This is a genomic window from Kibdelosporangium philippinense, assembly GCF_021390435.2.
GTDB classification, from domain to species: Bacteria; Actinomycetota; Actinomycetes; order Mycobacteriales; family Pseudonocardiaceae; genus Kibdelosporangium; species Kibdelosporangium philippinense.
The window spans coordinates 2,575,168-2,631,535 of sequence record NZ_JAJVCN010000002.1 but is presented as its reverse complement, the minus strand read 5'-3'; the positions used below and the strand labels follow the sequence as shown (position 1 = coordinate 2,631,535).

At 64.6% G+C, this 56,368-nt stretch carries 58 protein-coding genes (2 of these 58 running past the window's edge); 25 read left to right on the top strand and 33 right to left on the bottom strand.

Going from position 1 to position 56,368, the window contains the following annotated elements; all coding sequences use genetic code 11:
• Window positions 1-766, bottom strand: partial view of an MDR family MFS transporter gene (locus LWC34_RS31055; protein WP_233728608.1) — the 5' portion only. 1,247 nt of this gene lie to the left of the window's left edge; only the first 766 of its 2,013 coding nucleotides appear in the window; the start codon lies at window positions 764-766; the stop codon falls past the left edge of the window.
• A gap of 71 nt (window positions 767-837) precedes the next feature.
• Between LWC34_RS31055 and LWC34_RS31050 the strand changes: the two genes are divergently transcribed.
• From LWC34_RS31050 to LWC34_RS31030, 5 genes are all read left to right on the top strand, one after another.
• Window positions 838-1,830, top strand: a complete 993-nt coding sequence (locus LWC34_RS31050; protein WP_233728607.1) for a Gfo/Idh/MocA family protein — start codon at window positions 838-840, stop codon at window positions 1,828-1,830.
• The gene (locus LWC34_RS57200; RefSeq protein WP_308200162.1) at window positions 1,721-2,038 is read left to right on the top strand and encodes a DUF6247 family protein; all 318 of its coding nucleotides are present in this window, start codon (window positions 1,721-1,723) and stop codon (window positions 2,036-2,038) included. Before LWC34_RS31050 ends, LWC34_RS57200 begins: the two co-directional genes overlap by 110 nt.
• Window positions 2,039-2,161: 123 nt before the next feature.
• Entirely contained in the window at window positions 2,162-2,338 is a 177-nt protein-coding gene (locus LWC34_RS31040) for a hypothetical protein (protein WP_233728605.1), read from the top strand.
• A gap of 63 nt (window positions 2,339-2,401) precedes the next feature.
• Entirely contained in the window at window positions 2,402-2,749 is a 348-nt protein-coding gene (locus LWC34_RS31035) for a hypothetical protein (RefSeq protein WP_233728604.1), read from the top strand.
• 43 nt (window positions 2,750-2,792) lie between these two features.
• The gene (locus LWC34_RS31030; RefSeq protein ID WP_233728603.1) at window positions 2,793-3,236 is read left to right on the top strand and encodes a DUF309 domain-containing protein; all 444 of its coding nucleotides are present in this window, start codon (window positions 2,793-2,795) and stop codon (window positions 3,234-3,236) included.
• Here the strand turns inward: LWC34_RS31030 and LWC34_RS31025 are convergent.
• The gene (locus LWC34_RS31025; RefSeq protein WP_233728602.1) at window positions 3,215-4,075 is read right to left on the bottom strand and encodes a patatin-like phospholipase family protein; all 861 of its coding nucleotides are present in this window, start codon (window positions 4,073-4,075) and stop codon (window positions 3,215-3,217) included. The two genes, LWC34_RS31030 and LWC34_RS31025, sit on opposite strands and share 22 nt — an antisense overlap.
• A gap of 43 nt (window positions 4,076-4,118) precedes the next feature.
• On the opposite strand from LWC34_RS31025, the gene LWC34_RS31020 reads away from it, so the two are divergent.
• A complete protein-coding gene (locus LWC34_RS31020) occupies window positions 4,119-4,745 on the top strand; it encodes a phosphoribosyltransferase (RefSeq protein ID WP_233728601.1) in 627 nt (208 codons plus the stop codon).
• A 4-nt stretch (window positions 4,746-4,749) separates the two neighbouring features.
• Complete coding sequence (locus LWC34_RS31015) at window positions 4,750-5,427, top strand: TVP38/TMEM64 family protein (RefSeq protein WP_233728600.1); 678 nt, start codon at window positions 4,750-4,752, stop codon at window positions 5,425-5,427.
• On the opposite strand, the gene LWC34_RS31010 is transcribed toward LWC34_RS31015, so the two are convergent.
• The 9 genes from LWC34_RS31010 to LWC34_RS30970 form a co-directional block, all read right to left on the bottom strand.
• The gene (locus tag LWC34_RS31010; RefSeq protein WP_233728599.1) at window positions 5,417-5,851 is read right to left on the bottom strand and encodes a type II toxin-antitoxin system Rv0910 family toxin; all 435 of its coding nucleotides are present in this window, start codon (window positions 5,849-5,851) and stop codon (window positions 5,417-5,419) included. The two genes, LWC34_RS31015 and LWC34_RS31010, sit on opposite strands and share 11 nt — an antisense overlap.
• A gap of 60 nt (window positions 5,852-5,911) precedes the next feature.
• Window positions 5,912-6,829, bottom strand: coding sequence for an o-succinylbenzoate synthase (locus LWC34_RS31005; protein WP_233728598.1), 918 nt, complete (start codon window positions 6,827-6,829; stop codon window positions 5,912-5,914).
• Between the two features lie 35 nt (window positions 6,830-6,864).
• A complete protein-coding gene (locus tag LWC34_RS31000) occupies window positions 6,865-7,365 on the bottom strand; it encodes a glutathione peroxidase (RefSeq protein ID WP_235729658.1) in 501 nt (166 codons plus the stop codon).
• A gap of 42 nt (window positions 7,366-7,407) precedes the next feature.
• Window positions 7,408-8,259: a sugar phosphate isomerase/epimerase family protein gene (locus LWC34_RS30995; protein ID WP_233728596.1), complete on the bottom strand. Its 852-nt coding sequence runs from the start codon at window positions 8,257-8,259 to the stop codon at window positions 7,408-7,410.
• 25 nt (window positions 8,260-8,284) lie between these two features.
• Window positions 8,285-11,731, bottom strand: coding sequence for a ThuA domain-containing protein (locus tag LWC34_RS30990; RefSeq protein WP_233728595.1), 3,447 nt, complete (start codon window positions 11,729-11,731; stop codon window positions 8,285-8,287).
• Between the two features lie 8 nt (window positions 11,732-11,739).
• The gene (locus LWC34_RS30985) at window positions 11,740-12,522 is read right to left on the bottom strand and encodes a hypothetical protein (RefSeq protein WP_233728594.1); all 783 of its coding nucleotides are present in this window, start codon (window positions 12,520-12,522) and stop codon (window positions 11,740-11,742) included.
• Between the two features lie 224 nt (window positions 12,523-12,746).
• Window positions 12,747-13,559 (bottom strand): ABC transporter ATP-binding protein, encoded by an 813-nt coding sequence (locus LWC34_RS30980; protein WP_233728593.1) that lies wholly within the window; start codon window positions 13,557-13,559, stop codon window positions 12,747-12,749.
• Between the two features lie 2 nt (window positions 13,560-13,561).
• On the bottom strand, window positions 13,562-14,584 hold the full coding sequence (locus LWC34_RS30975) for an ABC transporter substrate-binding protein (protein ID WP_233728592.1): 1,023 nt from the start codon (window positions 14,582-14,584) through the stop codon (window positions 13,562-13,564).
• A gap of 13 nt (window positions 14,585-14,597) precedes the next feature.
• Window positions 14,598-15,452 carry an ABC transporter permease gene (locus tag LWC34_RS30970; protein WP_233728591.1) on the bottom strand — a complete coding sequence of 285 codons (855 nt, stop codon included), beginning with the start codon at window positions 15,450-15,452 and terminating at the stop codon, window positions 14,598-14,600.
• 155 nt (window positions 15,453-15,607) lie between these two features.
• Between LWC34_RS30970 and LWC34_RS30965 the strand changes: the two genes are divergently transcribed.
• Window positions 15,608-16,642, top strand: coding sequence for a LacI family DNA-binding transcriptional regulator (locus tag LWC34_RS30965; protein ID WP_233728590.1), 1,035 nt, complete (start codon window positions 15,608-15,610; stop codon window positions 16,640-16,642).
• Entirely contained in the window at window positions 16,639-17,769 is a 1,131-nt protein-coding gene (locus tag LWC34_RS30960) for a mandelate racemase/muconate lactonizing enzyme family protein (RefSeq protein WP_233728589.1), read from the top strand. The genes LWC34_RS30965 and LWC34_RS30960 overlap by 4 nt, the downstream gene beginning before the upstream one ends.
• Here the strand turns inward: LWC34_RS30960 and LWC34_RS30955 are convergent.
• The 13 genes from LWC34_RS30955 to LWC34_RS30895 form a co-directional block, all read right to left on the bottom strand.
• The gene (locus LWC34_RS30955) at window positions 17,750-18,088 is read right to left on the bottom strand and encodes a sunset domain-containing protein (RefSeq protein WP_233728588.1); all 339 of its coding nucleotides are present in this window, start codon (window positions 18,086-18,088) and stop codon (window positions 17,750-17,752) included. The two genes, LWC34_RS30960 and LWC34_RS30955, sit on opposite strands and share 20 nt — an antisense overlap.
• Window positions 18,089-18,093: 5 nt before the next feature.
• A complete protein-coding gene (locus tag LWC34_RS30950; RefSeq protein ID WP_233728587.1) occupies window positions 18,094-18,714 on the bottom strand; it encodes a hypothetical protein in 621 nt (206 codons plus the stop codon).
• Window positions 18,715-18,829: 115 nt separating this feature from the next.
• Window positions 18,830-20,023 carry an IS701 family transposase gene (locus tag LWC34_RS30945; protein WP_233728586.1) on the bottom strand — a complete coding sequence of 398 codons (1,194 nt, stop codon included), beginning with the start codon at window positions 20,021-20,023 and terminating at the stop codon, window positions 18,830-18,832.
• A 489-nt stretch (window positions 20,024-20,512) separates the two neighbouring features.
• Window positions 20,513-20,833 (bottom strand): STAS domain-containing protein, encoded by a 321-nt coding sequence (locus LWC34_RS30940; RefSeq protein WP_233728585.1) that lies wholly within the window; start codon window positions 20,831-20,833, stop codon window positions 20,513-20,515.
• Between the two features lie 11 nt (window positions 20,834-20,844).
• The gene (locus LWC34_RS30935; RefSeq protein ID WP_233728584.1) at window positions 20,845-22,770 is read right to left on the bottom strand and encodes a glycogen debranching protein; all 1,926 of its coding nucleotides are present in this window, start codon (window positions 22,768-22,770) and stop codon (window positions 20,845-20,847) included.
• Window positions 22,767-24,551 (bottom strand): AGE family epimerase/isomerase, encoded by a 1,785-nt coding sequence (locus tag LWC34_RS30930; RefSeq protein WP_233728583.1) that lies wholly within the window; start codon window positions 24,549-24,551, stop codon window positions 22,767-22,769. The genes LWC34_RS30935 and LWC34_RS30930 overlap by 4 nt, the downstream gene beginning before the upstream one ends.
• Window position 24,552: 1 nt before the next feature.
• Complete coding sequence (locus tag LWC34_RS30925; RefSeq protein WP_233728582.1) at window positions 24,553-25,161, bottom strand: DJ-1/PfpI family protein; 609 nt, start codon at window positions 25,159-25,161, stop codon at window positions 24,553-24,555.
• 82 nt (window positions 25,162-25,243) lie between these two features.
• A complete protein-coding gene (locus LWC34_RS30920) occupies window positions 25,244-25,714 on the bottom strand; it encodes a nuclear transport factor 2 family protein (RefSeq protein WP_233728581.1) in 471 nt (156 codons plus the stop codon).
• A gap of 12 nt (window positions 25,715-25,726) precedes the next feature.
• Entirely contained in the window at window positions 25,727-27,352 is a 1,626-nt protein-coding gene (locus tag LWC34_RS30915; RefSeq protein WP_233728580.1) for a thiamine pyrophosphate-binding protein, read from the bottom strand.
• A 2-nt stretch (window positions 27,353-27,354) separates the two neighbouring features.
• Window positions 27,355-28,182: a type 1 glutamine amidotransferase domain-containing protein gene (locus LWC34_RS30910; protein WP_233728579.1), complete on the bottom strand. Its 828-nt coding sequence runs from the start codon at window positions 28,180-28,182 to the stop codon at window positions 27,355-27,357.
• Entirely contained in the window at window positions 28,179-28,880 is a 702-nt protein-coding gene (locus tag LWC34_RS30905; RefSeq protein ID WP_233728578.1) for an EthD domain-containing protein, read from the bottom strand. The genes LWC34_RS30910 and LWC34_RS30905 overlap by 4 nt, the downstream gene beginning before the upstream one ends.
• The gene (locus tag LWC34_RS30900; protein ID WP_233728577.1) at window positions 28,877-29,203 is read right to left on the bottom strand and encodes a muconolactone Delta-isomerase family protein; all 327 of its coding nucleotides are present in this window, start codon (window positions 29,201-29,203) and stop codon (window positions 28,877-28,879) included. The genes LWC34_RS30905 and LWC34_RS30900 overlap by 4 nt, the downstream gene beginning before the upstream one ends.
• A gap of 12 nt (window positions 29,204-29,215) precedes the next feature.
• A complete protein-coding gene (locus LWC34_RS30895; protein WP_233728576.1) occupies window positions 29,216-30,250 on the bottom strand; it encodes an ankyrin repeat domain-containing protein in 1,035 nt (344 codons plus the stop codon).
• 201 nt (window positions 30,251-30,451) lie between these two features.
• Here LWC34_RS30895 and LWC34_RS30890 point away from each other — a divergent pair, with 201 nt between their 5' ends.
• The gene (locus LWC34_RS30890) at window positions 30,452-31,381 is read left to right on the top strand and encodes a mycofactocin-coupled SDR family oxidoreductase (protein WP_233728575.1); all 930 of its coding nucleotides are present in this window, start codon (window positions 30,452-30,454) and stop codon (window positions 31,379-31,381) included.
• Here LWC34_RS30890 and LWC34_RS30885 read toward each other — a convergent pair.
• Window positions 31,378-32,268, bottom strand: a complete 891-nt coding sequence (locus tag LWC34_RS30885; RefSeq protein ID WP_233728574.1) for a LysR family transcriptional regulator — start codon at window positions 32,266-32,268, stop codon at window positions 31,378-31,380. The two genes, LWC34_RS30890 and LWC34_RS30885, sit on opposite strands and share 4 nt — an antisense overlap.
• 125 nt (window positions 32,269-32,393) lie before the next feature.
• On the opposite strand from LWC34_RS30885, the gene LWC34_RS30880 reads away from it, so the two are divergent.
• From LWC34_RS30880 to LWC34_RS30840, 9 genes are all read left to right on the top strand, one after another.
• Entirely contained in the window at window positions 32,394-33,254 is an 861-nt protein-coding gene (locus LWC34_RS30880; RefSeq protein ID WP_233728573.1) for an oxidoreductase, read from the top strand.
• A 13-nt stretch (window positions 33,255-33,267) separates the two neighbouring features.
• Entirely contained in the window at window positions 33,268-34,680 is a 1,413-nt protein-coding gene (locus tag LWC34_RS30875) for an MFS transporter (protein WP_233728572.1), read from the top strand.
• Between the two features lie 152 nt (window positions 34,681-34,832).
• The gene (locus LWC34_RS30870) at window positions 34,833-35,306 is read left to right on the top strand and encodes a nuclear transport factor 2 family protein (RefSeq protein WP_233728571.1); all 474 of its coding nucleotides are present in this window, start codon (window positions 34,833-34,835) and stop codon (window positions 35,304-35,306) included.
• A gap of 210 nt (window positions 35,307-35,516) precedes the next feature.
• Window positions 35,517-36,392: an ankyrin repeat domain-containing protein gene (locus LWC34_RS30865; protein ID WP_233728570.1), complete on the top strand. Its 876-nt coding sequence runs from the start codon at window positions 35,517-35,519 to the stop codon at window positions 36,390-36,392.
• Window positions 36,389-38,323 carry a maltotransferase domain-containing protein gene (locus LWC34_RS30860; protein ID WP_233728569.1) on the top strand — a complete coding sequence of 645 codons (1,935 nt, stop codon included), beginning with the start codon at window positions 36,389-36,391 and terminating at the stop codon, window positions 38,321-38,323. The genes LWC34_RS30865 and LWC34_RS30860 overlap by 4 nt, the downstream gene beginning before the upstream one ends.
• Window positions 38,320-39,996: a maltose alpha-D-glucosyltransferase gene (gene treS / locus LWC34_RS30855; protein WP_233728568.1), complete on the top strand. Its 1,677-nt coding sequence runs from the start codon at window positions 38,320-38,322 to the stop codon at window positions 39,994-39,996. The genes LWC34_RS30860 and treS overlap by 4 nt, the downstream gene beginning before the upstream one ends.
• Window positions 39,993-41,330, top strand: a complete 1,338-nt coding sequence (locus LWC34_RS30850) for a maltokinase N-terminal cap-like domain-containing protein (RefSeq protein WP_233728567.1) — start codon at window positions 39,993-39,995, stop codon at window positions 41,328-41,330. Before treS ends, LWC34_RS30850 begins: the two co-directional genes overlap by 4 nt.
• Window positions 41,327-43,447: a 1,4-alpha-glucan branching protein GlgB gene (gene glgB / locus LWC34_RS30845; protein WP_233728566.1), complete on the top strand. Its 2,121-nt coding sequence runs from the start codon at window positions 41,327-41,329 to the stop codon at window positions 43,445-43,447. The genes LWC34_RS30850 and glgB overlap by 4 nt, the downstream gene beginning before the upstream one ends.
• A 49-nt stretch (window positions 43,448-43,496) precedes the next feature.
• Complete coding sequence (locus LWC34_RS30840) at window positions 43,497-44,039, top strand: nuclear transport factor 2 family protein (protein ID WP_233728565.1); 543 nt, start codon at window positions 43,497-43,499, stop codon at window positions 44,037-44,039.
• 263 nt (window positions 44,040-44,302) lie between these two features.
• On the opposite strand, the gene LWC34_RS30835 is transcribed toward LWC34_RS30840, so the two are convergent.
• On the bottom strand, window positions 44,303-44,758 hold the full coding sequence (locus LWC34_RS30835) for a hypothetical protein (protein ID WP_233728564.1): 456 nt from the start codon (window positions 44,756-44,758) through the stop codon (window positions 44,303-44,305).
• A 71-nt stretch (window positions 44,759-44,829) separates the two neighbouring features.
• Window positions 44,830-45,837: a hypothetical protein gene (locus LWC34_RS30830; protein WP_233728563.1), complete on the bottom strand. Its 1,008-nt coding sequence runs from the start codon at window positions 45,835-45,837 to the stop codon at window positions 44,830-44,832.
• Between the two features lie 149 nt (window positions 45,838-45,986).
• Here LWC34_RS30830 and LWC34_RS30825 point away from each other — a divergent pair, with 149 nt between their 5' ends.
• From LWC34_RS30825 to LWC34_RS30800, 6 genes are all read left to right on the top strand, one after another.
• Window positions 45,987-46,763 (top strand): helix-turn-helix domain-containing protein, encoded by a 777-nt coding sequence (locus LWC34_RS30825; protein WP_233728562.1) that lies wholly within the window; start codon window positions 45,987-45,989, stop codon window positions 46,761-46,763.
• A 70-nt stretch (window positions 46,764-46,833) separates the two neighbouring features.
• Window positions 46,834-47,919, top strand: a complete 1,086-nt coding sequence (locus LWC34_RS30820) for an S-(hydroxymethyl)mycothiol dehydrogenase (RefSeq protein ID WP_233728561.1) — start codon at window positions 46,834-46,836, stop codon at window positions 47,917-47,919.
• Window positions 47,920-47,961: 42 nt separating this feature from the next.
• A complete protein-coding gene (gene ybiA / locus LWC34_RS30815; protein WP_233728560.1) occupies window positions 47,962-48,501 on the top strand; it encodes a riboflavin biosynthesis intermediates N-glycosidase in 540 nt (179 codons plus the stop codon).
• 21 nt (window positions 48,502-48,522) lie between these two features.
• Complete coding sequence (gene gad / locus LWC34_RS30810) at window positions 48,523-49,896, top strand: glutamate decarboxylase (protein ID WP_284051675.1); 1,374 nt, start codon at window positions 48,523-48,525, stop codon at window positions 49,894-49,896.
• Between the two features lie 34 nt (window positions 49,897-49,930).
• Window positions 49,931-50,500, top strand: a complete 570-nt coding sequence (locus LWC34_RS30805) for a copper resistance CopC family protein (protein WP_233728559.1) — start codon at window positions 49,931-49,933, stop codon at window positions 50,498-50,500.
• An 80-nt stretch (window positions 50,501-50,580) separates the two neighbouring features.
• Window positions 50,581-51,105 carry a snapalysin family zinc-dependent metalloprotease gene (locus LWC34_RS30800; protein WP_233728558.1) on the top strand — a complete coding sequence of 175 codons (525 nt, stop codon included), beginning with the start codon at window positions 50,581-50,583 and terminating at the stop codon, window positions 51,103-51,105.
• A gap of 55 nt (window positions 51,106-51,160) precedes the next feature.
• Here the strand turns inward: LWC34_RS30800 and LWC34_RS30795 are convergent, their stop codons facing one another.
• The 6 genes from LWC34_RS30795 to LWC34_RS30770 form a co-directional block, all read right to left on the bottom strand.
• Window positions 51,161-52,213 carry an NAD(P)-binding domain-containing protein gene (locus LWC34_RS30795; RefSeq protein ID WP_233728946.1) on the bottom strand — a complete coding sequence of 351 codons (1,053 nt, stop codon included), beginning with the start codon at window positions 52,211-52,213 and terminating at the stop codon, window positions 51,161-51,163.
• A gap of 80 nt (window positions 52,214-52,293) precedes the next feature.
• A complete protein-coding gene (locus LWC34_RS30790; RefSeq protein WP_233722715.1) occupies window positions 52,294-53,124 on the bottom strand; it encodes a transposase family protein in 831 nt (276 codons plus the stop codon).
• Between the two features lie 253 nt (window positions 53,125-53,377).
• Window positions 53,378-54,019 (bottom strand): DUF4360 domain-containing protein, encoded by a 642-nt coding sequence (locus LWC34_RS30785; protein ID WP_233728557.1) that lies wholly within the window; start codon window positions 54,017-54,019, stop codon window positions 53,378-53,380.
• Window positions 54,020-54,209: 190 nt separating this feature from the next.
• A complete protein-coding gene (locus LWC34_RS30780) occupies window positions 54,210-54,857 on the bottom strand; it encodes a GGDEF domain-containing protein (protein ID WP_233728556.1) in 648 nt (215 codons plus the stop codon).
• Complete coding sequence (locus tag LWC34_RS30775) at window positions 54,854-55,918, bottom strand: S-methyl thiohydantoin desulfurase family protein (RefSeq protein ID WP_233728555.1); 1,065 nt, start codon at window positions 55,916-55,918, stop codon at window positions 54,854-54,856. Before LWC34_RS30775 ends, LWC34_RS30780 begins: the two co-directional genes overlap by 4 nt.
• Window positions 55,911-56,368, bottom strand: the 3' portion of a protein-coding gene (locus tag LWC34_RS30770; RefSeq protein ID WP_233728554.1) for a hydantoinase/oxoprolinase N-terminal domain-containing protein. It continues 1,117 nt past the right edge of the window; only the last 458 of its 1,575 coding nucleotides appear in the window; its start codon lies off the right edge, out of view — the gene reads right to left on this strand; the stop codon is at window positions 55,911-55,913. The genes LWC34_RS30775 and LWC34_RS30770 overlap by 8 nt, the downstream gene beginning before the upstream one ends.

Genomic DNA, 56,368 nt, shown 5'->3' with positions numbered 1-56,368 from the left:
CGGCCCGCATCTCGACAACCACGAACAGCGCAAGCGCGATGACCGATCCGATAGCCATCAGGATGATGGTCGACGAGCCCCACGGATATTCGGTCCCGCCCCAGCTCGTGACCAGTGTCAAACCGGACGCGGCCAACCCGATCAGCAGAATGCCCAGGTAGTCGACCTTCGGCCGAAGCGCGGCCTTGACCGTCGGCATCGAGATGACCGTGACGATGAGCACGAGCACGCCGAGCGGCAGGTTGATGTAGAACGCCCACCGCCAGCTCAGGTGGTCGACGAAGAGGCCGCCGAGCAGCGGCCCGACCACCGTCGAAACACCGAAAACGGACGCCAGCGCACCCTGGTACTTGCCCCGCTCGCTCAACGGCACAACGTCCGCGATCACCGCCGTCGCCGTGACCAGCAGACCACCCGCACCAAGCCCCTGCACCGCGCGCGAGGCGATCAGCCAGGTCATCGAGTCGGCCCAACCCGCGAAGAACGAGCCGATCATGAACAGCACGACGCTGGCAAGGAACATCCGCTTGCGGCCGTAGAGATCACCGAACTTGCCGATGAGCGCGGTCATGATCGTCTCAGCGAGCAGATACGACGTGACCACCCAGGAAAGGTGGTTGCCGCCGCCAAGGTCGCTGACGATCGTCGGCAACGCCGTCGCCACAATGGTCTGGTCGAGGGACGCCAGCAGCATCCCGAGCATGATCGCCGCGACGATCGCGTTGCGCGCCCCGCGGCCGACGGTCGCTGCCTCAGCGTCTGCCATCCAGCCCTCCTGTGTGGACAGTCGCAGACTAGGTCTGATCGAAGCGTGCCGCGACTCGGTAGGTTGACGGCATGACCTTGCGCGTCGGATTGATCGGATACGGCACGGCGGGTGCGTTCTTCCACGCCCCGCTGATCACCGCGACCCCGGGGCTGACCTTGCGTTCCGTGGTCACCTCCCGCGAAGTGCCGGACGGCGTGCGCAGGCTGGACCGGCCCGACCAGCTGTGGGAAGACCACGACCTGGTCGTGATCGCCTCCCCCAACCGAACCCACGTCCCCCTGGCGACGGAGGCGGTACTCGCCGGCGTGCCGGTGGTGGTCGACAAGCCTTTCGCAGCCTCGGTTGAGGAAGCTCGCGCCCTGACTTCGCTGGCCTCGTCCCGCGATGTCCCCATCACGGTCTTCCAGAACCGCCGCTGGGACGGAGATTTCCTGACGGTGAAACACCTGATCCGCTCAGGAGCGTTGGGCAAGGTCCTGCGATTCGAGTCGCACTTCGACCGCTGGCGTCCAACCCCGAAGGACACGTGGAAAGAGCTGCCTTCCCGTGCCGAGGCAGGCGGAGTGCTGTTCGACCTTGGGGCACACCTGATCGACCAGGCCCTGCAACTCTTCGGCCCGGTACGGTCGGTGTACTCGGAGGTGACCAAGCAACGGCCGGGCGTCGAGGTCGACGATGATTTCTTCCTGGCGTTGACGCACGAATCCGGCATGGTGTCCCATTTGGCCTCCAGTACTTTGGCCGCACAGCCCGGTCCCCGTTTCCGCGTTCTTGGATCTTCGTCGGCTTACGTGAAGTACGGCCTGGATGTGCAGGAGGCGGCTCTTCGCGCGGGTTGCGTGCCAGGGTCATCTGGGTGGGGCGTCGAGCCGCCGGAAGCCTGGGGTTTGCTTGGTGTGGCAGGTGAAACGTCGCCGGTGGAGACGAAGCCTGGTTCGTACCAATACTTCTATGCCGCCATGGTGTCCGCTTTGCGTGATGGCTCCCCCGTTCCAGTCGCCCCCGAATCCGCCATCGCCACCCTCGAGATCATCGAATCAGCCCTCGATTCATCCCACTGAGAGGCATGTCGTTGCCGTCCGCCGGACTTTACGGCTGGACGAACTGCATCGTGTGCTGGCTGTGTGGCGGCGAATGGCGTTGTTGACCGAGCAAGACCCGGACAAACAACGGCAGATGCTCACGGCCGCCGCGGAGATCCGACAGACCGGTAAACCTCGCCCAGGCAGTTCATCCTGGGAGGACCTGCGCAAAGAACTGGGTCTGTAGATCGTTTACAGCCAGCCCTTAGGCAGGACTACTTCTTCGTGGCCCACATCCTCAGCATCGATGCGGATGTGCGCGCCCAGACCATCGCACTCCCAACTGACGGAATCGCAGCAATGGTGCGAAGTGCTCTCGCTGGTGCCTGAGCGCGGGAGGCCGCTCAACGCGGAAAATCCGACCGGTGGGATCTACCAGGCGACCTTCGGCAACGGTCGAGGGCTGATCACGTATCTGCTGCTGGCGGACCAAGACCGCGTCGACGTACTGCAGGTGACATGGATCGACCTGGATGACAGTCGGTAACCGGGGTCCCACTTCGGGCGACAAATCGGCCGTGGCGGTTGCCGGCGACCTAGCGTCGAAGGCATGACGGGGGAAATCACCGACGATGACTACTGCCTGCACGAACTACCGAAAGGACAATGCGCGAACTGCAAACCGCCACCGCGCGGAGTGAACAAAACGGGCTACCGAATCCGATACGGACAGGTGTTCCACAACGACCGGAACTGCGACCTTTTGCGTGAAGGACAAAGGAGATACGCCCGCCGAGACCGAGAACCATCGCAACCAACACCCATCCACTGGGTGGACGCACAAGCCCTCGGCCTGGGCCAATGCCTCGGCTGTTGCGCGCCACAGTGGCCAACGGGACAGGACGCCCTTCTCGCCAAGCTGACCAAACTCTGCTGGGTCAACGTCGAGCCACCATGATCTGCAATCCGGGGGGCCGTGGATCCGGTGGCAAGATTGAGGTATGGGTCGAGATCGGGATCCGGACGGACGAGCACGAAACGCCAGGCCACGCGACGGATTGGGCCGACCGTTGCCGTACGGGGCCGAGGGTGTTGAGCGGCAGCCGGAAGGCATCAGTCGCTCACCTGCGGAAACCCTGCGTGAGGCGCAGAAACTCCTTGACGACGGCAAGCCTTTCCACGCGCACGAGGTGTTCGAGGACGCATGGAAGGGAGCCGACGAACCTGAGCGCGCGTTGTGGCGAGGTTTGGCCCAGATCGCGGTCGGCATGACGCACGCCGCGCGGGGCAACGAGACAGGCGCGGAGGCGTTGATCACAAGGGGTGTTAGCAACATCTGGCCGTACGAGGTCAACCCGCCCTACGGCATCGATATCCAGGGGTTGTTGCGTTGGGCTGAGAATCCGGAAGGTGTGCCGAGGCTTTACTCGGAGCCAGGCCCGTAAAGCCCTGGGCCGGTTATGGTGATCGCGGAGAGGAAATCACGCGATCCGGAATACGCGTTCGAAATCAATTCCGCGGTGTGCCCGAAATCCAGTGGTGTCACTGCTTTGACCGGCGCGCCCGGCAGGTAGACGACCGGGACCTCCGAGGCCGCACGCTCGGACTCCAGCTCCGCCTGATTACGCATCCCAAGCGTCGCCCAGAACAGCACCGCGTCCGCCAACGTCTCGGGCACGCGGGGAAGGTGTCCGGGGAACGCGCAATCGAGAATCACCACCGACTTCGCGCCCAAAGCAAGCGCTTGCCTGATCGGCACGTTGGCGATCACGCCACCGTCGTACAACACGTGGCCGTCGTGGAACACGGGCGGGTAGATGCCAGGGATCGCACTGCTCGCCAGGATCGCGGGCGTCAATGGCCCAGAGTTGAGCAGCACGGCCTTGCCTGTCAGCGCGTCCACCGCGACCGCCCCGAACGGCAACGTCAGGTGATCAAAGTTGTCCACCCCAGCAAGCTCGGTGCTGAGGATCTCGGCCAAGCCTGTGTTGGGGAACAGGTGATTTCGGTGCTGACGCAGGGTCCTGAGCTGCGCGATCGGGCCACCCGGGAACACCGTCGCCCGCGTCATCCGGTGCCAAATTCCTTCGAGCCTGGTCGGCGCGTTCTCCGGGTCCAATGCGAGCAGCGCACCGTTCACCGACCCGACCGAGGTGCCCACGACCAGGTCGGGCTTGATCGAACGCTCCGCGAGCGCCCGCAGCATCCCTACCTGCCCTGCGCCGAGGCTGCCGCCTCCACCCAGCACAAACGCAACCGGCTTCGGCAGTTCGATCTCGTCCACGAGGACATTGTTCACAAGAAGACAGGTTCGGGTACCTGGGACCATGCGGTTTCGAGATCGGGCGGATGCCGGAGGGCGACTGGCCGGCCAGCTTGACCACTATCGGGGTCACTCGGACGTGGTTGTTCTCGCGGTACCGAGGGGTGGGGTGCCGGTCGCCCGCGTCGTCGCCGACCGCTTGGAGCTGCCAATGGACCTGCTGCTCGTTCGCAAGCTTGGGGTGCCGGGGCACGAGGAGCTGGCAATGGGGGCGATCGCGGACGGTGACATCGTGCTGAACTGGGACGTGGCGAACCATGTGCCTGAGCATGAGATCGAGCGCGTCATCCGGCAGGAGCAGGAAGAACTTGAGCGGCGCAATGCGGCTTACGGGCGGACGCCGCTGGAGGTACGCGACAAAACCGTCATTGTGGTGGACGACGGGCTCGCGACCGGGGCGAGCATGCGGGCGGCTGTGCAGGCATTGCGGCTGCGTGGGCCGAGCAAGATTGTTGTCGCTGTTCCGACGGCGCCGGAGTACACGTCTCGGGCGTTCACACGGATTGTTGACGAGGTTGTATGCGTGACGACGCCTGATCCGTTCGGAGCGGTTGGGCAGGCGTACAAGGACTTCAGTCAGGTCAGTGATGAGGAGGTCCGGAAGCTTCTGGCGGCTGGGCCCCTACACTGATCTCATGCCGCGAGTTCGTACCGCGCTGGCCGTCGGTCTGCTTGCGGTGTTGATAGCCGCCGCGTTCCTCTTGCCCATCCCTGGGCCGAGCGACGTGCGGACGTGGGCGCTCGGTGCGGGCGCCGCCGCTCCCCTGTTGATGTTCCTGACCTACATCTTCGCGACACTCCTGCCGATCCCGCGCACAGTGTTCTCCCTAGCCTCCGGCCTGCTGCTCGGCCCCGCGCTCGGCGTGCTCGTGGCGATGACGGCGACCACCATCAGCGGGGTCCTCGGCTTCGTGCTTGCCCGTTGGGTCGGTCGCGGACTGGTCGCTCGGCACTTGGACAAAACCGCCGTACGGACGGTCGACCAGAAGCTCAGCCGTGGTGGTTGGCTCGGAGTGGCGTCACTGCGGTTGATCCCTATTTTGCCGTTTTGGCCCGTGAACACCTGCTGCGGCGTTTCGTCCGTGCGGATGGCGCCCTACATCGCCGGGACCGTGATCGGGTGCTTGCCTGGTACGGCGGCCGCCGTCCTGATCGGCGACACGCTCACCGGGCTCAGCAACCCGACCGCGATCATCGTTTCCGGCGCGTGTGCGCTGGTCGGGGCCGTGGGGCTCTACCTGGTCATACGCAGGCAGGACGAAGACGCGAGCGCTCCGGTGAGCGCCCGCGTCCAGCCCGAACTCAGTGACTAGTCAGTTCGACCAGCTTTTCCAGGGACTTGTGCAGGTCGCCTTTGAGGGTTTTGCCCACCGCCGCCGAGATTGGCCCGAACATCCCAGGACCGGTGAACTCCACGTCGAGTTCGCCGGTCGCGCCGTCTCCGTCCGGCCGCAACTTCAGCTCCAGCAACGCCTTCACGCCTGCTTTGCCCTCGCCGGCCAGCGTGATGCCGTTCGGCGGGTCGTAGGAGATGACCGACCAGGTGATGCGGTTACGCAGGCCTTTCACTGACACAACGGATGTCAGCACTGTGCCTGTCTTGATCTCGCTTGGCACATCGCCTCGCCAGCCCTCGTGCAACGCGAGCCACTCGCCGAACCGGGACAGGTCCGACGCGGTCACCCACGCCTTCGCCGGTTTGACTGGCATCGAGGCGGAAACGCTCACCTTGGTCACGGCTTCCTCCTTACGGTCGCAAGGACGGTACCGCCAATCGGCCGACTACGCCTGACTCAATCAGGCGATCACGAACCGTTCCACCCGGTCGAGCCGCGCCTGCCACCAGGCCACGCGCTCCGGATCGGCCTCGTCGAACCGCCCTGGCACGGGCGGCCCCGCGGCGCGCACGGAGATGAAACCGTCAACCGGGACCAACGAGTCGTCCACGACGTCGCCTGTCAGCAACGACAACGTGCCCAGTCCGCACGCGAAATCCAGCTGCGGCAACGCGGCCGCCAGCGCGACCTGAGCCGCCAACCCAATGCTTGTTTCCAACGCGGACGAGACGACACACGGCAATCCGGCGGCCTCGGCGACCTCAAGGGACCGTCGCACGCCACCTAATGGCGTGCACTTGATGACGGCGATGTCGGCAGCGCCCGCGACCGCGACTTTCAGCGGGTCCTCGGCACGCCGGATCGATTCATCAGCCGCGATCCGGACGTCGACCCGCCTGCGTACCAACGCGAGTTCCTCAATCGTCGGGCACGGCTGCTCGACGTACTCCAAACCGCCAGCGGCCTTGTCCAAAGCGCGAATGTGCGTGACGGCGGTGTCCACATCCCACACCGCGTTGGCGTCGACGCGGATCTTTCCGTTCGGCCCCAAGGCATCCCGGACCGCCTCGACGCGGGCAACATCTTCCGCGAGCGAATCCACGTGATCGGCGACCTTGATTTTGGCCGTCTGGCAACCAGAACCGGCCGCGATCTCGTGCGCCTTCGCCGGGCCAACCGCGGGAACCGTGCAGTTGATGGGAATCCGGTCGCGCACGGGCGCGGGCCAGCCCCCTGTGCACTGTTCCACCGCGGTGGCCAGCCATGACGCTGCCTCGGCGTCGCTGTACTCGGTGAACGGGCAGAACTCGCCCCAGCCCAGCGGTCCTTCGAGCAGCATGCCCTCACGCACCGTGATGCCACGGAACTTGGTGCGCATCGGGATCGAATAGACCCTGGACCGGGAAAAGAGGCTCACCGCAGCTGCGACTCGATGGCCGAGCGGATCTTCGGGTCCTCCGGGGTGACCATCGGGCGGAACCGCGCCACGACCTCACCCTTGGCCGAAAGCAGGAACTTCTCGAAGTTCCACTGCACGTCGCCCGCGTTGCCCTCTTCGTCAGCGAACTCGGTCAGCTCGGCGTACAGCGGGTGCTTGCCGGGGCCGTTGACCTCGAGTTTCTCGGTCATCGGGAACGTCACACCGTACGTGGTTGAGCAGAATGTCTCGATGTCCTCGGCGGTGCCCGGCTCCTGGCCGCCGAACTGGTTGCACGGCACGCCGAGCACGGTGAACCCACGCGACCCATATTCCTTCTGCAGCTGCTCCAGCGCGGTGTACTGCGGGGTCAGCCCGCACTTGGAGGCCACGTTCACCACCAGTGCGACCTTTCCTCCGGTCAGCTCGTCCAGCGTGGTGGCCGTGCCGTCCAAGGTCGTGATCTTCACGTGGGATCTCCTCTCGTGGGTGCCCAACACTAGAACACCCACGAAAGGCAAATCGGAGAACCTGCCGTGTCAGAACCTTACGGCGGCCAGATAATCCCGGCCCCGCTTGGCCGTGACCAGCGGATCACGTGGAGTGTCGTGCTCGACCACGTACTCGCTGATGCCGGATTGGGCATATCGGGCGAAGATCCGGGGGAAGTCGATCGTGCCGTAGCCGAGGTCCTCGAAGGAGCCGTTGGCCGCCATGTCCTTGACGTGGAACACCGGGAACCGGCGCGGGTAGCGTTCGAAGTACGCCACCGGGTCGAAACCGGGTTTCACGATCCAGTACAGGTCGAGCTCGAAGTTGACGAACCGCGGATCGGTCTCTTCGACCAGGATGTCGAACAGGACCTTGCCGTCGGATCTGAGGAAGTCGACGTCATGGTTGTGGAACAGGAACTTCATTCCCGCACTGCGGCAGCGGATGCCCCATTCCTGGAACTTCGCGGCCGCGTGGGTGTAACCGGCCACTGTGCGCAGTGACGCGGGCAGCGACGGCACGACGACGTACCGGACGCCAAGGATTCTGGCGATGTCCAGTTCCCTTTGGACGTTCGCGTTCATCGCGTCCCAGCTGGTGTGCGTCAGCACCGCACGCACGCCGCCGATGTCCAGCATGTCCCGGAACTTCTCCGGTGCGTGGCCGTAGAGGCCACTGACGCCGACGGTCGCGTAACCCATCCCGCCGAGCGCGTTCAGTGTCCCTTGTGGATTGGTCGCCATGATGTTGCGGACGGTGTAGAGCTGGATCCCGATGTGGTCGAGCGGGACCGAGTGTTGCGGCTCGTCAGCCGCCGCAACACCCGGAACCCGCAGACCACCGGCCACAACCGTGGTTCCCAATGCTGCCTTGAGAAATCCGCGTCGTGAGGTAGTCATCGTTGACCCCTGTCTGAATTAACACCTAGTTCGCAGTTATCAGCACCGTGTTCGAACTGTGCGCGCCCGTGTTGTCCGTTGTGGTCAGACGTGCGGTGTAGACGCCCTTGCGGGTGTACTGATGCGACACCGAGGCGCCCGAACCCGCGGCCGTGTTGTCGCCGAAGTCCCACGAGTAACCCGTGATCGTCCGGCCAGCCGGTGGGTTCACCGCAGAGGTGAAGTTCACCGTCAACGGTGCCGTGCCGGACGCGGCCGCAGGCGTGATCACGATTCCGGTTGAGGTACCAGGCTTCGCCATGCCTTCGCCGTTGAACTGCAACCAGTCCAGCGTCATCAGGTCGGGCGAAGTCGGCGTCCACGCGGGATTCGTGAACACGGCATACAGCTTGACCGTGCGACCCGGGTTGCGCAGTGACACCGTCGGCGAAATGACGTTGCCCCAGTCACCCGTGTTCGGAATCGCGACCGAGCCAAGCAATTGACCGGTTGGCGAATCGGCGCGGAACTCGATCGTGCCGCCGAGACCACCGGAACCGGCGCCGACCGTGACCGAGTCGATCTTGGTCAGGTTCACCGGGTCGTACGCGACCCAGTCGCCGTGCTCGATCTCGCCGAGGCGTTTCCCAGCAGAGGCACCGGAGTTGTTGACCACGACCGGTCCACCCTGCGCACCACCGAGACCCTCGTGGTGCTCGGCTTCCTTGCGCTTGGGCTCAAGCACGAGATGCGCGGACCCGGTCAGCGCCGGGACGCCACGCGGCCCGCCACCGTCGGTGTACTGCGCGGCCACTGCCGCGTAAAGGTTCTGGCCTGGGCCGTGGCTGGATCCCTGATCAGTCTTGATCTCGCCACGACACGCGGTCACGTTGTCCATCGGGTGCAGGTGCAAGTCGTGCCCCAACTGGGACTGCACGACAACCTTGGAACAGTCGATCCGGCCGTCTTCCCGGTCGGTGACCCGGACTTCGAACGGAATCGTGTCGCCCCAATCGAAGGCGCCACCGTTCACCGGCGCGATGACCCTGACCTCAGGCCTGGAGTTGCCAGCCGTGATGGTCGTCGCCGCGGTCCCGTCGAGACCGTTCTTGCGGCTCTTCACGGTCAGCAACACGTCGTACTGGCCTGGGTTTCGGTACGTGTAGGTCGGATTCGGCTCGGTCGAGTCGACCGTGCCGTTGCCGTCGAAGTCCCACGCGTAGTCGATCGCTTCGCCGTCACCACCGGCAGAACCCGCGCTGGAGAACTTCACTGTGAGCGGGTAACGGCCAGAGTCCACATCGGTCGTCAGCTTCACAGCCGGCCTGCGGCCGTTGGCAACGTAGTCGATCCGGTAGATGCCCGACCCGTCGTTGCTGCCGCCACGACCGGTGCCGCTGCCCGAGCCGAAGTCGATCACGTACATCGAGCCGTCAGGGCCCATATGCGCGGAGAACGCCTGGGTCCAGCTCGTGTTCGTGAACACCTTGTTGATCGACTGCAGATCACCCTGCTTCACCGCGGGGAACCGCGGGTTGGCGAAGGTCTGGTCCTCACGCTGGAACGAGAACGCCTTGAAGTACCCGCGAGTCAGCTCGTAGCCGAACCACTTGCCGTTGTAGTACTCGGGGAACTTCGTGACCAAGGGGTTGTTCGGGTCGTACTGGTAGACCGGACCGGACATCGGGCCACCGCCACCGGTCCCGAGTTCGGGGAACTCGGCGGACGCGGAGTAGGCGTACCAGATCGTCGCCGGATCGGCTGGCGGCAGGTTGCGCAGACCCGTGTTGTTCGGCGAGTCGTTGACCAGGTTGCCGCAGTCGAACTTCGGGCCGGAGGTCGCGGTCGCGAAGTTGTAGTCGTTGAACGGCTGGTTGTTGCCGATGCAGTACGGCCAGCCCTGGTTGCTCGCCTTGGTCAGCCGGGTGAACTCGACTGTCCCTTCTGGACCACGGTTCGGGTTCGCCGTACGGGCGTCCGGGCCGTAGTCCGCGATCATCAACGCGTCCGTGATCGGGTCGAGCGTGATCCGGAACGGGTTGCGCATACCCATCGCGTAGATCTCGGGCTTGGTCTTCTCGGTTCCCGGCGCGAACAGGTTGCCCTGCGGGATGGTGTACGTCCCGTCCGGCTGTGGCGTGATCCGCAGGATCTTGCCACGGAAATCGTTGGTGTTGCCCGCGGTTCCCTGCGCGTCCAGCGCGCGGCGGCCCGGCCGCTCGTCGATCGGCGTGAACCCGTCGGAGTTGAACGGGTCGGAGTTGTCGCCGGTCGCGATGTACAGGTTGCCGTGCTTGTCGAACTGGATCGCGCCACCCATGTGCGAGTTCGCCCTGAACTCGTCACGGAAGGTCGGGATCTCCAGCAGCCGCTTCTCGCTCGCCAGGTCGACCTTGTCGCCGACCACGGTGAACCGGGACACGTTCTGCCGCTTCTCGACCTTGTCGGAGTAGAGCAGATAGACCCAGTTGTTCTGCGCGAAGTTGTTGTCGAGCGTGATCCCGAGCAGACCATCGGACTGACTGGTCATCTGCGGGGTGTACGCGAAGTCCAGCGCGGTCGAGATCTTCAGCGTGCGCTGGTCGAGGATCTTCAGAGCCCCGGTGCGCTGCACGTAGAACACGCGCCGGTCCGGTGCGACGGCCAGTTCGAACGGATCCGCGAGACCCTGCGTGACAAGCGGGATCTTCTGGAACATGTTGTCTTTGTTGGCCGAGCAGTCACCCTGCTTGGCCCCGGCCGCCCATTCCAGGCCGCCCAACAAGTGCTGCAGGTACACCGGGTCGGAGAAGCGCGGGGCGCCGTGGCCGAGCGAGGTGTACCAGGACCGGCCACCGTCGTAGTTCTGGCACCAGGTGACCGGATGGTCGATGCCCTGGTTCAGACCTTCGATGCCGTCGCGCACCTTGACCTGCGCGAGCGTGTGCACCTTGCCGGTCGGGTTGACCTTCCAGTTGTACCACTCCTCACCTTCCAGCTCCCACAGGTCCGGAAGGTGCTTTGTGGACGGATGGGCGTGGTCGAGAACCTTGACCCGGCCCGGCTGGATCACCGGGTGGAAGTCGAAGATGGCACCTGCGAGGCCTTCGAACCACGCCCAGTCGCGCTCGCTCGCGGTGGCGGCGTGGATACCGGTGAAGCCGCCGCCCGCGCGGATGTAGCGCTGGAACGCCGCGCGCTGATCCGCGTTGAGCAGATCACCGGACTGCGGCGTGGAGTTGGTGTTGTTGAAGATGACCGTGGCGAACTTGGCGAGGTTGGTGTCGGTGAAGGCGGCCGCGTCCTCGGTCGCCTCCACCGCGAAGTTGTTCTGCTCACCAAGTTTCTTGATCGCCGCGACACCTGCGGGAATCGAGTCGTGCCGGAAGTTGGTGGTCTTGGAGAACACCAGCACGGAGAACCGCGGCTCAGCCGCGGCCGCGGGCAGCCCGAGGGCGCCAGCCAGCAGCAGGACAGCACATAACAACGCCCGCAGGCGTGCGGCGGGATTCATGGCAGTCCTTACAGGTCCGCGGGACCGTGAGCCTTGGCGGCCGCGACAGCGGCGGCCTTGCGGCTCTCGACGTCAGCGGAACGCTCGTGCGTGTCAGCACCTGCACCGCGGCGGGCGGCTTCCGGAGCCAGGTTCTCGAACTGGCCGGAAACCGTGCCACGGACACGGTTGTTGGCACCGGTCGGGGCCGGGTCGTTGTCGAGGCCCGCGAGGTTGCCACGCACGATGTTGTTGCTGACGGCGACAGCGGCCTTGTTGCCGGAGACGGTCAGGTCGCCGCCCCAGTAGCTGGCCTGCTCGCAGCCGACAACCGGGCCGTTCGCGCCGACCTGGACGGCGACGGAGTTGTTGGTGAAGCTGCCGTTTCCGTAGACCTCACTGGCGCAGACCACGGCACCCTGCTTGGCGCCGGTCACGGTGACGTTCTTGTCCGCCACCGAGTTCATCAGGTCTACATAGGACACATTGGTGCCACTGAGGTTGCCGGTGACACTCACCGACTCAAGGAAAACCTCGCCGACGGTCGCGGTCAGGTCGCCGTTCACGGTGGCACCGTTGAAGTACGCGGCCGTGGCACGGTCCGGAACCTTGTCCGCGGCGACCTTCACGGCACCGACCTTTGTGCCACCGGAAAGGAAGAAGCCCCAGCCGTCGGTTGACGTCAGGGAGCCTTTCAGCGTGATAGACTTGGCATCGAAGTAACCATCGTCCAGAATGGACACGTTGCCGTTGAACGTGCCACCGGTGACGACCAGGCTCGCGCCCGCTTCGACCGTCACCGTTCCGGACACGTTAACGTCGGTTAACACACAGGATTTCGTCGCGGCGACTCTCAGATCGCCAGGGACGGTCACCGCTCCTGCTTCACCCTCGCAATATGTGGTCAATCCAGCGCTCGCCGGCAGGGCGACGGCGACGGATGCCGAAGCCACAACGGCCGCGACGGCTAACACGGAACGAGCCCTCATTGGATCCCTCCAGATGCTTGCATAGTCGACGGGTTCAAGATCAACAATCAATCAGCACTGGTGGCGGCGCCCAGCAAATCGCGGATACGGCCGGTCGCCCGAGCGAACTCGGGTTCGGCCATGGTCTTGCCGTAGTCGCGTTCGAGCGGCAGGTCGACATGGATCAACTCGTCGATGGTGCCCGGACGCGCCGACATGACCACCACCCGGTCCGCGAGGTAGACGGCCTCGGGGATCGAGTGGGTGACAAGGAGCACGGTTGTACCTGTCTCACGCCAGATCCGGCGCAATTCGATGTTCATCTGCTCACGGGTGAGCGCGTCCAGCGCACCGAACGGCTCGTCCATCAGCAATACAGGCGGACGATGCAACAGCGCGCGGCACAACGCCACGCGCTGTTGCATACCCCCGGAAAGCTCGTGCGGATAAGCATCCTCGAAGCCGGTCAGCCCGGTCATCGCGATCAGCTCGTCCGCACGTTCTCTTGCCTCACCCGAGGGCATGCCGCGCATCTCCGCCTGCAGCAGGATGTTCTTGCGCGCGGACCGCCATTCCAGCAGGGCGGCCCGCTGGAAGACGTATCCGATGTCGCGCCTCGGTCCGTTGACGTCGTCGCCGAGCAGCGTGACCCGTCCCTTCGACGGTTTCAGCAGTCCGGACACCAGTTTGAGCAAAGTGGACTTACCACAGCCGGACGGGCCGACGATCGCGACGAACTCACTCGGCGCGACGCTCAACGAGACGTTGTGCAGTGCCGTGACGTCCCTCTTCTTGGTACGGAAGCGAACGGCCACGTCATCGATCTCGACGCTGGTGTCCATCTGAGCCGGTGCCTGTGCTGTCGTGCTGCTGGCGGGCATCCTCATCCCTTCGGCGCGAAACTGACATCCCAGTACTTCGAAGGCTCCTGGGCTTCCTTGATCACGCCTGCGTCGGCGAAGACCTTGATCGTCTCGCGCCAGTCGGCCTCGTCGTTCACCCCGGGCGCCTTGCCCGTGGTCTTCGAGGTGTGCAGCAACTTCGTCGTGGCGTTGAACTGCTCGGTGAGCACGGTCTCGGACGGCAACTGCTCCGACGCGCCCTTCATCGACTGCACCGCGGCGGTCGCGTTCGACTGCGCGGCAGTCCATGCCTCGCTCGTCGCGGCGACCATCCGGCCGACCAGATCCTTCTTGTCAGCGAGGTTCTTCTGCGAGGTGAGCAGGCCGTTGGAGAAGAAGCTCAGGCCGTGGTCGGCGAACTTCAAGTAGGAGACGGGTTTCTTGCCCTTCTCCTGAATGGTCGGCCCCTGGTCGGTCGCGAAGCCGAGCAGCGCGTCGGTCTGGCCGGACAGCACCGCGGCCATCTTGCCAGCGGCGTCCAGGTTCTGCAGCTTCACGTCGGAATCGGTCAGCCCGTTGACTTTCAGGAACGCGGGGAATGTCTTGCTCAGCGCGTCACCCGCGGTGCTGGCGATCGTCTTACCCTTGAGGTCCGCGGGCGTGGTGATGTTCTTCTCGCTGAAGAACTGCACGGCCGAGGGAGTCGTCTGCAGGAACACGCCGACGCTCTTGACCGACATTCCTTGTCCGACACCGGCAAGCAACGCTGGCGTGTCCGCCCAGCCGAAGTCGGTCTGCCCGGCCGCGGTGGCCTGAATGGTCTTCTGCGAACCCTGGCCCGCCTGGATGGTCAGGTCGATGCCGTGCTTCTCGAAGATCTTCTGTGCCTTGCCGTAGTAGAACGGCGCGTGCTCGCCGTATGGGTACCAGTTCAACATGAGGGTGGCCTTGTCGAGCTGCTTGCCCTCAGGGCTGGTCGTGGTCTGTTGCTGCGATCCGCCGCAGCCGGCGGCCAGTGCCAGCACCGGCACTAAAGCGGCGGCGAGAAGATGGCGGAACCTCATTGTGACTCCCTCATTACAGGCTGGTCGTAGCGGCGTCGATACGGCGGCTGGCGTGCCACGGGAGGACGAAGTACTCGAGGACCTCGACGAGTGCGAACAGCACGATGCCGAGGACCGACATGATGACAAGGCCTGCGAACAGGGTCGGTGTGTCGAAGTTCCCGTTCGCCTGCTGGATGACGTAACCAAGGCCTTCGTTCGACCCGACGAACTCGCCGACCACCGCGCCGGTGACCGCGAGCGTCGCGCCGATCTTCAAGCCGGAGAACAGATGCGGCAGCGAGGCAGGCAGCCTGATCTTGTAGAAGGTCTTCATCGGGCTCGCCCCCATCGTCGCGGAGAGCTGCAGCATCTCCGGGTCGATCGACTTCAGCCCGGTGACCATCGAGATGACCACGGGGAAGAACGCCATCAGCAGTGCGACGAGGATCTTCGGCTCGGTGCCGAAACCAAGCCACACAACGAACAGTGGCGCGATCGCGATCTTCGGGATCACCTGCGCGAACAGCAGCAAGGGATAGAGCGTGCGCTCCAGGGTGGTCGAGTAGACCATGATCACCGCGGTCACCACGCCGACGATGATCGCGAGCACGAAGCCCGCCACCGTCTCCCAGAGCGTGACGAGCGTGTGCGTCCAGAAGTAATCCGACTTCTCCGCGATGATCGCGAAGGTGTCGCCCGGCGAGGCGACGAGATAGGGCTGGACCAATTCGGTTGCGGTGATCACCCACCAGGCGACGAACAACAACGCCAGCAGCGCGACCGGACGCCACGCCTGATGGATGAATCCAAGAGCCCGCTCAGCAGTGCTGGGACGGATGCGATCGGCCACCCCCGCCGGCGCTTCCTGCGTGCTCTCTACCGCCATGCCCCTCCGCCTTCCCGCTACGGGAATCCTCGCACCGTGAAAGCGCTTACCCGCAGCTAGTAGCCGCTCTCACGTGTTGGAGAAAGCGCTTTCAGAAAGCGCTTTCTGCGCTAGAGTAGACACGCCCCGCTCGGCGGGTCAAGAACTGGAGAGCCATGGCAGAACGGACACACGTGACGTTGCAAGACGTCGCGCGTGCCGCCGCGGTGTCCCCCGCGACGGCGTCCCGAGTGCTCAACGGCACCGCGAAAGTCCGTGACGACCTGCGCGAACGCGTGCAGGACGCGGCAGGAAGGCTGGCGTACGCGCCGAATGCGCACGCACAGGCACTCGCCGGGGCGTCACGACGGACGGTCGGGGTCATCTGCCACGACGTCAGTGACCCGTACTTCGCCGTGATCGCACGGGGAATCATGCGAGTGGCTGGGGACAACGGACTGCTTGTCATGCTGGCCAGCACTTTCCGAGACGCCGATCGTGAGGTCGCGTACGTCTCGATGCTACGGGCCCAGCGGGCACCGGCGATTCTGCTGATCGGCTCAGGCTTTGAGGACAAAGCGTGGGAACGGTCGCTGGCCTCGGAAATCGATCCGTACCTGCGTGGCGGCGGCCGTGTTGCAGTTGTGTCACGGCACCGGAGCCTGCGGGTGGACAGTGTGCTGCCGGAAAACCGTTCGGGCGCAGCCGCTTTGGCGAACGCGCTACTGGAAATGGGCCATCGCCGGTTCGCCATTCTGGCCGGGCCACGGGCACTGACCACTGTGGCCGACCGGATCGCCGGGTTCCGGGACGCCTTGTCCGGAGCCGGTGTTCACATGTCTGAGAAGGACATTGTCGAATGCGGCTTCACCCGTGACGGTGGGTATGCCGGGATGTCCTCACTGATTTCCCGGGGCCTGGAAGCGACCTGCGTGTTCGCGGTGACCGACGTGATGGCGATCGGCGCGTTGACTGCGTTGCGTGACAACGACTTGTCGGTACCGGGTGATGTGTCGGTCGCTGGATTCGACGACATTCCCATTGTCCGGGACCTGACGCCACCGCTGACGACGGTGGCGTTGCCATTGGAGCAGTTGGGTGAGCGCGCGATGGAACTGGCGTTGCGCGAGAACTCCGGACGGCGCAGCCGAATCCTCCGAGTGGAGGGCGAAGTCGTGATCCGGGAAAGCACAGGAAGGGTACGTTCATGAGCTTGGCCGGGCTGACGATCGACCGGGTTGAGACGTTCGCGGTGCCGCTGCCAACTTTGCGTCCGTTCGGCGTATCGGGTGGCGCGATCGCGGTGATGGGCAAGCCGAGTGTGCGGATCTTGGTCAAGGTGACGGCCGGGGACTTCTCCGGGTGGGGCGAGGCGACCCCGATCCCGGCCTGGACCTACGAGACGCAGGAGTCGATCGTCAGCACGATCGATGGTTATCTGGCGCCTGCGATCATCGGACGACCGGCGTGGGACCTGGATGGCGTGACGACGGTGTTCGATCGAGCGATCAACCGGGGTTTCAGCATCGGGTCGCCGCTGGCGAAGTCAGCCGTCGATGTGGCGCTGCATGATCTCCTGGGTCACGCCCTTGGGGTTTCGGTCGGTGAGCTGTGGGGCCAGCGGCGAGTTTCGTCGCTCCAACTCGGCTGGGTGGTGTCGGGTCAGGGACCCGCGGAGGTCGCTGATGCCGTGGCTGAAGGACAGTCCCTGGGGTATCAGGCTTTCAAGGTGAAGATCGGGCTCGGGCCATCGGATCTGGAGATCGTCGCGGCCGTTCGGGATGCGGCACCTGGGGCCCCGCTGTGGGTCGACGCGAACCAGGGGTACACGGTCGCCGAGGCCGTGCAGATTTCCCGTGCGCTGGCGGATCTTGGCGTGACGGCCTTTGAGCAACCGTTGCCTGCCAATGACATTGCCGGGTTGCAGCGCTTGCGGGATTTGTCGGCGGTACCGGTTGCACTGGACGAAAGCCTCCGGCACCCGTCGGACATGTCGACGTTTGTCCGGCTGGGGGCGGTGGACATCGCCATCGCCAAGGTCCAGCGCAGCGGCGGGTTGACGTTGTCGCGGCGGCTTTTGCAGCTCGCCGAGGACAGCGGGGTCAGGTTGATGGGGTCAGGGCTGACGGATTCGGACATCGGGCTTGCCGCTTCGTTGCACCTGTTCGCGGCCTTCGGTATCACCACACCCGTTGACCTGAATGGCCGTCAGTTCGTGGACTCGGTGTATGTCGGTGGGGAGACGGTGAAGGTGTCCGATGGGACGGCCTACGTGCCGACCGGCCCAGGCCTGGGGATAGAGGTGGATGAGGAGAAGGTCAGGCGGATGGCGCTTTGACTTTGTCGGCGTTCCACGGTTTATAGCCCGCTAGTTCCGCGTCCTCTGGCGAGATGAACGTCAGGCTGGCCGAGACGCGGTTGTAGTACGGCGAGTCCGGCGTGTGATAGCGCATGGACTTCTTGGACGCCTTGATGATCATGGGTTCGATCTGCTGACCGGGTTCCACGATCTCCTCGGCCTCCCGCACCTCCTCGACGGCCACCGACTCCGCGATCTTGGGTTCGGGCTTCCGGCGCAACGCCAGAACCGTGATCCCCGCACCCGCGAGAAACGAGATCAGGCACAGGAAGAAGACCTGGGCGGCAAGCCACAACACCTCTGTCACTCCTTGGTTTTCGTCTGGTCGACCACGGTCTTCTCACCGAACAGCCGCTTGAACAACGCGACAATGGCTTTACGGCGGCCGTCGTCAGGGATCGTTCCGGCAACCACGACCTTGTTCGGCCGCACATCCACCGTCATCGCCTCGGGTTGCTGCGACAACACCGCCACCACGGTCTCCGCGGCCGTCGTGGTCATCGGGAAGTCTGTCCGGCGCTGGGTTTTGGTCTCGTCCACCAGCTTGCGGCCGTGCGTCTGCCTGCTCAACGCCCGCACGAACTGCGAGCGCCAGGCCTCTTGCTCCGTTGATCCCGTTACCGTGATCGTGGATGGCGTGAAGGACATCCGCATCGGCACCAGTTCAGGGTCCACAACGGACACGGCACGCACCCCGGGAGCGGCCTCGACCGCACGCTGAACCTGCGCCGCCTGTTCGACCGGAATGCCGCTGATGATCACATCACGGCCGTCGACAACCAATGTGCCTTGGCTGGCGGCTTTCTGGGCCTCGGCCGAGACCGCGCGCGAGATCCCCGGTGCTTGGATGATGAGGCCGATCGCTGTGATGGCGGCAGGGGTCGCTACGGCGGCCCAGAACCACCAGCGGGGGAAGCGCGGCATGGCCGCTGTCCTACCTCGCCCGGTACCTCTGACACCAGCGAAGCCCGGGAACTTCACTCGATCAAGTGGTGTGTGGGAACGCACCCGCGCCGTTGCGTGTGCGTCCCCTGTCAGGTCACGACGGACGGCGCACAGGCTGGCTCACCGGCGTGGTGAGCTTCGCGAAGGTGTACGCCGCCGACACCAGCGTCATGTGGTGATGCCAACCCCGGTATGACCGCCCTTCGAAGTCGAGCAGTCCGTAGACGGCCCGCAGGTCTTGCAGGTCAGCCTCGGTCCGCTCGGCCATGGCCCCCAATGTGATGACTTCGGCTGCCCGCAGATCCGTGCGGTTGGTCAGCCACAGCTTCTGCCTGCCGCCTTGCCACGATGTGCCGACCAGTTGCAGCGGCACGACTCCTCGGCTGCTTGGCAGGCGGACTGGCACGGACACAGCGTGCGTTGCCCGGTGTTTGCCGTTCGCACCCGGTGTCCAGGTGACCACTTGACGGTGTTTGACGTCGGCGCCGCGCAGACAGTCCCGTGCACGCAGCAGATGCGGCGCCCGCTGCGGGCCGAACCCCGTTGGCCGGACCGCGGCCAGATGGGGACCGGGCACTACCTGGAACGTGTCGGGCACCTCGAACACGAAGTCGGCCCCCAGCTCCGCCAACCTCGCCATCAGTTTCTCCGCGTCCGGCGTGTGCCGTAGGTCGCCGACGACCGGCGCTTTGCCTATCCCCCACTCGGCGACCTCCTCGACCATGTCGAGCGCGTACTGCCACGCCTGCTGGGACCGTACCGACTCCGGGATGTACGCGCGGTCACGACGGCGGTGGTCCTCCGTCCACCTCGGCGAGAGCTGGATCCGCCAGTTCACCGGAATACTCGCCTGATCTCCGGCGAGGAACAATCCGATGCCTAATTGACAGTTGATTGCTCTGCCTTCGCTCGGCACGAATCGCCGTTCGACGCCGACCGAATGTTCTCCGCGTTTGGGAATGGTTGTTTCGGCAATGACCAAAGCGCGCGGCGTGAGTAGCCTTTCAACCTCGTCCGCTATTTCAGCACGGACCAGTCGCCAGTCCCATGGGCTCTGGTTGATAAATTGCTGTAACGACTGCGAAACATTGAGATCCAACACCTCCTCTGCGATTCTTTTGACAGACTTGCGGCCGCGCCCCAGCAACAGGCCCCTTAAGTAGACCTCTGCCCATCTCCGCTGGTCAGAGCGTGGAAGCGAGCCGAACTTAGCCTGCGCGAACCGTGCCACCTCGTCCTTCTTGGCAAGCGAAAGATCAGTGCGAAGACTGTCCTCGACCACCACCATGGGACCCCCGGAATGTGTTCTTACCGTACACAATCAATACTCCATATGGGGAACGGAACGGGCAAGCGCAACTCGCCAAGGGTTGACGATCTCGTGAGGTTCACAGTAAGTCGGGCGACCGAAAAAGATATACCATCATCACTCGCAGTGATCGACAGTTTGTAGAGCTACTCGCGGTACGGTTTTCCCGGCCCGCCAAACAGGCACTTAGCAGTCCGAAGGACTTCTGTTTCGAAAGTGATCACGGTGGGTAACCGAAAATCGGGCCAGCATACGGACTCACGCGTTGGTACGTACGGGCGACAAATACCAACTGGATTGAACACGGAGTGCTACCAGATGGTGACAGTTCACCGGGTGGCGAATATTTCACGCATGAGAATGCCCCGCCGCTCGGGTTCCCGGCCAGATCGGTGAATTGATCAAGGACGGTCGGCGACGGGGCAATGCGACGGTGGGGAAATTTCTGGTCTTTGCTGGACTATTTCCTCATGCCGCCCGGTCGGCAATCGTGATCGCCTGGTCAAACCCGGCAAGTTGGATGATCTTCACCACTTCCGGCCCCGCTCCGACGACGATGATCGACGCGCCAGGCGGAAGCTCCTGCTGCGCGAAGACCAATGCGCGAACCCCGGCCGAAGACATTATGGACAATCCGGTCAGGTCGATCACCAACCGGTCCAATGGCCGCTGTACGGCCTGTTCGACCAGCGACCGGAACACCGGCGCGGTGTCCACATCCAACTCACCGGACACGAACACCGTGCCCGTGCGGCCGGTGAAGCCCAGGTAGGCCTCGAAGTTACTCATCGCTGTCCTCCTTAGATCGCCCGTGCTTCGAGCACGACGACAGATTTGCCCTCAAGCACCAGCTCAGCGCCGGTCTCGTCAGTCCGGTCCGGACGTGCCGTGTCGGCGAACACGTGCCACCACGTCCCTGCTGGCGGGTCGGGCAGCCGCACAGTCACCGGCGCGAGGTCGGTGTTGGCGGCAACGAAAACGGTGTCATCACCTTCGGTCGACTCCATCGCGACCAACCGGGACTCCGCAGACCAATCCGGCTGCCCGGGCTGCACGCCATGCCAGCGCACGTCACGGGCATCTGGATGCGCTGCCCGGCGCAGCGCGGGGTGCCGCCGCCGGAACGCCAGCAGCCTGCGTACGAACGTGACCAGGTCGGCGTTCTTGTCCTCAAGCGCCCAGTCCACCCAGGTGATGTCGTTGTCCTGGCAGTAGGCGTTGTTGTTGCCCTGCTGCGTACGGCCGAACTCGTCGCCAGCCAGCAGCATCGGCACCCCGTTGCTCACCAGGAGCAACGCCAACGCATTGCGCGTCTGCCGATCCCGCAGCCTCAGTACGTAAGGGTCGTCCGACGGCCCTTCCCAGCCGCAGTTCCAGCTCTCGTTGGCGTCGTGACCGTCCCGGTTGTCCTCGCCGTTGGCTTCGTTGTGCTTTTCGTTGTATGACACCAGGTCCGCCAACGTGAAGCCGTCATGGCAGGTCACGAAGTTCACCGACGCACGGGTTCCGCGTCCCGCGTACAGATCGGGCGATCCGGCCAGCCGAGTCGCCAGTTCACCCGCGGATCCGGGCCGGGCGGCGAGGAACCGGCGCAGCCCGTCCCGGTATTGCCCGTTCCACTCCAGCCACGGTTCCGGGAAGGCGCCGACCTGGTAGAGGCCGCCCGCGTCCCAGGCTTCGGCGATCATCTTGCGGTCGACCAGCACCGGATCGTCCGCGATCTCGGTCAGCAGCGGCGGATCTTCCAGTGGGGCACCGTCCTGGCCGCGGGTCAGGATCGAGGCGAGGTCGAACCGGAATCCATCCACCCGGTACTCGGTCACCCAGTGCCGCAACGAGTCCACAATGAACTCACGCACCACGGGGTGGTTGCTGTTCATGGTGTTCCCGGTACCGCTGAAGTTGTAGTAGTCGCCGTCCGGGGTCAGCAGGTAGTAGGTGCCGTTGTCCAAGCCGCGCAACGACTGCGTCGGCCCGCGGTGATCACCTTCGCCGGTATGGTTGAACACGACATCCAGGACCACCTCGATTCCGGCTGCGTGCAGATCGCGTACAAGTTCCTTGAACTCACGCGGCGAGCCGTAGGAAGCCTTGGGGGCGAAGAAACCGACGGTGTTGTAGCCCCAGAAGTTGTGGCGCGGCTGGCCACCGGCAATGTCCGTCTCGTCGAACTCGAACACCGGCATCAGCTCGACGCAGTTCACGCCCAGTTCCCGCAGATACGGCACCTTCTCCCGGAGACCCGCGAACGTACCTGGCTCGGCCACGCCCGACGAGGGATGACGGGTGAAGCCGCGCACGTGCAGCTCATAGATCACCAGGTCCTCGGCGGCGATGCCGGGTGGCCTGTCCTCGCCCCAGTCGAACTCCTCGTGCACCACTCGTGACCGGTACTGCGGCCGCTTGCCCCATTCCTCCGCACCCGCGAGCGCCTTCGCGTACGGATCCAGCAACAGGTCTTCGGAGCCGTCCGGACGAAACGCGTAGTGCACCAAATCCGGGACCAACCCAAGCACCTTCATCGTGAACACGTCGCCGATGCGGAAGTCATCCGGAAATGGCAGTTCCGTGAGGACATCGCCGCGCTCAGGATCCAGTAGCACCAACCACATCCGGTCGATCGTGTTTGAGCGGACGGCAAACGTGATGCCGTCGTCGTCAACCGTCACGCCTAACCGTTCGGCGCTACCGGGCTCGATCCGGAAACCGTCAAGCCAGCGCGTCACGATTCCTCCACCGGAGCCAGTCGCACCTGGACAGTCACTGGATCCGAACTGTCAGGCAACTGGACCGTCATGCCTTTGGCATCGAAGTCCTTGAACGGCTGACCGTCCACAAGGACACTGTCGAGCCGGACTCGACCGGCTGGCAGGACATCGGGTGCGACGCGCAGCAAGCCTTCTGGGAAGTCCGCGTCGGGCCGTGGCCGGAACCACAGATCCAGTGGCTCGCCGTGAATGAGAAGTCCGTTGTAGACGGTTGCGAGGTAGCAGAGCTCGGATGTGTGGTACATGCTCATCGAGTGGCTGCCTTTGAGCCGTTCCGTGCCGACCAGGTACGGGATTCCGCTTGCCAATACGTTGAAGTACACACCGCCCTCGTCATGGTCGAGGAAGAACGCGTTGTAGAACGCCTCCGCGTCCCTCGCGTGCGCGAGGAATTCCGGTTCACGGCGATGCCCAGCAAGCACTAGGTAGGCCAGGATGGCCTGTTCCTGCTGCCACCAGGCTTTGCGGTCGTGCCAGACGAAGTCGTGCGGTTCCTGACGATTCACCAAGTCGTACCAGCCGCCGCGGCGCGTGTCACGGCCCACGTCGAGCATGGTCTTGGCGAGGTTCGAGGCCATCTGCTGGTAGTCGTACTTCGCGCGGACCGCGTTCATCCGGGTCAGGTTCCACGCGATCTTCAGGTTGTGGCCAACGACAGCGCGGTCCTGCTGCCAGCCCCAAGTCCGGTCCGGCGACCAGTCAGCGTGAAACCTCTCCTGCACAAAAGGTGTTTCACGGTCGGGAAAGTGCGACACGATCATGTCGAACGTGTGCTCAAGCATCCGCAGGTGCTTGTCCTCGCCCGTCGCCAAGTACAGGTTGAACAGGTACGCGGGGGCATGGTCGCCGACCGAGTTCCAGTTCTTGCGCGACTGGTTCCGGCCGAGGGTGTGGGCGTGCGGGCTCAGATCGGCCGGGGCGATGTGCGAGAAGTACCCGCCCAGCCTTGGATCGGCGAAGAACCGCTCGAACAGCCGCATAGTGCCATCGATATCGGCCTTGATCGACGGATCGCCGGTGACACGGTAGTTCTGCACGAGCCCGGCAAGCGCGTAGATCTGTTCGTACGCGGGGATAGCGCGGTAGTCATCGTCGAATTCGGACGTGAACAGCTTGCGTTCCCGCGTCCCTTCCACATCGATCCCGTGGTACCAGTACGTGACGTCCTCATCGGTGTCGACGAACCTCATGTGTTCCTGGAGGTACGCGCTGCCACGGTCAGCGACGGTCAGAAAGTCTTCGTCCCCAGTCAGCATGTACGCGGACGCCATGCCATAGACCAGCCGCGAGATGGTGTCGGTTTCCTGGATGTGGCGCCCGTTCTTGTCGCCGCCGAGGCGGATTTCCGTGCGATAGTCCACATAGTCCACCTCGCCCGTGCCGAACTGGGCGCGCCGGTAGAAGCGGGCGAGCTCGCGCAATTGGGTGATCCACCAGTCGGGCCGCTCGAACGCGTACTCGTCCGGTCCTTCACCGACGAACGTCACCTGTGTGGCCTGGTGGCGGCCGTCGGGGTAGATCGGGCCGTACGCGAAAACCATGCGCCCCGGCGTTTCCAGTAGTTCTGTGAGCCGCCCGGTGACGTCACGGTACGGCTCGCCGAGGTTGCGCATCAGCTGCGCGGACGTGGTGTCGGTCAGGTGGAGTTCGACAAGCTCACCGTCCGCGGTTCGCAACCGGAACCGGCCGCCTCCACTGGAAACGAGGCGGCCGGTCGTGGTGTCGGAATACGAGTGCATTTCAGCGCTGCCTGGCCGCCAGCTGGTCGATCACGGTACGCGCCAACAGGTTGCACTCGTCGACCGTGCGTGACGTGACCAGGTCACCGTCCACAACGACATCCCGTCCGGTGTAGACAGCGCCCACGTTGCGTACGTCGCCGACCAGGTTGTTGTGGCACGTCACGGCCCGTCCCCTGATCAACTCAGGCACTGCGGAGAGCAGCAGCAAGCCGTGGCAGGAGAAGGCTTTCACCAGGTTCGGCAGCCGGAATGCCCGCCGCATCACTTCAACCGCGGGCGCCAGGCGCTGCAGGTCATCGGTGTAACGCAACCGGTCCGACACCATGCCAGATGGCACGATGATCGCCGAGAACCGGGAAAGCTCGTCGTAGTCCAGCTTCTCCAGGTCGCCCGAAACTTCGATCGGCGCGCGCTGCTCGTGGCCGGTGAAGGTGAGGGAGTCGTTGCCCCACAACCTGGTCAGCAGCTCGACTTGGATGCCTTCTTCTTCGAACCGCTTCTGGTAGTAGGCGATCTCTGTTTCGACGTAGTCGCTTTCCATGAAGATGGCGATCCGCCTGCCGGTGAGGGTTCCTGAGGTGGTCCGTACTTCGGCTGTTTGGGTCATGTCCTTTGCCTTTTGTTTTAGGGTAGGTCGTGAGTGGTTACGCGCGTTCTAACGCGCGTAACCACTCACGAGGGTGGACCTGCTACGCCGCGGCGCTCTGGCGAGCGAACTCGCCGCCGCGCGGCGCCGCAGATCCCGGCATGGGGGTCAATCCCCCGACAGTGCATGTACGGATCTTCGGCTTGCCGTCCCGCAGGACGACCGACCATTCCTCAGTGGAGTCCACACCGACCCAGACGCTGCTGGCCGATGGCGGCACCCACATCCGCGACTGCCAGTTCACCCGCACCAAGACCTGTGCGTGCAACGGTGAAGTGGCGTGGATACGCACGTCCCGCAGGTCGCGTACCTCGTCGAAGTACGTGGCGATCATGTCGGCGTGCCAGTCACGGAACTCTTCGTGGGTGCGAACTGTCCCTTGTGGTAGATGCAGCACCAATCCGTTGTCGGTCAACAGGTCGAGCAGCACCTCGACGTCGTCGTGCTGGTCGAGGGCGGTGAACCAGTCCTGAACCAGCCCGTGTACCGCTGCCTGCGTGATCGACTGTTCCATGTGCCTTACCTCCTAGTCGATGACGAGGTCGATGAGGTAGGGACCGTCGTGGGCAAGCATCGCCTCCACGGCAGCGTCCACCTCGTAGAGCTTTTCCACCCGCTGCCCTGCGACTCCCAAGGATTGAGCGATCCCGGTGAACCCGATGGCCGGTGTGGACAGATCGAACGCGGCCGGGTGCGTGTGCGGCGCGATCCCCAGTTCCCGCCAGTACTGCTCAAGGTTGTCGTCGAGCAGCTGATAGCGGCCGTTGTTGCAGATCACGAACTTCGCGCCGATGTTGTAGCGGGCCGCTGTCCACAGTGCCTGGATGGTGTACATGCTGCCGCCGTCACCGGTGAACGCCACGACCGGCGCCTCTGGCGAAGCGAGCTTGATGCCCAGTGCCCCAGGGATTCCGACACCGAGCGAACCGCCGCGGGTCTGGAAGAACCGGCCGGGCTGTTGCGCGGGCAGGTATTTCGCCAGCGGTGGCGACGCGGTCAGTGCCTCGTCGAACACCACCAGGTCCTCCGGTGCGCGTCCAGCCAGCCTGCGCACGAACCGGTCCAGCACGGTGTCCTCTTCCAGCGGCGGCTCCGGGAACACCGGTCGGGAGCGTGACACCTCAAGTGGTGTGCTCGGCGCGAGGCCCGGCCTTTGCCTGTTGATTTCCTTGCCCAGTGCGGCGAGCGTCAGCTTGGGGTCCGCCACGATGCCCACATCAACCGGGAAGTTCTTGGCGATCTCGTAGGCATCCAGGTCAATGTGGACGAGCTTGGCATCGGTCCTGAATGGACTGTCCAATGCGGGGAAGACTTCTGGGAAGATGTACGTCCCCACAATCAGGACAGAGTCTGCTTCGGCCACAACCCTGGCGCTGTTCGCGCCGAACATGTGGCCGAGTTGTCCGCCATAGAGCCGGTGCGTGGCGTCGAAGTTGAACTCCGAGTCGTTCACGCCCCACACGGTTGCGCCCAACGCTTCCGCCACCGCGGTCAGCTCACGCTGCGCCCCGCTGGTGGCGATGCCGTCGCCCATCAGGATCAGCCTGCGCTGTCCAGACAGGAGTGTCGTGGCGGCACGCGCCAACAGCGAGGGCTCCGGAACTACCCTGGTTTCCGGAATCGAGGTTGGCACAGCGGGCTCGGTCGTGATCTCGTCGAGCACGTCGGCGGGCAGTACGACCATCACTGGCCCGCGAGGCGGCGTCATGGCGATCTTGACGGCTCGGCGCAGCACTCGCAGCACTGAGTCCGGGTCGATCACCCGTGTGGCGAACTTGGTGACAGGCTTGGCCATGGCGACCAGATCGGCCGCCATCTGCCCGTCCATCGCGTCGTATTTGACGCCTGCCTCGCCGACCAGCACCACGAGCGGCGAGCCGCCGCGCTTGGCCTGGTACAGCATGCCGATCCCGTTGCCGAGCCCGACCCCGCTGTGCAGCTGGACCAGGGCAGGCCGCTGGGACGCGCGGGCATAGCCGTCGGCCATGCCCACCGCGACGCCCTCGTGCAGCGAGAGCAGGTAGTCGACGTCGAAATCGCCACCAGCGTCCAGGAACCCCTGCTCGACGGTTCCCGGGTTGCCGAACATGTACTCGATGCCGTCGGCCGCGAACTGCTCGAAGATGGCGACCTTTCCTGGCCTCTTGGTCATCTTTACCAGCCGAACCTTCGCAGGCCGTGCTCCAGCACCTGAACCGTCAGCTCGCCCGCGGGAACGGAATCAGGCGTCGAACGGGCGGTGATGAACGGGTAGTCGACGATGACCGAGGTCTCCTTGCCGACGTTGCCGTGGAAACGGCCGATCGGGCCGGTGGCGTCACGCAGGATGTACTCCAGCGGGTACGGCGGCGGGCCCATGTTGAACTCGACGCCGATGAAGCCGGTGCCGTCCTTGTAGTCGTACTCCTTGGGGTGCCCGGTGACGTGCTTGTTCTGGATGATGCTCTCGCGGGTCTCCAGGTCACGGGCGAACGCGAGCACCGCGACGCCGTAGCACTCGGCCAGGATCGGCTTGTCGGCGCGGTGGAAGCCGAGCACGAGCTCGTGCAGGCGCTCGTTGTTGGCCAGGTCCACGATCGGGCCGGAGCCACCGACGATGGTCAGCGCGTCGAAGCTGTTCACCAGGTCGGCGACGGCCCCGTCGAGCCTGCGGTTGTACTCCTCGACCTCACGCAGGTGGTTGACCACGCTGTAGTAGGGCCGCTCGGGAACGAGGTCCGCGAGGCTGAGCGGGTTGTCCAAACGGGACGACGCGTCCAGTTCACGGGCGCGGCGCGCCATGTCCGGCGTGGTGACCGAACGGCCGAGCGGCGGGTCGATGTAGTCGGTGTCGAGGCTGGGCGGCAGGGCCTGTGGGCGCTTGCCGTTCGGGGTAAGGAAAGTCGTGCGGTAGCCGGCGGCGTCGAACGCCTCGACCGGGCCGACGAGCTCCTCGCCCCAATAGCCGTACTCGGACAGGACGACCAAAATTCGTTTGGTCATGAGTTTTTCCTTTCAAGGGTGGTCGGGCCGATGATCCAGTTCTCGCGCACGGCGAGCGTGTGCACGTAACGGGGTTCGGTGAAGGTGGCCAGGTCGGCCATGGCCCGCTGGAATTCGGGGCTGCGCATGGCGTTGCGCAGCGCGTTCACGTCGTCGAACCAGAGCTGGTACGCACAGTCCAGAGTGGCCTCACCGACGCCGTAGAAGCCGTCCCTGGTGTGGTTCTGGTAGTAGCGGCGCAAGCCAGGAACCCTGCTCATCACCGAAGCGTGCGCGTCCCGGCTGTAGGCACGGAACTCGTTGAGGGGAAGCCCTTCCTTGCGCTTGACGAGCACGAAGAGCTTGGTATCCGCGGTTTTCTGCGAGCCGGGGACGACGATGTGTGCGTCGGTGTCCAGGACGAGCGTGCGCCAGAAAGCGGCCCAGCGAGGCTCGTCCAGCCGGGCGCCCTCGAGGAACTCCGGCGTCTGCAGCGAGGCGAGCTGCTCTTCCTCGTTGGCCAGCCAGATCTCGGCGACACCGCTCCACAGTGGCTCGGGCTCGTCGAAGGACAACTCGACCCGAGTGTCCACAAGGTACTGACGGATCTGCGGGATCTTGCTGGCGTACTGAACCGCGTGCTCTTCCACCCAGTAACGGTGGAACTCACGCTCGCTCATACCCGGTCGCGGGTAGGCGAAGATCAGTTGGTGGATCATCGTGCGGCCTCCGCTTCGGCGGGCCGGTAGCGGTTGGCGACGTCCTCGGCGAAACCGAGGTAGTCCCGCAGCGGCCAGATGATCTCGAATTCGAGGTATTCCCGCATCGGCAGGCGGAACACCGAACGGTCGAGCTCCTCGGCCGACTCCGCGTCCACCACCGCGATGACCCGCTTCTGGCCAGCGACCTTCCACAAGCCGATGCAGTAGCCGGAGTTCAGCGTCTCCTCGGCGTGCCGGGTCTCCTCTTCCTCGATCTCCCACAGCTCGTCGAGGCTGATCCGACCTTCGTGATTCCACCGCATCTGGCAGTAGAACAGCATTCGCTTGTCCTTTCAGGCGTCGCGCAGGGTCTTGGTCAGGTCGTGGTCGTCACCGAAGATGTCGGCGGCCATCTCGTACGGCGTCTTGTCGTCGTGGCCGACGAGGTCGAGCCGGGCGCCCGCGTTGATCAGGATGCGGGCGCAGTCCTCGAAGCCGTGCCAGAGCGCGTCGTGCAGCGGCGTGTAACCGTTGGTGGCGCCCTGGAAGTCGATGTCCACCCCAGGGGTGTCGACGAGGATCTTGGTGATGTCGGCGTGTCCGTTGTAGACAGCCTTGTGCAACGGAACCGCGCCGAACGTCGGCTCGGTGGCGTTGATGTCGGCGCCCGCGGCGATCAGGGCACGAACGATCTCGGTGTGCCCGTCGCGGGCGGCAACCAGCAACGGCGTGTGCAAGTCGTTGAACCCGTTGAGAACCGGGTAGCGTGCGTCCACTTCGGCCCCGTTGGCCAGCAGGACCTGCACGTTGATCAGGTCACCGGCGGCGGTCGCCGCCATCAGTTCCTGGCTGGCGATCTTGCGCTCGTCGGACTCGATCCGCCGCTTCAGCAAGGCTTCCGCGGCGAGCAGCTTTTCCTGGCCGAGCGTGTTCACGTTCAGTGCGTACTCGAAGTGGTCACGCATCGAGAAGCCGTAGTGCGTGCTGAGGTTCAGGCCCGCGTTGAGGTCGAGCAGGTAGCCGACGATGTCAGGTCGCTTGTACCAGAACGCGTCCAGCAACGGGGTGTGTCCGGTGGAGGTCGCGACCGCGTCCACGAACGCGCCTGCCTCGATGATCAGCTTGACGGTGTCAAGATCGCCTGCCTGAACGGCTTTGTGCAACGCCGTGGCACCCGCGACACTGTCCGACGTGTACACGTCGGCGCCCGCGTCGAGCAGCATCCGGACCAGCTCGGCGTTTCCCTTGCCAGCGGCCACCATCAGCGCGGTCAGGCCGTCCGAGCCGCGGGCGTTGACGTCGACTCCGTTGCGCAGCAGGCCACGGACTTCGTGCAGGTCGTCGCGACGGACCGCGTTGAGCAGCAGAGTACGCGCGGCGTCACTCATGGGAATTCTCCTCGGATGGTTAATGTGTTGTGTCCCAAGGGATTCGCTCTGGGAACGAGACCCAGTCAACCCTCCGCCGTACATGATCGACAAGAACGTGCGAACGATTGCCCGCACTTGACCGGGTGCGCGAGGTCCATTACCAAACGGCATCGCTGCGGGTCTTGGACAGCGCGCGCGTGCACTCACCACCATCGACGCATGACTGATGACGGCAAGGTGAGCAGGCGTGTACTTCTGGCGGGAGCGGGCGCGGCTGCCGGATTGACCGCGACCACTGGCACAGCAGCGGCCCAGGAAGCCACAACGGAATTACGCGGCCAGGTGGCGCTGGTGACCGGGGCCGCACGTGGAATCGGCCGCGCCACATGTATCGCGCTGGCCAAGGCGGGCGCGAACATCGTGGCCGTGGACATCGCGTCGACCAACGCGATCCGCGTCGACTACCCGCTCGGCTCCGAGGCCGAGTTGAACGAGACCGTGCGCAAGGTGCGGTCGCTGGGCAGGCGCGCGTTGGCGGTCAAAGCCGATGTGCGCGACGCGGGTCGGATGATCGAGGTAGCACGCCAGGCAGTGCGTGAGCTGGGGCGTCTGGACATCGCCGTGCCGAACGCGGGCATCAACACCTACGCGCCACTGGCCGACATGCCAGCGCGGCAGTTCGCCGACGTGATCGACGTGAACCTGACCGGTGTCGCCAACACCATGCGCGCGGTCATCCCGCATCTGGTGGCACGCAAGAGCGGGTCGATCATCGTCGTCTCGTCGAGCGAAGGACGCCATGGCGCGCCCCAGCTCTCGCACTACCAGGCGGCGAAATGGGGCGTGATGGGCCTGGTCAAGGGGGTCGCGACCGAGGTCGGACCGTCGGGCGTGCGCGTTAGTGGCGTCGCGCCAACAGGCGTGCGGACGCCGATGGTGCTCAACGAGGCCACCTACAAGTGGGCAGGCGGCACCGGGCCCGAGGACCTGGAGAAGGCGCTGCGCGGGTACAACACGCAGCCGGTCGGCCTGATCGAGCCGGAGGATGTGGCCGACGCTATCGCGTTCCTGGCATCCCCACGCGCCCGTTACGTGTCGGGCACGATCCTTGACGTCACGGCGGGTGCGAGCGCCCGCTGGAGCTCCTAGTCCACTTCGGACAGCTCTTTGACCACGTCGGCGAAGGCGGCGACCAGCGGATTCGTGCTGGTCGCCGGTCGCGCCAGGGCGATCCGCAGCGGCGGGATGTCGGTGATCGGCCGCCACACCAGATCGGGACGGGCGTAGTAGGCGGCCATCGATTCCGGGCCGATGCAGACCGCCGCGCCCGCGGCGACGTGCTCAAGCATTTCCTCGACGTTGTCGTTCTCCGGCCCCCACAGGGGTTCCGATCCGTCCGGCCGCGGGTTCACCGCCCACCAGTCCACCCAGTGCTTTGGCGCCTTGCGTGTCCACATCAGCGGCTCGTCCTTCAGGTCCATGATGGACACGCTGTCCTTCGCCGCCAGCCGGTGCGTCGCGGAGAATCCGACCAGCCGCTGCTCGACCGCGACGATTTCGGTGTGCAGCCCGGTCGTGTCGGCAGGCAGCCACAGAAACGCCGTATCCACCAGGCCATCGCGCAGTGCGGCCACTTCACCGCCCCAGTCGAAGCGCTTCGGCTCGATCGTGACGTCCGGGTGACGTGCGGCGAAGGTCGTTCGAGCCTTTGTTGTCAGTGGGCCAGCACCAGTCGCTTCGAACCCGATCCGCAGCACGCGCGACTCCACCGCGGCGATGCCACGTGCCGTGCGCTGCGCGGCTTGCCACTGCGCGATGATGCCCTTCGCGATGGGCAGCAGCGCGTCGCCCGCCGCCGTCAGGCTGACCTCCCTGCTGGTCCGTTCGAACAGGTTGATCTTCAGATCCACCTCGAGCTGACGGATCTGCCTGCTGAGCGCCGGTTGCGAGACGAACAGCTGCTCGGCGGCTCGCGTGAAGCTCAAATGCTCGGCAACGGCCACGAAATAACGCAGGACGCGAGTGTCGACGTCCATGGTCTTGTCCCCCTAGGTACGTGATCTATGCAGTCAGCGTATGACCAAGGGTCTTGGACTTGCGTGAAGTTCCCGTGATTTCTTGATCGTGCAGGGCTTACCGGTCCAGACCAGGAGGACCTTCCATGACTGACTCGCGGGTGTGGTTGATCACCGGCTGCTCTTCGGGGCTCGGCCGGGCGATCGCGCAAGAAGCGCTTGCCGCTGGCGACACTGTCGTCGCCACGGCGCGCAACGTCGACGCTCTCAGCGAACTGGCCTCCCTGGCACCGGATCACGTCACGCCGTTGCGGTTAGACGTCACCAACAGCACCGAGATCGCCAACGCCGTGCAGGACACCATCACCTGGCACGGCCGTATCGACGTACTGGTGAACAACGCAGGCCACGGCTTCATCGGCGCCGCCGAGGAAACACCGGACGCCGAACTGCGCGCACTACTGGATGTCCATGTGCACCGTCCGATCGCGCTGACCCGGGCGGTACTGCCGCACATGCGGGGCAGGCGCAGCGGCGCGATCGTGCAGATGTCCAGCATGGGCGGCCAGGTGGTCTGGCCAGGCTTTTCGGCCTACTGCACGGCGAAGTTCGCCCTGGAGGGCTACTCCGAGGGCCTCGCGGCCGAAGTGGCGCAGTTCGGCATCAAGGTGCTGATCCCCGAACCCGGTGCGTTCCGTACCGGCTTCGCGGGCACACCGCTGCGCTGGGGCACGCCGATCCCGGACTACGACGACGTGATGGAACCACTCCGCAAGCAGATCCGCGGCATGGACGGCACCCAACCGGGCGACCCGGTGAAAGCCGCCGCCGCGATCCGCGCCGCGCTCGACGCCGACAACACTCCCCTGCGTCTCGTGCTCGGCACGGACGCCTACGAGGCGATCACGGCGCGGCTGGACACCCTGCACACCGAGCTGGACACGTGGCGAGCGACATCGCTCGGCACGGACCTCGATCCGCACGGCCAAGCTGAGCCGTGCCCATGAATTTGGAGAAACCATGTCTACCAATGTCGACGCGGTCGACACTGGGGTTGCTGGGAGTTCGTCCCAGAATCCACGCTGGCTGGCGGTTGTGGTATTGGCTGCCGCCTTGGCACTCGACGCCGGTGGCGTCGCGGTGGTCAACGCAGCGCTGCCTGTCATTGGGCAGGAACTGGGTATCGACAGTTCTGGTCTGCAGTGGACTATGACCTCGTACGCGGTTACGTTCGCTGGGTTCTTGCTGTTCGGCGGGCGGGCGGCTGATGTGCTTGGACGTCGCCGGGTTTTCGCTTTGGGCGTTGGGTTGTTCACGTTGGCGACCGTCCTGGCCGCTGTTGCTCCGACGGCTGCCGTGTTGATGGTCGCTCGGGCTTTGCAGGGTGTGGGGGCGGCTTTGTCTGGTCCCGCGTCCTTGGCTCTGTTGACTGAGATGTTTCCTGAGGGGCCGCAACGGAACAAGGCACTTGCTGTTTATACGTCCGTTGGGGCTTCCAGCTTCAGCGCGGGTGTTGTGATCGGCGGTGTGCTGACTGACTTGTTCAGCTGGCGTGCGGTGTTCGTGTTCAATGTGGTCATTGGGCTCGCTGTGCTGCTTATGGTCAAGTCTGTGTTGCCTCAGGGCAACCGGACTCGGCAGCCGCTGGATACTGTTGGCGCTGCTGCCGTGACCGGTGGTCTTTTACTGGCGGTGTTTGGGTTCAGTCAGGCTCATCACGCTGGTTGGACCTCTGTGAGTACTTATGGCTCACTGGTGTTGTCTGTTGTGTTGCTGGTTGGCTTTGTGCTGTGGGAGCGTCGGGTGGCGAACCCTCTGCTGTCGCTTGGGATTTTCCGGATTCGTACGGTGACTGCTGCTACCGTGGCCGCGGTTACGTTCTTCACCGCGGTGTTGGGTGTGCTGTTCTTCGCACCTCTTTATTTGCAAGGGATGCTGGGGTACACGCCGCTGCAGTCCGGGCTCGCGATCTTGCCCATGGGCATGATTGTCGTGGTCAGTTCGAACATCGCTGGGCGCATGATGGCCCGTGTTGGACAACGGCCGCTTCTGCTGCTTGGATTGTTCCTGATCGCTGCGGGCCTGGGCCTGTGGGCGTTGACTCCGCTTGAGGGTTCGTACTGGCTGCACGTCTTTCCTGCCGTGGCTACTATGAGCGTTGGCCAGGGTGTCGCGTTCGCCGGTCTGACCGCGGCTTCGCTGACCGGTGTGGCTCAACACGAGCATGGTGTTGCTGGTGGTTTGAACGTGACCGCTCAGCAGCTTGGCGGCAGTGTTGGTGTCGCGGCCCTGGTTACTTTGGCCGCGTCGGCCGGTTCTCCTGGCACGGCCGCGGGCGTGCTCGGTGGCTATCACGTTGCTTATCTTGCGGCGGTTGGCGTATTGCTAGTCGGCATCGCGGTTATCGCGGTGTTGCTGCGCCGTCGCACCTGACTAGGGGCAACCGCGTTCCCACACTTCCCCCCTCTGGGGAACGCGGCGACTGGGTGCATCTTCCACTGCACCGTCCCCTTCTCCGGCCCGGAGGCAAGCCCTGACCTCCGGGCCGGAGAACCCCTTCCCCACTGATAGAAGGATTCACGGAAATGCGGATACACCTTGCCGTCGCGACGGTGTTCTTGTTAGCGGCTTGCGGCACCACCTCACCACCGCCAACGACGAACCAGCCGCCGCCGGTCGTGACTTCCGGCAGCAGCGCACCCTCGGTCGACGAGACCTTGTCCGAAGCGGACCGTGCTGCCGCACCTGGTGTGGCGCAACGGTTCTTGGACGCGGCGAATGCGGGCGACTCGGCTGGGGTCGCGGCGACCTTTGCCGAGAACGCCCGCTTCGACAGCGTCGGCCGGATCTATCCGTCTCGAAAGGACATCATGGACCGCTTCCTCGACCCCGAGGTGATCAGGGTCGGCGGGAAGTATGAGGCCACCGGTACCCGGTGGGATGGCAACCGGTACGTCGTGGACTACAAGTTCACTACCCGCGGTGGCGGCGGGGAGACGTTCAACTACGCGTACTTGGTGCGGGAGGGTCTAATCCAGGACGTTATCGGGAGGTACTGAGGTAGGTCGTGAGTGGTTAGCCGGGTTAGAACGCGGCTAACCACTCACGAGCTTTGACCTCGCGTTTTGCCATGGGCAGGCGCGGGGTTTTTTCATGTCCTTGGTGACATCTTCGTTCAGTCGGCGGAGTAGGCGGGCGTTCCTCGTCCACGGCGGGCATCGCTGTCAGGCTTGTCTCAGGGGAGATTCCCTTCTGCCGAAAGGACAATCATGGATACCCGCCAGATCGTCGACAGCTGGTACGACGCCATCGGCCGTGGCGACATGAACGCCATCACCGCTGGCCTCTCGCCATCCATCGTTCTCGAGTTGCCGGAAGACCAGTGGAACAAGGTGATTCCATATCTGGGCACGCACGTCGGCCTGAACGAGGTCGCCGAGGCGTTCCGGATCCGTGCCGAGACGACCGAAGTCCTTGACTACGGGCTGCGTGGGCTGTTCGTGGACGGGAACACGGCGTGCGCGGTCGTCTACACCAAGGGCCGCCACACCCGCACGAAGGTGCTGTTCGAGATCGAGGACATGCACAAACTGGTCCTCAACGACCAAGGCAAGATCACCCACTGGAAGGTCTACTTCGACCCGAACACCGAGGTCAACGCCTTCAACGCGGACCGCGAGCAGCGCCTCTACCAGGCTGCGGCGCGCGGTGACGCCAAGGAAACCCAGGAGCTGCTGGACTTCGGCGGCGACCCCAACCAGCACGACCAGGAATCCGGGCTGACGCCGTTGATGGCCGCCGCAGTCCGCGGTGACGACACGGTCATCCGGACGCTGCTGTCCGGCGGCGCGGACGTGCTGGTCACCGAGCGGTCCGGCCAGACCGCGCTGCACAAGGCAGCGGAGAACGGCAACACAGAGACCGTCAGAGCCCTTGTCCGTGCAGGTTCCATTGTGGACGCGCCAGTCGCGACGACTGGTCAGACGCCGCTGCACATCGCGGTCCGTCACGGCAACGCGGAAGCCGCAAGGGTTCTGCTGGAGTCGGGAGCACGCCCGGACGCGACGGACCACCTTGGCCGTACCCCGCAGGACCTGGCGCGTGAGCTGCTGGCGCCGGAGGTCGTGGGAGCCCTCTTCGCATGAAGGCAACAGAACGTCTCGTAGTCGAGGACGTGTCGCCAACGCTCGGCCGCCATCCCGCGAAAGCCGCTGTGGGCGAACACATCCCGATCTCGGCAACCGTGTGGCGCGAAGGACATGACGCCGTAGCAGCAACTGTGGTGTGGCGTGGCCCGGACGGCGCGGGCTTCGAGTACCACATGAACCCAGACAACCTGGGTCTGGACCGTTGGCACACCACAGTCATCCCGGATCGTGAAGGCGCGTGGACGTTCCGCGTTGACGCGTGGAGCGACCCGTGGACAACATGGCGCCACGCGATAGAAGCAAAACTGCAGACCAAGCAAGGCGTGACCGAGTTGGCCAACGACCTGGCCGCTGGCGTGCAGTTGCTGAACCGTGCGGCCCGAAAGCGGCGTCGCCGCAACGACAAGACCCTCCTACGCGCAGCAGCCGCGTCTTTGCTCGACGATGAATCGCCGCTAGCGCAACGAGTCGCTCCCGCTATGTCCGATGTGGTCAATCAAGCCATGCGCGAGCAGCCGGTGCGCGAACTGGTCAGTCGAGGCACACAGCACACGGTGTGGGTGGACCGCGAGCGTGCGCGATTCTCCGCGTGGTACGAGATGTTCCCGCGATCCACCGGTGGCTGGGATGACAACGGCGAGCCGGTGCACGGAACCTTTGCCACAGCCGCGAAGGAACTAAGGCGTATCGCGGACATGGGCTTCGATGTGGTCTACTTGCCGCCGATCCACCCGATCGGCGAGGTGAACCGCAAGGGCCGCAACAACAGTGTGACCGCGCAGCCCGACGATGTCGGCTCGCCTTGGGCGATCGGATCCAAGTACGGCGGCCACGACGCCGTACACCCAGCACTGGGCACAATGGACGATTTCCACAAGTTCGTTGTCCAGGCACAGGAACTCGGCCTTGAAGTCGCCTTGGATCTGGCATTGCAGTGCGCGCCGGACCATCCTTGGGTAGCCGATCATCCGGAGTGGTTCACCACGCGCGCGGACGGCTCGATCGCGTTCGCCGAAAACCCGCCGAAGCGATACGAAGACATCTACCCTCTCAACTTCGACAACGACCCCGATGGCCTCTACGACGAGGTGCTCAGGGTGGTCGAACACTGGATCGACTGCGGCGTACGAGTGTTCCGAGTGGACAACCCGCACACCAAGCCACCGGACTTCTGGCACTGGCTGATCTGGCGGGTCAAGCAAACCCACCCGGACGTCCTGTTCCTGTCCGAGTCTTTCACCCGGCCCGCACGGCTGTATGGCCTGTCGCGCCTCGGTTTCACCCAACACTATTCGTACTTCACTTGGCGTACAGCCAAAGCCGAGCTGACTGAGTTCGGCGAAAGCCTGGTCGAACACGCGGACGAAGGCACGCCAAACCTGTTCGTGAACACGCCAGACATCCTGCACGAGTCGTTGCAACACGGCGGCCCAGCCATGTTCGCACTGCGCGCGGCCCTAGCAGCCACGCTCTCGCCATCATGGGGCGTCTATTCAGGATACGAGCTCTACGAACACCAAGCCGTACGTGAAGGCAGCGAAGAATACCTCGACTCGGAAAAATACGAGCTGCGCCCACGAAACCTCGAAGACGCCCCACTGCGGCCCTGGCTGACCCGGCTCAACGAGATCCGCCGAGCCCTTCCGGCACTGCGGCAGCTTCGGACACTGCGATTCCACCACGTCGACAACGACGCCTTGATCGCCTACTCCAAGACCGATCCGGCGACCGGGAACGTCGTGATCTGCGTGGTCACGCTCGACCCCATCAACGTGCAAGAAGGAACCGTGACGCTGGAAGCAATGCCGGAAACGTTCAGCGCCAAGGACGAGGTCAGCGGCGAGACATTCACGTGGGGCCGCTCCAACTACGTCAAGCTCGACCCGCAGCGCGCGGTCGCACACATCATCTCGGCAGGTGAACAGTGAAATCGGCACGGCCGCTGCCGCAAGACCCTGACTGGTTCAAACGCGCGGTGTTCTACGAGGTGCTCGTGCGGGCTTTCCAAGACTCGAACAACGATGGCACAGGCGACCTGCGCGGCCTGGCCGAGAAGCTGGACTACATCCAGTGGCTCGGCGTTGACTGCCTCTGGTTGCCGCCGTTCTACGCCTCGCCACTGCGTGACGGCGGCTACGACATCTCCGATTTCCGCGCCGTGCTCCCGGAATTCGGCACTGTCGAGGACTTCGTGTACCTTTTGGACGAAGCACACAAGCGCGGCATCCGGGTGATCACCGACCTGGTGATGAACCACACCTCGGACGCGCACCCGTGGTTCCAGGCGTCCCGGTCCGATCCGGACGGTCCGTTCGGGGACTACTACGTGTGGAGCGACGACGACTCCAAGTACTCCGACGCGCGGATCATCTTCGTCGACACGGAGACCTCCAACTGGACCTACGACCCGGTGCGCGGCCAGTTCTTCTGGCACCGGTTCTTCTCCCACCAGCCGGACCTCAACTACGAGAACCCTGCTGTCGGTGAGGCCATGTTGGACGTCCTGCGGTTCTGGCTGGACCTGGGGATCGACGGCTTCCGGCTGGACGCCGTGCCCTACCTGTTCGAAGAAGAGGGCACCAGCAGCGAAAATCTGCCCGCGACCCACGATTTCCTCAGGCTGTGCCGCAAGGTCGTCGATGACGAGTATCCCGGCCGGGTCCTGCTCGCCGAGGCCAACCAGTGGCCGTCGGACGTGATCGCGTACTTCGGGGATCCGGAAGTGGGCGGCGACGAATGCCACATGGCCTTCCATTTTCCGTTGATGCCAAGGATTTTCATGGCTGTCCGGCGGGAGTCCCGGCTGCCGATCTCGGAGATCCTCGCGCAGACGCCGCCGATTCCTTCTGGTGCGCAGTGGGGCATCTTCCTGCGTAACCACGACGAGCTGACCCTGGAAATGGTCACCGACGAGGAACGCGACTACATGTACGCGGAATACGCCAAAGATCCGCGGATGAAGGCGAACATCGGCATCCGCAGGCGCCTCGCTCCGCTCCTCGAAAACGACCGTGACCAGCTGGAACTGTTCACTGCGATGCTGCTGTCGCTCCCGGGATCGCCTGTTCTGTACTACGGCGACGAAATCGGTATGGGCGACAACATCTGGCTCGGCGACCGGGACAGCGTCCGTACGCCCATGCAGTGGACTCCGGACCGCAATGCAGGATTCTCATCGACTGACCCCGGGCGCCTGTACCTGCCGGTGATCGCCGACCCTGTTTACGGTCATCAGGGCGTGAATGTCGAGGCGCAGCTGAACACGTCGTCCTCGCTGCTGCATTGGACGCGGCGGATGCTGGCGGTTCGCCGTGAGCATCCCGCGTTCGGAATGGGCACCTTCAGCGAGCTGACGTGCGCGAACCCGAGTGTGCTCGCGTACATCCGGGAGCTGGACGGCGACATCTTGTTGTGCGTCAACAACTTGTCACGTTTCCCGCAGCAGGCGACGTTCGATCTTTCCTCCTATGCGGGCAGCCTTCCGGTGGAGTTGACGGGAGGCGTGGTGTTCGCGCCCATCGAATCCACGCCGTACCGGCTGACCTTGCCTGGCTACGGCTTCTACTGGCTCGCGATCCATCGGATGGGAGCCGACCGATGAGCGAGCTGCGGCCACGGTTGGAGCGCGCGCTGGCCGCGTGGCTGCCGTGGCAACGGTGGTCCGGCGGGCAAGGGCGGCTGGTCGACACCGTCGACGTTGTGGAGATGACGGAACTGGTCGACCGGCGCCCGTCCGGTGGCCCTTTGGGCCTGCTGACCGTGGCCGAGGTGCGGTTCGCCGACGGCGGCACCGGGCGATACCAGGTGCCTATCGGTGTGCGCAGGACGTTGCCCGACCGGCTCGCGCCTGCTGTTCTGGCTGGGTTCGACGGGTGCGTGGTGTACGACGCGACCGGCGACACTGAGCTGTGCGAGCTGATGCTGCAGCTCATCGGGCAGAACGGGCGGCGTGCCGAGATCCGGTTCGTGCCCGAGCCGAGCAGCGGGTTCAGCGGCGCCAGCAGGCGTGGCCTGACCGGGCGTCCGGTCTCCGCTGAGCAGTCCAACACGTCGATCGTGTTCGGCGACCGGTACATCCTCAAGCTCTACCGACGGCTTGAGGACGGCGTGAACCCGGATCTCGAAGCGCACCGGGCGTTACGCCGCTCGCCACACATCGCGCAACTGCTGGGTTCCATCGAGGGACCGGGCACAACGTTCGGGATGCTCCAGTCGTTCGCGGCTGGAGCCGCCGAGGGCTGGCAGATGGCTTTGACCAGCGTTCGCGACCTGTTCGCCACCGCGGACGTGTCGCCTGCCACCGCGGGCGCCGACTTCGCCGCCGAGGCACATCGGCTCGGCGGCGCCGTGGCTGCCGTACACGCCGATCTGGCGCGAGAGTTGGGTTCCGCTTCGGTTAATGCCAGCACGCTCGATCTCGCCGTGCGCCTCGACTCTTCGATCGCTTCCGTTCCCGCGTTGCGGCCTTACGCATCGCGGATCCGCACGGCCTTGCAGCTCGCTGGACCTGTCGCGGTGCAACGCATTCACGGGGACTTGCATCTGGGGCAGGTGTTGCGTACGCCGAAGACGTGGCTGGTGATCGACTTCGAGGGTGAGCCCGCGGCGCCGATCGCGGACCGTGTCGCGTTGCAGTCGCCCTTGCGGGATGTGGCGGGCATGCTGCGCTCCTTCGACTACGCCGCACAACACCAACTCCGGCTGTTCCCCGGACACCTGCGCGACAAGGCCGAGGAGTGGACCGAGCACAACCGCACGGCCTTCTGCGCGGGATACGCCGAGGTCGCGGGCTATGACCCGGCTGCGCAGAATCGCCTGCTCACCGCGTTCGAACTGGAGAAAGCGGTCTACGAGGCCGTGTACGAGACCCGCAATCGGCCGGACTGGGTTGACATTCCGCTCCGCGCCGTGCGCCGACTGGTGGGGGACGCATGACAACGTCTATTTTGGACATTGGCGCACCGGACACCATCCAGGTGGACCGGCTACTCAGTGGCACACACCGCAATCCACACCGGGTTCTAGGCAGTCACCCCCGGCCGAGCGGCACTTTGGTGCGCGCCCTGAAACCGGGCGCATCCTCGGTCGCTGTGATCACAAAGGACGATCGGTACGACCTTTCCCCTGTCCGTGACGGGCTGTTCTCTGGTGTTGTGCCGGTCCGCCTGGCGGATTACCGTTTCGAGGTCACGTATTCCGATCGGGTCGAGCTTGCGGACGACCCCTATCGGTGGTTGCCGACCTTGGGCGAGTTCGACCTTCACCTGATCAGCGAGGGTCGTCACGAGCGGCTGTGGGACGTTCTCGGCGCGCACGTCACGACCATCGGCGGGGTTTCCGGCACCGCGTTTGCCGTGTGGGCACCCAATGCACAGGCTGTCCAGGTGCTGGATCTGCCGATGCGGCGCATGGACCCCGGCGTCTGGAAACTTTTCGTTCCTGGCGTCACCGCGGGTCAGCGCTATCGGTTCCGGATTCTCGGCAGCGACGGGCAGTGGCGGGACAAGGCAGATCCGCTCGCGTTCGCGGCCGATCTTCCGTCCTCAGTGGTGCATTCCTCGGACTACGTGTGGCAGGACTCGGATTGGCTGGCTACCAGGGATTCCACCGACTGGAGTCGTTCTCCGGTCAGCATCTACGAGGTGCATCTCGGCTCGTGGCGTCCCGGCCTTGACTACCGTGAACTCGCCTTGCAGCTGTCCGAATACGTGACCAGCCAGGGGTTCACGCACGTCGAACTCCTGCCGGTCGCCGAGCATCCCTACGGCGGTTCATGGGGCTATCAGGTCACTTCCTACTATGCCCCAACATCCCGGTTCGGCACACCCGACGACTTCAAGTACTTTGTGGACACACTGCACGCCAACGGTATCGGGGTGATCATGGACTGGGTACCCGCGCATTTTCCCCGTGACGACTGGGCATTGGCGCGCTTCGACGGACAGCCTCTCTACGAACACCCGGATCCACGCAAGGGCGAACATCCCGACTGGGGAACGTTGATTTTCGACTACGCCCGGCCAGAAGTACGGAACTTCCTCGTCGCCAACGCTTTGTTCTGGTTGGCGGAGTACCACATCGACGGGTTGCGCGTGGACGCCGTCGCCTCGATGCTGTACCTGGATTACTCACGCCCGGCCGGAGAGTGGGTGCCGAACCCCCATGGTGGGCGGGAAAACCTGGACGCCGTGCAGTTCCTCCAGGAACTCAATGCGACGGCGTACAAGAACCATCCTGGCGTGATGATGATCGCCGAGGACTCGACGACCTGGCCCGGTGTGACGCGTCCGACCGACTATGACGGCCTTGGCTTCGGGTTCAAGTGGAACATGGGCTGGATGCACGACGACCTGCGCTACTTCAGCCGTCCGTCCCGCTCCTCGTGGCAGGACGAGATCACGTTCTCGCTTTCCTATGCGTGGAGCGAGAATTTCATCCTGGCACTGTCACATGACGAGGTCGTGCACGGGAAAGGCTCGTTGTGGGAGCGGATGCCCGGTGACACGTCAGCGAAAGCAGCCAGCTTGCGATCATTGCTGGCTTTCATGTGGGCACATCCCGGCAAGCAGCTGCTGTTCATGGGCGGCGAGTTCGGGCAGCGCGCCGAATGGTCGGAGTTCGGCCTCGACTGGCACCTGCTGAACGACCCCGTGCACGCGGGCATCCACCAACTGGTTGCCGACCTGAACTCCCGCTACCGGTCAACGAAAGCCTTACACACCAACGATACCAGCCCGGACGGCTTCACATGGCTCGACGTGACCGGCGACGTCGTCGCGTTCCAACGCGACGGCGACGGGCCCACACTTGTCTGCGTGGCCAACCTGGGGCCCACGTTTTACGAGTCGTATCGCATCGGCCTGCCTCGCCACGGCCGCTGGCGCGAAGTGATCAACACCGACAGCGCCGCGTACCACGGTTCCAACATCGGCAACGGCGGCAGCGTCACCACTGAACCGGTTCCGTACCACGGTTGCCTCGCATCGGCCACGCTCACGCTGCCCCCTTTGGGCGTCCTGTGGCTTATGCCCGAAATCAATGCCGATCTGTAATCGCTGCAGGTATTGGACCTGTCACAGTGGGCGACCGTACGTTCGTGGCATGACGACCTCCGAGGACCAGACAGGCGTATCGCGAGCGGATCTGCTGCGTGGCGGCCTGGGACTGACAGCCGCAGTCGCCGCCGGATCGTTACTCACCGGCGGCACAGCAAACGCTTCAGGTGAGCGTGAACACCCGAACGTCCGTCTGATCAAGGACTACTACGAGGCGTACGGCTCAGGCGACCTGAACAGGCTGCGCCGCTTCTTCGCCAACGACATCAGGTGGACCATCCCCGGCCACCACCCCCTGTCGGGCACGAAGCAAGGGATCGACGAAGTACTGGCGTTCTTCCGTGAACTGGGCAAAGCCGGTTTCCGCGCGGAGACGGTATTCCTTGCCGCGGACGGAGACTGGGTCGTGGACCTGCACCGAGGCTGGAGCACCAAACCCCAAGGCCTCGACATCCTCTGGGCACTGGCCTTCCGTATCCGCAACAGGAAGATCGTCGAAGCGGTGAACTTCGCGGCAGACCAACACGCGGCAGACCAATACTTCTGGAAAACCTACAAACTGGCGCCCCTCCCAACCCGCCTCGCATAGCCAGAAGGAAAGGGAGCGCGTGTCCACCGTTCCGACACACCGTGTCCACCGTTCCGGAACAGTGTGTCCACCGTTGCGGCACACCGTGTCCACCGTTCCGACACCATGAAATCGCAATGCCAAGCCCGGCAAGGACATTTCACTGTGCCGGAATGGTCAACACGGCATGCCGGAGTGGTGGACACACCCTTCCGCAACGGTGGACACGGCCTTCAGGAACGGTGGACACGGTGAGCTGGAGTGTTGGACACACCCTAGGCGGGTTAGTCGTCTTCGGGGGCTTCTTCGGCTAGGGCTATCAGGTCGTCGGCGAAGTCCGGGTCCGCTACCGCTTGCTTCGCCACCAGGTCGACCAGTTGGTCGAACGTCAGCGCTGCCGCGAGTTCGGCGAAACGTTCCTCGTCGTCATCGTCGTCCTGCTCGATGACGGAGGTGAAGGGAATGCCGTCCTCAAGGGCGGCGAGGGTCACGGCCACCGCGTGCCCGCAGAGCGGGGCCTCGGTGTCCTCGCAGTCGCACTCGCCGGTCAGGACGCCGTTGACCACGCCGACCCAGACGTCGTACTCCTTGCGGGCGGAGTCGAGCACCGTTGCCACTACGCCGCCGTCGTCCTGGCCGAGTTCGAAGACCCGGCCCTGGTCGAGGTGTTCCCGCCCGATTCGGGCGAGGTCCGGTCCCACCAACAAGGACACTGTGTCGGCATCAAGTCGTACAGCCACCGGGTCATCCAACACCACTACGCAACCCTCTGTGAGCACGGTTTGCTCACAGAGGGTTGAACAGCGGATATTCAGTGCAGCACGGCCGGCTTGAGCACGAACTTGCCGTAGGCCCTCAGGTACTCGTCCCGCACTTTGTCGTAGTCGATGTAGTACGCCCACGGCAGGTCATGCAGGTGATCACGCATCGCGACGAGGTGCGCGCGTGCCCTGGCCGGGTCCGCAGCCAGCACGTATGCCGCGGCGAAGGCGTTGTGCGCCTCCAGGGCACGCGGGTGCTGGCGCGGGATGGCGACCATCCACTTGTCCGCCGCGGTGTCGATCTCCGCGCGGACCTTCGAGAAGTACGTGTTCGGCAGCATCGCCGCCTTGAACGTGTGTTTGTTCTCGATCAGGTCCTGCAGGTCGGCGAGCAGGACCTCGAAGTGGGCGAGCGGGATCATCGCCGCGAGCGGATCGCCGTGCGGTGCCGCGTCAACACTCAACCGGGCGAACGCGAGCATCTCCTCGTGTGAACCGCCCCATTTCTTGGCGAGGATCTGCAGTCGCGTGTAGTACGCCGGATAGAGCGTCCCGGTACGGGACGTGATCTCGCGCCAGATCGCGTCGAGCTCGTCCCGACCGGCCTGCAAACCCTGTGCGGCACGCTGCATTTCCGCCCATGGCACGGCGTCCTGCGGCAGCCCTTCGGCGGCTTGGTGCAACGGATGGACCGCTTTACGCAAGGTGGCGAAGAACATTCGAAACCGGTCATCACCGACCGAACTGGCCCAGCCGTGGCCGCGGATCGCCCATCCCTCCTGGATGAAGGTCGATCCAGCAAGCAGCCACATGTCCGGATCATCAGTGCTGTACGCGGTTTCCAGCAATGCTTCCGCCTTGCCGACCAAGGTCTCCGCGAGCACCCTGACCCGCAACGCCCGAACTTCCGGTTTCCTGCGGCACTGTCCGAGCACGGAAAGCGCCGCAGCCAACTCCCCTGTCTTCACCGCAGCGTCCAGATCCGCATCGTCGTATGTGTGCCCTTGGATGACAGCACGCTGCGGCAGCCCGGACTTTCTCCGGCTGAATAACCCCATTCGGTTACTTTACGCGCACAACCAGTTTCCTTGTAGCGCAATCGTGTTGTGCGCCAAATGGATCCTGTCCAATTCGTACACTCGGTGTACCGCGTTGCGTTACCCCTGACGTAATCGCCCCGGTTCCCCAAGCGCCGTAGCGTGGAGACGTGACATTGACGCAACGACCCGTCGGTGAACTGCTCAGAGGGTGGCGGGAGCAGCGCAGGCTCAGCCAACTCGACCTGTCCATCCAGGCCGACATCTCGACACGGCACCTGAGCTTCGTGGAGACCGGCCGGTCGGCGCCGAGCCGCGAGATGGTGCTGCATCTGGCCGACGAGCTGGACGTGCCGTTGCGTGACCGCAACCGCCTGCTGCTCGCGGCCGGATACGCGCCGGTCTACGGCGAAACTCCGTTGGACGCGCCCGAAATGGCGCCGGTGAAGTCGGCCGTGCGCCGGATCCTCGCCGGGCACGAACCGTATCCGGCAGCCGTGATCGACCGCCGCTGGAACCTCGTCGACAGCAACGCCGCGACCGCGCTGTTCACTGAGGACGTGGCACCGCAGCTGTTGAAACCGCCGATGAACGTGCTGCGGCTGAGCCTGCACCCGGACGGGATGGCGCCGCGGATCCGCAACCTGGGCGAGTGGCGGGCGCACCTGCTCGGCAGGCTTCGGCGCGAGATCGCGGTGACCGCCGACGCTGGTTTGCAGGAGCTCTACAAGGAGCTGGTCGCGTACCCGTGCGACGATCCTGAGCCCCATTTGGACACCGACGTGGTGGTGTCGTTGCGTATGACGCACAAAGGCACGGAATTGGCTTTCCTGAGCGTGATCGCGACCTTTGGCACACCGGCCGACATCACGGTCGCCGAGCTCGCGATCGAGTCTTTCTTCCCGGCCGATGACGTCACTGCCGAGTTCCTTCGGGGGATTCGCTAGATCACCTCTCGACAGCGGACCCATGCGCAATGTCTACTCGGTTGCGCACGCAACGAGGCGGGAGGCAGCAGTGGCGGAAGTCCGTGGAGTCATCGCACGCGCCAAGGGCGAACCGGTCGAGGTGACGACGATCATCGTGCCCGATCCCGGGCCTGGCGAGGCCGTGGTGAAGGTGCAGACCTGCGGGGTATGCCATACGGACCTGCACTACCGCGAAGGCGGCATCAACGACGAATTCCCGTTCCTGCTTGGCCATGAGGCCGCTGGCGTGGTCGAGTCCGTCGGCGAGGGCGTGACCGACATCGAACCGGGCGACTTCGTGGTCCTCAACTGGCGCGCGGTCTGCGGCAACTGCCGTGCGTGCAAGCGCGGCAGGCCTTGGTACTGCTTCAACACGTTCAACGCCAAGCAGAAGATGACACTGACCGACGGCACCGAGCTGTCGCCTGCGCTGGGCATCGGGGCGTTCGCGGAGAAGACACTCGTGCACTCCGGCCAATGCACCAAAGTGGACCCATCGGCCCGCGCGGCGGCCGTCGGTCTGCTCGGATGTGGTGTGATGGCGGGTATCGGCGCCGCGATCAACACAGGCAACGTCGGCCGTGGCGACTCCGTCGCGGTCATCGGATGCGGTGGCGTTGGCAGTGGTGCCGTTGCCGGAGCACGGATCGCCGGTGCCGCCAAGATCATCGCGATCGACGTGGATCCGCGGAAACTGGACTGGGCAAAAGGTTTCGGCGCGACGCACGCGATCAACGCACGCGAAGTCGACGACGTGGTGACCGCGATCCAGGACCTGACCGACGGGTTCGGCGCGGACGTCGTCGTCGACGCGGTCGGTCGCCCGGAGACCTGGAAGCAGGCGTTCTACGGCCGTGACCTGGCGGGAACCGTCGTTCTTGTCGGTGTGCCAACGCCGGACATGACGCTGGAGATGCCGTTGATCGACTTCTTCAGCCGTGGCGGCTCGCTGAAGTCCAGCTGGTACGGCGACTGCCTGCCGTCCCGCGACTTCCCGCTGCTCGTGGACCTCTACCAGCAGGGTCGGCTCGACCTGGACGCGTTCGTCACCGAGGAGATCCCGCTCGACGGGGTCGAGAGCGCGTTCCACAAGATGCACGGCGGTGACGTGCTGCGAAGCGTGGTGGTTTTCTAGGGCGGCGAAAACTGTCGGGGGTCGGGGCTAGAGTCCCGGCCCGTGGACAGGGCTGAGTTGATCAAGCGGATGGCGGACGGCGTGCGGCCGGAGTTCCTCTTCTTCTGGGGACACACGCGCACGCCGGGGCACGAGGTCGGCCGGTGGGTGTTGAGCCAGTGGTGGCAGGCCGACTTCACCGTCGACGGCGTGACCTACCGTAGCGCCGAGCACTTCATGATGGCCGGGAAGGCCCGATTATTCGGCGACGAGGAGATGCTGGCGAAGATCCTCGACAGCGAGACGCCCGCGGACGCCAAGAAGCTTGGCCGGGCGGTCCGGGACTTCGACCAGGACACGTGGGTCGCCCACAGGTACGACATCGTGGTCGACGGCAGCATCGCGAAGTTCGAAAGCGACCCCGTGCTGACCGAGTTCCTGGTGAGCACCGGGGACAAAGTCCTGGTCGAGGCCGCGCCGAGGGACGTCATCTGGGGCATCGGGCTTGGGCAGGACAATCCGAGGTCGCAGGATCCGAGCCAGTGGCGTGGCCGGAACTTGCTGGGTTTCGCCCTGATGGACGCTCGGGCTGCACTCACCTAATCATCGGCCTACCGTGGAGGTATGGCGCTGGCGCACCCGTCCCGCAAGCCCGAACCGGGCAATGCGGAAGTATCGGTAAATCCCTTGTACGCAAGGGTTCCGATGCACATCCCGAAGAACGAACTACCTGCGGGCGGGCTCGATCCGGCGATCGCGTACCAGATCGTGCACGACGAGCTGATGCTCGACGGAAACGCGCGGCTGAACCTGGCGACGTTCGTGACCACGTGGATGGAGCCGACGGCCGACAAGCTGATGGCCGAATGCTTCGACAAGAACATGATCGACAAGGACGAGTACCCGCGCACGGCCGAGCTCGAAGCTCGCTGTGTGCGGATGCTCGCCGGACTGTGGAACGCGCCAAGCACCCACGAAGCGCCCGGCTGCTCGACCACGGGCTCCAGTGAGGCCTGCATGCTGGCGGGTCTCGCGATGAAGCGGCGCTGGCGACATCGGGGCGGCAAGGGCAAGCCGAACCTGGTGATGGGCATCAATGTTCAGGTCTGCTGGGAGAAGTTCGCGAACTACTGGGACGTCGAGGCCCGGCTGGTGCCGATGGACGGCGACCGGTTCCACCTGTCCGCAGAGGAAGCCGTGAAACTGTGTGACGAGAACACGATCGGTGTCGTCGCGATTCTCGGGTCCACTTTCGACGGTAGTTACGAACCCGTCGAGGAGATCTGCCAAGCCCTTGACGAGCTGCAGGCCAAGACCGGCCTGGACATCCCGGTGCACGTGGACGGCGCGTCCGGCGCCATGATCGCGCCCTTCTGTGACCCGGACCTGCGGTGGGACTTCCGGCTGCCGAGGGTCGCGTCGATCAACACATCGGGCCACAAGTACGGCCTGGTCTACCCGGGCGTCGGCTGGGTGGTCTGGCGGGACACCGCCGCGCTGCCGGACGACTTGGTTTTCCAGGTGAACTATCTCGGCGGCACCATGCCCACGTTCGCGCTGAACTTCTCGCGGCCGGGCTCGCAGGTCGTCACGCAGTACTACAACTTCCTGCGCCTCGGGTTCGACGGCTACCGCCGGGTGCAGCAGTCCTGCCGGGACATCGCCACCTCCCTGGCCGGCCAGATCGCCGAGCTCGGCCCGTTCCGGCTGCTGACCAGGGGTGATCAGCTGCCGGTGTTCGCGTTCACGGTCGCCGACGGCCAGCCGTTCTCGGTGTTCGACGTGTCCAACGGCCTGCGGGCCCGGGGCTGGCAGGTGCCCGCGTACACCTTCCCAGCGAACCGGACCGACCTGGCGGTGTTGCGGATCGTGGTCCGCAACGGGTTCAGCCTTGACCTCGCGGACGCCCTGCTGACTGACCTCAAGCAGATGCTGCCCGCCCTCAGCACACTCGAACACGCGCGGCAAGGGCCGGTGTCCTTCGCGCACGGCACTTGACTGAATCGACCCTTCCTGGGCAAAGATATCCCCCATGACCCTGCGGACCCTGTTGCTCGTCGTTGCGCTGCTGGTGGCAACGGCCATTCCCGCCTCGGCGCACGTCCGGTTGTTGGCGAGCAACCCGGAGCCCGGCCAGGCGCTGGACAAGCCGCCGTCGAGCGTCCAGCTGACGTTCGACGAGCCGCTCAAGGTCGCGCCAACGATCACCGTGACCGACCCGAACGGCACCCCGTGGTCGATGGGCCGGCCGACCCAGGACCTCAAGGTCGTCACGGTCCCGGCCGACGCGCCGTACGGTCCCGCGGGCAAGTACATCATCAACTACCGGGTGACCGGCCAAGATGGACACCTCGTCACCGGCGACATCGTCTTCGACATCACCGTGTCCTTCGGCCAACCCCTTGCCGTGCAACCAGAACAGCCACCAGCAGCGCAGCCTCAGCCGCAACCGCAGCCGGGGCACGAGCACACCGCAGCGTCCAAACAGGACGAAGGTGGAGTCCCGATCGGACTGTGGATCTTCGGCGTCGCTGTGGTGCTTGGCATCGCATTGGCCATTGTGATCCGGCAGCGCCGCAAGAGCGATAAGCCAGCCTTATGACGGTCGTCGATATGGCCACCCGCACATAGGTACTTATGCTCGAATGATCCCTGCACCCTGCACCGCAAGGAGATCTTCGAGTGTCCCTGCGAAAGTTCAGTACTGTCCTGGCATCCGCCGCCATGGCTTTGGTCGCGGTCGCCGTGCCTGCGTCAGCGGAAACCTCTGTCCTGGCCAGGACGGTGTACTACAGCGCATCGGCGTACTCCAGTCAGGCCGACCAGGCCGCGCAGATCTGGAGTTCGCGGGCGCCGAACGTCCGGATGGTCCGTGGTGGCAACGCGACGATCCGGATCTACGGCACCACCGGCGGTGGGTCACGCGCGTACCCGTGTGGGCTCGGCTGCGCGACTATCTACATTGACTCTCGTGACATCGCCGCGGGCCACAACGCGCTGCGGATCGTCACACATGAGATCGGGCACGGGCTTGGCTTGCCGGACAACTACAACGGCGTCTGCTCGTACCTCATGTCCGGTGGCAGCGCCGGAACCTCGTGCACCAACCCGTATCCCAATTCCCAAGAAGCGGCTCGGGTGAACCAGTTGTTCGCTGGCGGTGTCGCCACCACCGTCACCAAGACGGATGTCTACGCAAACCGTTGAGCAAGGTCGTGTTTCAAATGCCCGATCGCGATAGCCGGGACATTCGAAACACGACCTAGGAAGCAACGAGTTCCGAAGAGCTGAGCAGTGCGCGGATCTCGCGTGCTGCCTGACGGCCAGCACGGTTCGCGCCGACCGTGCTGGCCGACGGGCCGTACCCGGCCAAGTGCAGCCGAGGTTCGGCGACGACGCGGGTACCGTCCATCACGATCCCGCCGCCCGGCGCCCGCAAACCCAGTGGCGTCAAGTGATCCAGCGCGGCACGAAACCCGGTCGCCCACAAGATCGCGTCCACTTCCAACTCACTGCCATCAGACCAGCGCACGCCACGCGGCGTGAGCTCGTGGAAAATCGGGCGCCACGGCAGGCTTTCCAACCGCGCCCGCTGCCGCGGCGGCGCCCACAGCCCGGTCACGCTGACCACACTCAACGGCGGCAGCCCGGCACGGACCCGTTCGTCCACTTTGGCCACGGCTTCGCGGCCGATGTTCTCGGAGAACTCGTCGTCCCTGAACACCGGCTCGCGGCGGGTGATCCAGGTGACGTCGGCGACCTCGGACAGCTCGAGCAGCAGCCCGGTCGCCGACGACCCCGCACCCACCACGATCATCTTCTGACCCCGGAACTCCTCGACATCACGGAAGTCCGCGGTGTGCAACTGACGGCCCTCGAACGACGCCATCCCCGGGTAGTACGGCCAGAACGGCCGCGTCCACGTACCCGTGGCATTGATGACCGCACGGGCGGCCCAACGATCGGCCCCTGCCGAAACCACCAGCCGGTCATCATGCCCATACTCGACCGAAGTGACCTCGACGGGCCGGATCACGTGCAAGCCGTAGTGCCGCTCATAGGAGGCGTAGTACTCACTCACAACCTGCGAGGCGGGTAGATCCGCGTCGGCGTCCACGGGTGGGAAGCCGGGCAACGGATAGATGCCGTTCACCTTGCCCAGCCGCAAGGACGGCCAACGGTGCCGCCACGCCCCTCCGGCGCCATCGGCGGAGTCGAGCATGACGTAGTCGTCGATCCCGTAGTGCTGCAGGTAGTAGGCGCTGGACAGGCCTGCCTGCCCGGCTCCGATGACCACCGCGTCGATCTCCCGCATATCCGGGCGAACGCGCCGCGGCGGCCGCTTTCTTCCCGATGCCGCTGCGTTGTACGTCACTGAGGTGATCTCAGCGACTTTCACGCGATCTTGCCGTGTTCGAAATGCGTGAGGACAAGGGCGGCTTTGACGATGTCGCCGATCTTGCTGGGGCTGGCGGTGAGATGCCGCAGGCTGCGCCAGCGTCCGGTGAGCAGGGCGAAACCACGTTCGCCCAGACACCGCAGGCCACGCAGCAGAGCGTTGCGTGTGCGGGTGTCCACGTCGAGGACCTGGCCATCGGCAGGCTGTTTGACCGGGGTGTGCACGCCGATGCCGGCACCGTCGTAGCCGCCATCGGCCAGCGTCGGCAGATCAAGGTGCGAGGCGGCCCAGTACAGCGCACCCAGCACATGCTCGCGCGCCACGGTCAAGTCATGGAGTGAACCGGGCTCGACATCCGAGACCCACCACGGAAAACCGTCCGGCGCGCACAGCGCTTGGATGTTGCCGCCGTGCTCGCGGGCTTTGCCGGAGTACCACAGGTCGATCGGCTCGCCTTTCACGCTCAACGTTTTCTCGCTACAGCGATCGGCGGAGAAGACCTTTCCATCGAGGATCACGTAGGCCGTGCCCTCATCCTTGGCCCGCTGCAGGGCCTCATGCAGGTCCGGCGCCTGCTCGGCGAGCACGATGACGACCTCATCCAAGTAGCGGTAGCCGGTGGCGCGGGAGATGCCGTGATCGCGAGCCAGGGCGGGGACGTCGGTGTTCTGCCGGAACCAGCGCAGGCCCAGCACCGCGTGGCGAAAGCAGGTCAACGCCCTGCTGTTCTTGCGGGTGCCGCGTCGGCGGCGTTCGGCGTGCAGCAGCCGGCTGAGGTAGAGGGCCAGTTCACGCGGGACATCGAGCATGGCACGATACGCAATCACGGGGAGCCTTCTGGTCCGGACTTGATCTTCGCAATCCAGTTCTACCAAGGGCTCCCCGCCCATCTTTCCCCGGGTCTCACCACTCCCCAGCACATCGACCAGCGCTCGTCCGAGCAGCTTCGCGGCTCAACAAACGAACCAGAATCTTGGTGAGATTACCTCACTGGACCGAACGTGGTTTTTGCGGACGAGGGCACCCCAAAAACCACGTTCGGCGCACCACGCCGCCGCGAAATCGGGTTTTTAATTCAGACTAGCGAGGACAGGTCTTCCAGTGGAAATGATAGGTTGTTTTGATGCTTCCGTCTGTCGAGTCCATCGCGAGGAAACTGGTCGTCTTCTTCGGGTCGGACGTACCAGCATTAACTCGCAACTCCGTATTGATATTGAAGTTACGCAGCTCGCCACACGGATGGTAAACAAGTGCCGCGATATCAGTGCTGTCCGTGAACTGCCAGTTATCACTGTAGGAACCGTTGAGCGGATGGTTCACGAACTGGGTTGGGGACATTCCCTGGAAATAGTAGTTCGCTCGTTCGAGGCCGGTCGCGCCTCGTTCGAGGTGGGCGAAACCACGGTAGTCCGCCTGGGCGATCGCGTAGGTGAACCCAGACGGGACGTGGACTTTCAGGCTGATCTGGCAGTTCTTCCGCCAGTCGGTCGGCGCGGCACCGACGCCGACCTGGGCGAGGAACTCGCTGTACGTCACGGTGAACGCCTCGTTGTCTTCCGAGACGGCGACTGCCGCGGTGCCTGGTCTGCACCCGGAGCCATTCACTGTGGCGACATCGATGATAATCCGGTCAGGTGGCGGTGTAGATGGCCACCCGGCGGCCTGAACGGGTTGTCCGACGAGCGATAAAGCGACGCCGGCTGCGGCCAACATATGAAGCATCAGATACCTCCAAATGCGTCACACGCGACTCGCGGCGGTAACCAACCGTATCGCGGTTATTACCCGTCAAAACCCGCTGAACGGAGTAAGGCATCACCTTTCCCCTACTTAAACTGGGAAAGGATGATAGGACGGCCGGAGGTATTAGAAAGTTTCACGATTATCGACAGCTTTTACCGTTGGCCGGGAATCAGCGTCGCCTTCCCATCCGAACCGTGTCCCGCCCTTCCCGCTTGGCGACAAGAAGTGCCGCATCCGCTTCGAGAACGAGATCCGTCAATACCGGTTCCATTCCACGCGCCGGTACATAAAGCGCGACACCGATGGACACGGTCAGCCCGCTCAGCGTGGTCCTGGTGCCCTTGTCCACGTCCGGCACGTTCACCTGCAGCGCCCGCACACCGTCCAGCACGCGCAGCGCCACGGACATGGCACGGTCCCGGTTGGTCATCGGCAGCAGGACCAGGAACTCGTCGCCGCCGTGGCCGCCGTAGCGCCCCACGACATCGTTCTCCCGGCAGACCGCGCGCAGGACCTCGGCCACGGCATGCAGGACCATGTCACCGGCCACGTGGCCGTAGCGGTCGTTGATCTCCTTGAAGCGGTCAAGGTCCATCAACAGCAGCGCCAACGGCTGACGCTGCTCGTGCGCGTGCCGCAGGGTCTGCGGTGCGTACGTGTCCCATCCCCAGCGGTCCAGCAGCCCGGTGAGCCGGTCGACGGCCCAGTACCCGATCGGCTGGCCGCATGAGCCGCAGCGTTCGTGCTCGTGGTCGTGTCCACGGTTGGGCAGTGGAATCAGTGGTGCTCGCTCCCATGCGCTCGAAGCGGTCGTCATTTGCTTCCCCCCAAAGGCACGTAGTCGTGGTCGTAGCCGAACGCGCGCGGCCCGGTCAGCCGCAGCCCTTCCGGCGTTGTCCATCGGCTGTCGCACGGGACGCCGAGGATGGCGACCCGGTTTCCGTAACGCATCCCCTCAGTGGTGATCGGATCCCCTGTTTCGTTGTCTAGCACGCAGATCAGGTCCGGTGTGCTGGTCACGATCTCGCCGTCGCGCTCGGCGATGAGGTGTTCGTTCTGGAACGACAGGGTCATCGGCATGCCGCGGAAGGCACCGATGCCCTCGATCCTGGCCTGGCCACGGGCGAATCCGCCGGTGGTGGTGCGATGGACGTCGACGACCTTGCCCGTGATCAGCAGCTGCCCGTCGAGCAGCGCGGACGCGGTGGCGACCGGCTCGGGTGACAGGCGCACGGCTTTGCCGAGCTTGTGCGCCAACGTCAAAGTCCCGGCGACCAGACCTTCTTTCAACTGTCTCCCTGCCAGCACGGTGTCCGCGGTGAACACCGAACAACCCGCCTCCGTGCACGCGGCACGGGCGAAGCGTTCGGCCCATTCGTTGCTGACGGTGTCGAGCACCATCGTGTTGCCCTTGTCGTCGACGATCACCATGGGCGTGCAGCTCACGCCGATCAACGCAGGCAAAACCATGTGCGCCTCGGGAAACGCGCGACCCATCGCGTCGCCGTCGACGAGTGGCAGGCCGGTCTCCGCGGCGGCCGCGATCGGGATCACCGAGTTCACGCCGCCGATCTCGATCGGCACCAGGTGCGTGGCCTTGCGGCCCATCACCCGTTCAAGCGCCCGCAACGCGGCGATCGCCTCGTTGCCCGACGGCAGTTTCTCAGTGCCCACAGTCGGTGCGCCCATCGAGGAGATCGGCACCACCACAGCGTCCGGCTCGACGTCGTCAATGTCCACGACAGTCACCGGGCCGTACTTCTCGATCGCGACCTCGGCCAGCAGCTTGCCGACGTACGGATCCCCACCGCCGCCAGCGCCGAGGATCGCGGCCCCACGCGCGATGTCGTCCATATCGGACAGTCGGATCTCACGCATCGCCAGCTCCCAACCGGGTCAAGTCGAGCTGCCCGATCGCTTTCACCCGGACGCGTACGGCGTTGCCCGGCACGTACGCCAGCGGGACCTCCTCGACATCGACGACGCGGATGCTGTCGGGCAGCGCGCCTGCCGCTTCCGCGCGTTCGATCGCTTCGACCTTGACGTCTTCGAGAACCCTGTCGCGCTTGCCTTCGCTGACGTACACGACCCGGTCGACCTCGCCACCGACCTCCGCGATCGCCGCGCCGACCGCGTTGGCCACAGCGAAGTTCTCCGGCCTGCGGATGTCGTCGAGTCCAGGAAGGACATCGGGGACGAGCACGCTGCCACCACCGACCACAAGGACCGGGATCGAATCCGCGGACGTCCGCATCCGGTCGACGGCTTCGGCGATCCGGTCACCAACCATCGCGAGGACGGCAGCGACCTGCACTTTGTCCAAATGCG

What these genes read in the sequence shown, in the direction of transcription:
- LWC34_RS31050 (WP_233728607.1), top strand. Translation starts at nt 838, where the DNA reads ATGACCTTGCGCGTCGGATTGATCGGATACGGCACGGCGGGTGCGTTC.
- LWC34_RS57200 (WP_308200162.1), top strand. Translation starts at nt 1,721, where the DNA reads ATGCCGCCATGGTGTCCGCTTTGCGTGATGGCTCCCCCGTTCCAGTCG.
- LWC34_RS31035 (WP_233728604.1), top strand. Translation starts at nt 2,402, where the DNA reads ATGACGGGGGAAATCACCGACGATGACTACTGCCTGCACGAACTACCG.
- LWC34_RS31030 (WP_233728603.1), top strand. Translation starts at nt 2,793, where the DNA reads ATGGGTCGAGATCGGGATCCGGACGGACGAGCACGAAACGCCAGGCCA.
- LWC34_RS31020 (WP_233728601.1), top strand. Translation starts at nt 4,119, where the DNA reads ATGCGGTTTCGAGATCGGGCGGATGCCGGAGGGCGACTGGCCGGCCAG.
- LWC34_RS31015 (WP_233728600.1), top strand. Translation starts at nt 4,750, where the DNA reads ATGCCGCGAGTTCGTACCGCGCTGGCCGTCGGTCTGCTTGCGGTGTTG.
- LWC34_RS31005 (WP_233728598.1), bottom strand. Translation starts at nt 6,829, where the DNA reads ATGCGCACCAAGTTCCGTGGCATCACGGTGCGTGAGGGCATGCTGCTC.
- LWC34_RS30995 (WP_233728596.1), bottom strand. Translation starts at nt 8,259, where the DNA reads ATGACTACCTCACGACGCGGATTTCTCAAGGCAGCATTGGGAACCACG.
- LWC34_RS30990 (WP_233728595.1), bottom strand. Translation starts at nt 11,731, where the DNA reads ATGAATCCCGCCGCACGCCTGCGGGCGTTGTTATGTGCTGTCCTGCTG.
- LWC34_RS30980 (WP_233728593.1), bottom strand. Translation starts at nt 13,559, where the DNA reads ATGCCCGCCAGCAGCACGACAGCACAGGCACCGGCTCAGATGGACACC.
- LWC34_RS30975 (WP_233728592.1), bottom strand. Translation starts at nt 14,584, where the DNA reads ATGAGGTTCCGCCATCTTCTCGCCGCCGCTTTAGTGCCGGTGCTGGCA.
- LWC34_RS30970 (WP_233728591.1), bottom strand. Translation starts at nt 15,452, where the DNA reads ATGGCGGTAGAGAGCACGCAGGAAGCGCCGGCGGGGGTGGCCGATCGC.
- LWC34_RS30965 (WP_233728590.1), top strand. Translation starts at nt 15,608, where the DNA reads ATGGCAGAACGGACACACGTGACGTTGCAAGACGTCGCGCGTGCCGCC.
- LWC34_RS30960 (WP_233728589.1), top strand. Translation starts at nt 16,639, where the DNA reads ATGAGCTTGGCCGGGCTGACGATCGACCGGGTTGAGACGTTCGCGGTG.
- LWC34_RS30950 (WP_233728587.1), bottom strand. Translation starts at nt 18,714, where the DNA reads ATGCCGCGCTTCCCCCGCTGGTGGTTCTGGGCCGCCGTAGCGACCCCT.
- LWC34_RS30945 (WP_233728586.1), bottom strand. Translation starts at nt 20,023, where the DNA reads ATGGTGGTGGTCGAGGACAGTCTTCGCACTGATCTTTCGCTTGCCAAG.
- LWC34_RS30940 (WP_233728585.1), bottom strand. Translation starts at nt 20,833, where the DNA reads ATGAGTAACTTCGAGGCCTACCTGGGCTTCACCGGCCGCACGGGCACG.
- LWC34_RS30930 (WP_233728583.1), bottom strand. Translation starts at nt 24,551, where the DNA reads ATGCACTCGTATTCCGACACCACGACCGGCCGCCTCGTTTCCAGTGGA.
- LWC34_RS30925 (WP_233728582.1), bottom strand. Translation starts at nt 25,161, where the DNA reads ATGACCCAAACAGCCGAAGTACGGACCACCTCAGGAACCCTCACCGGC.
- LWC34_RS30920 (WP_233728581.1), bottom strand. Translation starts at nt 25,714, where the DNA reads ATGGAACAGTCGATCACGCAGGCAGCGGTACACGGGCTGGTTCAGGAC.
- LWC34_RS30915 (WP_233728580.1), bottom strand. Translation starts at nt 27,352, where the DNA reads ATGACCAAGAGGCCAGGAAAGGTCGCCATCTTCGAGCAGTTCGCGGCC.
- LWC34_RS30910 (WP_233728579.1), bottom strand. Translation starts at nt 28,182, where the DNA reads ATGACCAAACGAATTTTGGTCGTCCTGTCCGAGTACGGCTATTGGGGC.
- LWC34_RS30905 (WP_233728578.1), bottom strand. Translation starts at nt 28,880, where the DNA reads ATGATCCACCAACTGATCTTCGCCTACCCGCGACCGGGTATGAGCGAG.
- LWC34_RS30900 (WP_233728577.1), bottom strand. Translation starts at nt 29,203, where the DNA reads ATGCTGTTCTACTGCCAGATGCGGTGGAATCACGAAGGTCGGATCAGC.
- LWC34_RS30895 (WP_233728576.1), bottom strand. Translation starts at nt 30,250, where the DNA reads ATGAGTGACGCCGCGCGTACTCTGCTGCTCAACGCGGTCCGTCGCGAC.
- LWC34_RS30890 (WP_233728575.1), top strand. Translation starts at nt 30,452, where the DNA reads ATGACTGATGACGGCAAGGTGAGCAGGCGTGTACTTCTGGCGGGAGCG.
- LWC34_RS30885 (WP_233728574.1), bottom strand. Translation starts at nt 32,268, where the DNA reads ATGGACGTCGACACTCGCGTCCTGCGTTATTTCGTGGCCGTTGCCGAG.
- LWC34_RS30880 (WP_233728573.1), top strand. Translation starts at nt 32,394, where the DNA reads ATGACTGACTCGCGGGTGTGGTTGATCACCGGCTGCTCTTCGGGGCTC.
- LWC34_RS30875 (WP_233728572.1), top strand. Translation starts at nt 33,268, where the DNA reads ATGTCTACCAATGTCGACGCGGTCGACACTGGGGTTGCTGGGAGTTCG.
- LWC34_RS30870 (WP_233728571.1), top strand. Translation starts at nt 34,833, where the DNA reads ATGCGGATACACCTTGCCGTCGCGACGGTGTTCTTGTTAGCGGCTTGC.
- LWC34_RS30865 (WP_233728570.1), top strand. Translation starts at nt 35,517, where the DNA reads ATGGATACCCGCCAGATCGTCGACAGCTGGTACGACGCCATCGGCCGT.
- LWC34_RS30860 (WP_233728569.1), top strand. Translation starts at nt 36,389, where the DNA reads ATGAAGGCAACAGAACGTCTCGTAGTCGAGGACGTGTCGCCAACGCTC.
- LWC34_RS30850 (WP_233728567.1), top strand. Translation starts at nt 39,993, where the DNA reads ATGAGCGAGCTGCGGCCACGGTTGGAGCGCGCGCTGGCCGCGTGGCTG.
- glgB (WP_233728566.1), top strand. Translation starts at nt 41,327, where the DNA reads ATGACAACGTCTATTTTGGACATTGGCGCACCGGACACCATCCAGGTG.
- LWC34_RS30840 (WP_233728565.1), top strand. Translation starts at nt 43,497, where the DNA reads ATGACGACCTCCGAGGACCAGACAGGCGTATCGCGAGCGGATCTGCTG.
- LWC34_RS30830 (WP_233728563.1), bottom strand. Translation starts at nt 45,837, where the DNA reads ATGGGGTTATTCAGCCGGAGAAAGTCCGGGCTGCCGCAGCGTGCTGTC.
- gad (WP_284051675.1), top strand. Translation starts at nt 48,523, where the DNA reads ATGGCGCTGGCGCACCCGTCCCGCAAGCCCGAACCGGGCAATGCGGAA.
- LWC34_RS30805 (WP_233728559.1), top strand. Translation starts at nt 49,931, where the DNA reads ATGACCCTGCGGACCCTGTTGCTCGTCGTTGCGCTGCTGGTGGCAACG.
- LWC34_RS30795 (WP_233728946.1), bottom strand. Translation starts at nt 52,213, where the DNA reads ATGCGGGAGATCGACGCGGTGGTCATCGGAGCCGGGCAGGCAGGCCTG.
- LWC34_RS30785 (WP_233728557.1), bottom strand. Translation starts at nt 54,019, where the DNA reads ATGCTTCATATGTTGGCCGCAGCCGGCGTCGCTTTATCGCTCGTCGGA.
- LWC34_RS30780 (WP_233728556.1), bottom strand. Translation starts at nt 54,857, where the DNA reads ATGACGACCGCTTCGAGCGCATGGGAGCGAGCACCACTGATTCCACTG.
- LWC34_RS30775 (WP_233728555.1), bottom strand. Translation starts at nt 55,918, where the DNA reads ATGCGTGAGATCCGACTGTCCGATATGGACGACATCGCGCGTGGGGCC.